The organism is Noviherbaspirillum aerium (assembly GCF_008929045.1).
Lineage (GTDB): Bacteria > Pseudomonadota > Gammaproteobacteria > Burkholderiales > Burkholderiaceae_D > Noviherbaspirillum > Noviherbaspirillum aerium.
Genome location: NZ_VFAH01000012.1, coordinates 115,344 through 173,014 on the forward strand (window position 1 = coordinate 115,344; position 57,671 = coordinate 173,014).

A 57,671-nucleotide genomic window follows, 5' to 3' on the forward strand; every position below is an offset into this window, starting at 1 on the left:
CGGCTGCTCGATGAAACCGCGCTTTTCCTGCATCGTTCGCCGACCAGCCTGCCGGAAACCCAGCGCCGGATGCTGGAAGATATCCAACAGGCTGACGGCGGTCTGATTGGACGCAAGGTACTCATCGTCGATGACGACCTGCGCAACATCTTTGCGCTGAGCTCCGTGCTGGAGCGGCAGCAGATGCAAGTGCTGTTTGCGGAAAACGGCAAGGATGGCATCGAGGTTCTCGAAAAGGATCCGACCATCGAGATCGTGCTGATGGACATCATGATGCCGGAGATGGACGGCTACGACACCATGCGCGCCATCCGCGCCATTCCGCGCTTCAAGTCGCTGCCGATCATCACGCTGACGGCGAAGGCGATGAAGGGCGACCGCGACAAATGCCTGGCGGCTGGTGCGTCGGATTACATCACCAAGCCGGTGGATGTGGCGCAGCTGCTGTCCCTGATGCGCGTCTGGCTGCACCAGTAGAGCGACGGGATAACACTTGGAGCCATCCATGCCAACCGTCGAGGCGCTTGAAATCGACCTTCTTCTTGAAGGCGTTTTCCGGCACTTCGGCCATGATTTCCGGGGCTACCAGCGTGATGCGGTGAGCCGCAAGCTGCTCGGCCTCATGCAGGAACTCAAACTGCGCACCGTCTCCGCATTGCAGGAACGGGTGCTGCATGACCCGGCCACCGGGGCGGACCTGCTGCGCGCACTCAGCCTGCGCCCCGGCGCGCTGTTCGATGATTCGGCTTACTTCCAGCTGCTGAGGAAGACCATGGTGCCATGGCTGCGTTCCTTCCCGTCCCCGCGCATCTGGCTCGCCGAATGCGCGAGCGCGGAAGATGTCTACGGCATGGCGATCCTGCTCGCGGAGGAGGAATTGCTGGACCGCACGCAGATCTTCGCGACCGCGGAGAACGACGCGTTGCTGGCCGAGGCCAGCGAGGGCGGGTTTGCGGGCGAGCATTTTGCAGGCTACGAACGCAACTATCGGGAAAGCGGAGGGCGCGCCGACCTGCGTGCGTATTGCGCAAGGCAGGGGGAGCGGGCCGTGTTCAGCGAGCACCTGCGCAGCAACATCGTCTGGGCGCAATACAGCCTGGCCACCGATGCCTCGTTCAATGAGTTCCAGATGATCATCTGCCGCCGTGCGATGCCCGACTTCGGGGCCTACCTGAAGCGGCGCACGCTGCAATTGTTCTACGAAAGCATGCCGGTGTTTGGCATTCTCAGCGTAGACAAGGGCGATGGGCTCGATACGGCCCCGTTCGTGTCGCGTTACAAGCCCATATCAAGCGATCTCGGGCTCTACCGGCGCGTGGCATGACAGCCGGCCTGAAAGCGGAATGCGTCCGCTTTCAGGCCGCTGTACTTTTTCAGGCCGCTGCGCCCTGAGGCACAAAACCAAGCACCGAGGAAATCTCGCCGGCCGTGCTGACCAGGTCGTCCACCCATTCATCCTGCAGGCGGTCCGCTGGCGCGGAAATCGACAGGCCGGCAATCAGCTTGCCGGAATCGTCATAGATGCCTGCGGCCATGCAGCGCACGCCGAGTTCCAGTTCTTCGTTGTCGCGTGCATAGCCGCGCGCGCGTACCAGGCTGAGCTCCCGCTCCAGCTTGGTCAGATCGGTAATGGAATTCTTGTTGTGGCCCGCCAGTCCGGTGCGGGTAGCATAGGCACGCACCTGTTTCGGGTCATCGGCGGAGAGGAACAGCTTGCCGGTGGATGTCAGGTGCAGCGGCGCGCGGCCGCCGATGGCACGCACCACCTGCATGCCGGAACGCTCGGAGAAGGAGCGGTCGATATAAACGATTTCGTCGCCTTGCCGCACTGACAGGTTGATCGTTTGCTGGGTGCGACGATGCAGCGCGCGCATGTATTCCAGCGAAGCCTCGCGCACATTGAGACGGCTCTTGACGATGTTGCCCAGTTCCAGCAGGCGCATGCCAAGGCGGTAAGATCCGGCTTCGGCACGGTCGACGAAACGCTTGACGACGAGGTCGTTCAGAATGCGGTGGGCGGTCGAGGGATGCAGGCCCGTCATGGTCGACAGTTCCTTCAGGCTCACGGGATCGGGATATTGGGCGAGCGCATCCAGCAGTGAAATCATGCGTTCGATTACCTGGATCGAAGTCTGACTGTTTTCAGTTGCCTGTTCAGTTTTCATAATGTGGTTGGTGCGTTGCAATAATCATGTTATATCACATCGTGAAAAAATCAAAAAGGCTCTTTCCGACATTTGCGCCATGCTCCTAGCGACATATCAAGCCCTCGCCATGTCGACTGCCATTCGATTTGCGTGTAGGCTTCGAAACGCCGCCGGATCGATGCAGACCGGCAAGCACATACCGTCGGAATCAGGATGCAAGAATGGCAATAACCGAAAAAGAATCACAGATCAGCGAGTTCAAGAGCAAGAGCGGCCTTAAGCGCATCCTGTCCGCCTGCTCGTATTCCATCCAAGGGTTTCAGGCGGCCTGGCGCAACGAGCACGCCTTTCGTCAGGAACTGTGCATCGTCGTTCCGGCAATGGTCGTTGCGCTGCTCCTGCCTCTGCCTGCGCTGCACCGGCTTGCCCTTGTCGCCGTCCTGATGCTTTTGCTGATCGTGGAATTGCTCAACTCCGCGCTGGAAACCGTTGTCGACAGAATTTCCCTGGAACGGCATCCGCTGTCGAAGGTCGCCAAGGACATCGGAAGCGCGGCGGTCTTCCTGGCGCTCATGCTGGCGGGCATTACCTGGATCGTCATCCTTCTGCCTCTGGTAAAAGCCTGGTTCACGGCGTAGATGCAGTGGGGAGGTCGCTCCCGGACCGCTGTGCGAAGGACTCCCGGATTTCATAAAACCAAGCACGTGGAATCGCTGGTGATAGATATTTGCCTCCACCATCGGGCTGCCTGCATTACGACGCGGACCTCTAGCTGCCGCATTACGGGCGCATCCCAGACTGCCTTGATACCGAATACATTCGATCCGTTCCCGAAGGCCGGTGATCGCCGGGCACGGCATGAGGCTTGGAGTTGCATCAAGCCGTTGATTGCACGTCAACAAGCATTCAGAGTTATCATGCGCGCAGTACCCGCCATCGACTGCCGCGGACCTTCGAGATGTTCATGCACTGCTTTGCGCACTTGCCGGCATCGACATGCACAAAGGCAAGAACGCAGCGGCCACCACCGCATGCACACATCTTTCCGCCAATAACAACATGAATTGAAAGGAGTTGCCATGCATCGCCATCAAACAGGAAGCGTATCCGAGGATTTCGGGAAACTCATTCTGCGGGTCTCGCTCGCACTCCTTATTCTTTTGCACGGCGTCGCCAAGATCATGAACGGTGTGGGCGGCATCGAAGGCATGGTGGCCAAGATCGGCTTGCCACCCGCATTCGCCTACCTGGTCTACGTCGGCGAAGTGATTGCCCCGCTGCTCGTGCTGGTGGGACTCATGACGAGGCCGGCCGCCCTGGTCATTGCTATCAACATGGTATTTGCCGTCGTTCTGGCGCACATGCAGGACCTGTTCAGCATGACCAAGACCGGCGGCTGGGCTCTGGAACTCCAAGGCATGTATCTGGCTGCCGCGCTTGCGGTCGCGTTTCTCGGCGCGGGGCGCTACAGTATCGGTGGACAGAGCGGCCGCTGGAACTGATCTCGACGACCGCATCGACCGCATTCGTCGTGACCGTGGCGGTGTCCTGGCCAAGGCGGAAGGCGCCAGTGCGCAGCGCCTGTGGCCAGGCAGATGCGACCATGCACCCGCCTTTGTGCTGTAAGAACACTGCGGTAATTCCATCCATGGCGCACGGTTGCCTGCCGCAATGACCGGCAACCGTGGCGCCATTCTCATTCAGGCTGCCGCGCAGGACCGTTGCGGCGAATTCGAGGAATGACATGACTGATCCTACCAATACGGCATTTGCCGCAGCAACTCCTCCAGTGCAGGATACGCTGATCACCACCGATACTGCCGGCCTGCAGGCTGCAGACATCCAGATTCCGGCGGGCGACCGCGCCATTCCCGGGTATTGGGCCGCACCGGCCGGTACCGGTCCCTATCCCGTCGTACTGGTGGTGCAGGAAATCTTCGGCGTGCATGAACACATCAAGGATGTGGTCCGCCGGTTTGCCAAGCTGGGCTATCTCGCGATCGCGCCGGACCTGTATGTGAGGCAGGGCGACGTGTCCGGGCTCGAAAGCATCGACGAGATCCGCAAGATCGTCTCCACAGTACCTGACCGGCAAGTCATGTCCGACCTGGATGCCAGCCTCGCGTGGGCCGGGCAGCACGGCGGCGACCTGGACCGCGTTGGCGTGACGGGCTTCTGCTGGGGAGGGCGCATCACCTGGCTGTATGCGGCCCACCAGACGAGGCTGAAGGCGGGGGTCGCCTGGTACGGCAAGCTGGTCGGAGAGGCAGGCTCTCTCATGCCGCAGCATCCGGTGCAGCTTGCCGCGCAATTGAAGGCGCCGGTGCTGGGCCTTTACGGCGGACAGGACCAAGGTATTCCGCTGGAGACCGTCGAGCAGATGCGCATGGCGTTGGCGCAGGCCGTCAGCCCGTCGGCAATCCACGTATATCCCGATGCGCCGCATGCGTTCTATGCCGATTACCGTCCCTCGTACCGGAAAGGCGCGGCGCAGGATGCCTGGCAGCGGATGCTGGACTGGTTCAGACAGCACGGCGTCTGAGGCATCAGTCGACACCGGGAGCGCGCCACCCAGGCCGTGAGTTTGCTGCGCTCGTGCTCCGCGCCCATGGTTTTCGCGTACTGCTTGTGCACGTGCGGTACTTGTCCCGACTTTGGGCTTCTCGCGACGCACTCAAAGACAGCCTGATAACGTAAGTCGAAAATCTGTTGAAGGCGGAACTGACGACTGATGTGGCGAAAGGGTGTCGGCACAACGAGACAAGCATAACGAGATAAGTACAGAGAGATAAGCGTAGCGAGGCCAAGGCCTCGCTACGCAATGTCAGCGCGATGTCAGGCAATATCGGCGCGCTTCTCGTTCGGATCGGACCTGCAGGTGTTGACACGCGCCACTACATCAGCAGAAAGAGTGCCGCGACCGCCGTTGGCAACGTCGCCCCGGCCAGCAGGCCGCCGATGCCGATCGAGCCGTCATTGAAGCCTTCGCGCAGCAGAGCCACGCCAGCAGGGTTCGGTGCATTGGCAATCACGGTAAGGCCGCCGCCGGCCACGGCGCCCGCCACCAGCATGTATTTCCCCTGATCCGAAATGCCTTGAATCAGCGAGCCGAGGTAGGTCAATGCCGCATTGTCGGTGATCGCGGTCAAGCCCAGCGCGCCGAAGAACAAGGCGGTCGGCTCCAGGCTGGAAACGATAGGCTGCAGCCACCATTGCTGCATTCCTCCCAGCACTACCAGTCCGGCGAGGAAAAAGCCGACCAGCAAGCCTTCCTTGAGGATCAGCGGGCTCTGGTAATGCGAATACGCAGTGGTGTACCCGAGGAAGAACAGAAACAGGCCCATGAAGATGACCGGATGGTGCGCGAAGATCACTACTCCCGCAAGAAACAGGAGATGAATCAGGCTGACCGATAATGGGACGCTGACTTGATCCGGTGTCGAGGACGCCCCATCCCTTTCCCTCAGATGCGTGCGCAGCATCCATGTGATGGCGCTGGCATTGATCAGCACGGCCAGCGCCGACTTCCATCCGAAATTTTTCAGCATGAACATCGTGTCCCACTGCCAGGTACTGGCCACCATCAGCACAGGAGGTGCGGCGAAGGTGGTCAGCGTGCCGCCGATCGAGACATTGACGAACAGCACTCCAAGCGCGCCGTACTTGAGCCATTCGGGAATGCCGGGCCGGAACACCAGCGGCGCCAGCATCAACGCGGCAAGGGTCATGGCCGCAGGCTCGGTAATGAGGGAACCGATGAGCGGCACAAGGGCAAGGCAAAGCCAGACTTGCGCAATGACGGTGGTGACCGGCGCGATCCGCGCTATCGAGGCGATCAGCAGTTTCACCGCCTCCAGCACCGGCCGGGAAGCGGCTACGACCATGATCACGAAGACGAACAAGGGTTCGGTGTAATGGCGGGACTCGACATAGGCAATCGCCTCCTTGCCTCCGCCCAGCGCCACCATGCAGATGATCAGTACGGCTGCCCACAGTCCGAAAACGATTTCAATCTCGCCGAGCAGATGAAAGAGCCCGGCATGCCTGGTGCTCCGGTCAGCAATCCGTTCGAACGATTTCGCGGCAAAGGTATGTGCAAGCGCCAGCGCAAAGATGACTGCCGCAATGATATTGATATTTTCCATTCGTGACCTTGTTTTAGGAATAGGGGGATGGATAAAACGGAAATGACGCTGGAAATCAGGAAATTCCTGTGGCCAGATGCATCGCTTCCTCAAGCCAATCGGCGGAGCGGCCAGGGCGCCGAAGCGACTGGCGGCGCCGGCTGACTGCCTGGACCAAAGGAGGTGCGCGGGATGGGCGGCATGCCCGGCTTGTAGGAAGAGCCAGCGTATGGATGAGCCACGTCGGATACGTGGCGCCAACGATAGGGATTGGTGCGGGTGCGTGCATGGGTCGTGAAAAAGCCGCGTGGCGGCCCGACCATCGCATTAACCTGCCACACCGGAGATGATGTGAGCACCCGGGGCAAGTATAACGCATTGGTCCCTCTTCTGACATTGCCGCCCGGTTCCGTGTGAAGCCCACGCGGTTTCCATCGGAGCTCGTCAATCTCCGTTCAGATGGCCGCACGGAGTCTCCGTTCATGGCTTTGCACGCTGGTGCGCTTCCGTTCAGGTATCGCCGAGAACGGGCTGTTTTTTAATCCGCGTACGGGCACAGTCGCAACGTCGTGCTAAAAAAACGGGAAAGCGATGCGCTGCTAGACTTGTCCTTTGAGGAAGTCAGCCGGCCTCGATACGCCAGCGCATCCCGGCCCGCCGCGCGTGGCGCAACGCATTACCACGGGCGGCGAGCTTCCGGTGAGACCAGATGGTCTTGCGCTCGTAAATACCGGAAAGCGTGCTTTCAATATTGGCGGATAAACGCCTTTTCATCGTCAGGTTTCAATTCATCAACGGATAGGACAGCACATGCAAACTACAAGACTCGGAGGCACCGGCCTGATGGTCTCGCGCCTTTGCCTCGGCACCATGACTTTCGGCCTGCAATCGGATGAAGCGGCCTCGCATGCCATTCTTGATCGCGCTGCCGAGGGCGGCGTCAACTTCATCGACACTGCCGACGTGTATCCGCTGGGCGGAGACACGGGCACCGCCGGCCGCACGGAAGAGATCGTCGGGCGCTGGCTCAAGGGCAGGCGCAGCCGTTTCATCCTCGCCACCAAGGCAGTCGGCAAGATGGGGCCGTCCCCCTGGGATCAGGGGGCTTCGCGCAAGCATCTGCTTGACGCCATCGACGCATCGCTGCAGCGGCTCGGCACTGATTATCTCGATCTCTACCAGCTGCATTCCGACGATCCGAATACGCCGCTCGATGAAACGCTGGAGGCGCTCGATACCATCGTGCGCTCCGGCAAGGCGCGTTATGTCGGCGTATCCAACTTCCTTGCATATCGCATCGCCCGCCTGCTCGGCCGGGCCGAAGCTCGCAACCTGACGCGAGTGGTTTCGATACAGCCCCGCTACAGCCTCCTGTTCCGCGAGATTGAACGGGAACTGCTGCCTTTGGCGCTGGAAGACCGGCTCGGGGTCATTCCCTACAACCCGCTCGCGGGAGGCCTGCTCACAGGCAAGCACAAGTACGGTACCGGACCTACCGCCGGCACGCGCTTCACGCTCGGCACCGCCGCCGAGCGCTACCAGGATCGCTACTGGCATGAACGGCAATTCACCACGGTGCAAGCGCTGAACGAAGCGGTCACGGAAACGGGCCTGTCGCTGACGACGGCATCGGTCGCATGGGTCCTTGCCAATCCTGCGGTCACTTCCGCCATCATCGGCGCCAGCCGTCCGGAGCAGCTTGCGGATACGCTCAACGCTGCCGAAGTGCGGCTCGACGCATCGCTCAAGCAGCGGCTGGACGAACTCACCATCGAGTACCGGCGCGGCGATGCGGCGCGCTGAGTATTGAGGACAACCGCGCTGCACATTCAACCGGCCTGCATGGAAGTGCGGTTGGATGTGCAGCAGCCGCAAGAAAATTTGCGGCATGTCGGGAACTATCTCAAGTTCCCCAATGGCGTTAATGCCGGAATAAGAAGCAGGCGCCGCAGGTGCACGAAATACAGGAACCTGCAGCTTACCTCCAACATCCCTCGGAGTGACGAACGGGAAGAATCATTTCAGCCTCATTCCCGCTTCGCCGTCGCTTGTCGCCAGGAAAGGCTTGATGTCTCCGCACCGGCAACGTTGTCCTTATCAGAGCGTTTTCCCTGACCTGACGGCGGCAATCTGTCCGGAATCGGCAGGCAAGTCAGGATGAAAACGCTCTAAAGGGAACCGCAGTCCATGCAAAGCCGAAAAACTTGATGGAAGGCAGCCGAACTTGGACCAAATGGTAAGACAGGAAGGCCAGCAGGCCAATGTGACGGCAGGCCAACGTACTTGGCTTGAAAAGGTCGTTTCCACAATAATTAATTTAAGGAAATCTTCCAATTTTTAACATTGTTTAATCGGTGTCTTATTAACTAAGATTGGCGGCACATTTCCATATTTTCCCTTGAAGTCATCGGTATCGAATCCAGCTTTAACGACATCCTCGCTCCAGCCTCTTTCCACCACCGGTTTGCGATCGAGTTGGCTGCAGCAGCCCACTCCAAGGTTTGCGAAACCCTGCCTGCTCCTTGCCTGTGGAAGAAGCGGGTATGTCTGATCGGAGAACTGCCTTAAACGCTCCACCTCCTGAGGTAGCCAGTTTCCATCGCTTGCGAGTTTTTTGTAAAAGCTAGTTGGCATGCATATGAAACCGCTTTGCGCATGCTATGAAGGCCTGCATGAAGACACACGGAAATTGTGCGAATGCGAAAAAGTCCATTCATCTTACTAAGCAGCTCACCCATCTTTAAGTTGCCGCAGTTTTTAACATTAATCAATTCAGTAACAATGACAGAGACTAATGTACAAAGTTAAGGATGCGGAGAATTTCAACGCGGCGAACATGCATCGTTGTTTGCACCCTCCCTCCTTCGCCACATTTCTTAAGCCATTCTTAAAAGGAGACGAATCGATCTAGCCAATCGGATCCCAGGACCCAGCCACGCCTGAAGGGAATCATCCTTCCAATAATATAAGGAGACATTCTGATGGGTAATAAAAGAGCGGTGTTCCGTGTTGTAGCCATTTCCGCGGCAATTGCATTGACCGGTTGTGCAATGCCCGCAAAGAACTCCAAGCAAATCCTTTCTACCGACAAGATCTATCCCGCCATCGGGCCTTACTCCCAGATGACATCGCATGGGGGATTGATCTTTCTTTCCGGCGTCATACCACTGAACAAGGCCGGCAATGCCGTGCAGGGAACCACCGTCGAAGAACAGACGCGCCTGGTACTCGACTATATCGGCGAAAAGCTGAAATCCCAGGGCCTGTCCTACGACGATGTATTGATGAGCACCGTGTACATGAAAAATCTGAATGACTTCGCAGTGATGAACAAGATCTACGGGGAGTACTTCAAGACGAACCCACCAGCCCGGGCGACTGTCGAGGTCGCCCGCCTTCCGCGTGATGTGCTGATAGAAATCGCAGTTGTTGCTGGCCGCCGTTAAACACAACGAATGCAGGAGACAGAACCATGAGCAAAGATGTAGGCAATGAAGATTTGGGAAACAGGATTGCCCAGTTCTCTCAAGAGGAGACACGGCATTGGACGCCCAACAGGCGCGACTTCCTGCGCATGCTCGGAGCCGGCGCGGCTGTCGCCGCAGCCAGTCCGCTGAGCGCGTTCGCAAACAGCACCTCCGCCAGCGCTCTCCGCAGCAGGCTGCTGCAGGATGACCGGTTCTGGGCCAGCATCAACAGCATGTTCGTGCTCGATCCCGGCAGAACATTCATGAACATCGGCACCGCCGGTTCGATGCCGAAAATTTCGCTCGATGTCTTCGACGAGGAAAACCGGACGAAAGCCAGGAATTCGGGCAGCGGATACACTAACCTGCTCGCCGAACGGACCAAGGTTGCACCGGGCTTCGGTGTTGATCCGGACGAGCTGGCATTCTCGGCAAATACTTCATCGGGCATGTGCCACGCGATTCTCGGACTCGACTGGAAGGCCGGCGACGTGGTGGTCACCACCAACCATGAACATCCGGGCGGCGACGTGCCGCTGCAGATCGCCGTGCACCGCTACGGCATCGAGGTTTCGCGCGTGGCGCTGCCGGTGGGCAACGACCAGAATGCCGAGACTTACGTCAATCTGTTCGAACAGCGCATCAGGGAACTGAGAGCCGGCGGCAAGCGGGTGCGCGCCATGATGTGGTCTTCGCCGACGTACAAGACCGGTACCATGTTGCCGATTGCCGAATTGATGGAGGTGGCGAAGCGGAATGAACTGATCAGCATCGTCGACGGTGCGCACCTGCCCGGCATGATGGCCTATGATTATGCCCGCCTGGGCATGGACTTCATGTCGGGGGCAGGGCACAAATGGCAGTGCGGTCCCGGCTCGACCGGCATCCTGATTGTGCGAAACAAGATCCGCGGGTCCAATCCGCTGCCGCTGCCGAAGTGGTATCCGATTCACACGAGCAGCTATCCGACCACGCCGCCGGTTCGCACCACGACCGGTACGGCAACCTACGATATCGGCAGCATCATCACCAGTTGCGGCAGCCTGCACACCCCGATGTTCTCGGCGCTGGTAAAGGCTTGCGAACTGTGGGACCAGATCGGACGCAAGAAGATCGAAACCTACGATCTGACGCTCAGCCAGTATCTGAAGGAAAAGATCGCCGAACGCTGGGGCGTGGAGCGGCTTTATTCGCCGAAGGATGACCCGAGGCTGGTATCGGCCATCACATCGTTCAATCCCTTCCACAACACGGCCGATGTGCTGAACTCGACCAAATCCGGCACCTTCGTTTCCAGGATGCTGTCGGACTACAACCGGGGCTTCGTCATCCGCAACGTCAATGTCCCGGTGATCGGTGCGCCCTCGGACCACTGGCCGGTGCGAATTTCGACGCATCTCTGGCATAACGCATCGGATATCGACCGGCTGGTCGATGCCATGTGGGATCTGTCGAAGAAGCTGGGCTGACGCACAAGGCCTTCGGCGGGCGCCGCGCAGGAATACGCGGCCCCGCTGAGCTTCAACCGGAGAGCATGCCGTGAGAATCATTCGCGGCATGCGGCGGCTATCGCGGCCATGCCGGAAGTCATGGTCGCTACAGCGTCACCACACGACCTGGTTTTTCCCGCGTCCGTCGTCTCGATATCCGGCAAAGGACTCGAGCATGAAGTCAACGAACGCCCGCGTTTTGGCGGACAGGTTATGTTTTGTCGGATAGACGATATAAATATCCGCCGGCGGCAAGTCCCAGTCCTCCAGAATCTTCTTCATTCTTCCCGATCGCAGATAGGCTGACACATCCCATTCCGAGCGGATGACAATTCCGTGTCCTTCAAGCGCCCAGCCGAGTGCGCTTTCGCCGTCATTCGTGTTCAATTGGCCGCGGACCTTGACCGTCTCCTGCCTGCCCTTGCAGTTGAAGTGCCATGTTCCATACGTCTCGTCACTCTCGCGCAGAAAAATGCATTCATGCTTGGACAACTCCCTTGGATGGAGAGGCATGCCCCGCTGTCCGAGGTAGGACGGGGAGGCGCAGATGAAGCGGCGGTTGCTCGCCAATTTTCGCGCGGTCATCCTCGTGTCCGGCAGCTCGCCGAACCGGATGCCGATGTCGAAGCCATGCTCCGCCAGATTGACAGGCCGGTCGCTCAGGTGCATCTGCACTTCCACGTCCGGAAATTTGCGGGCAAACGCCGAAATCACCGGCATGAGATGGCGGCGCCCGAAGCCTAAGGTCGCGCTGACCTTCAGCAGGCCCTTGGGCGTATCCGCTCTGCCGGTAATTCTCTGCTCGAGCGCATCCAGATCCGAGATGATTCTCTGCCCCTCCGCCAGGTAAAGCTCTCCTTCCGGAGTCAGGCTGATACGGCGGGTGGTTCGGTTCAGCAGGCGCACACGCAGCCGCGATTCAAGCCCGGCCAGCCGTTTGCTGATGGAGGGCGGGGTGACGCCGAGTTCCTGCGCCGCCGCGGCGAGGCTGCCCGACCGAATCAGCAAGGAGAAAAAACTCAAGTCAGTCAGGCGGTCCATTCATTCCTTGGGCGACATAATGAATTGTGTGTGGAGAAATTATACGGCTCCGAACCACGAATAGTATACGGCCATTAACTATTCATTCATCGGAGACACCATGAATACCCGCCGCAAAACACTGATCGCCCTTGCGCTTCCTGTAATGGCAATGGCTACGGCTACGTCCAGCGTCCATGCAGACAATTACCCGACGCGCCCCGTCAGGCTGGTCGTTCCGTATGCTCCCGGCGGCAGCGCAGACATCGTGGCGCGCCGCATTTCCGAAGAATGGTCGAAACAGCTCGGCGGCTCCATCTATGTCGAGAACAAGGCGGGCGCCGGTGGGAATATCGGTGTCAACGACGTCGCCAAGTCTGCGCCCGACGGTTACTCCGTCGGCCTGCAGACGGTCTCGCTGGCAATCAATCCTTCCATTTTCAGGAAGATGCCCTACGACACGCTGAAAGAGATTGCTCCCGTCGGCATGGTGGCCACATCCCAGCATGTTCTGATCGTCAACAACGGCTTCCCTGCGAAGACCACCGCGGAACTCGTCGCAGCCGCCAAGGCCGCCCCCGGGAAATTCAACTACGGATCGGCAGGCAGCGGCAGCACCTTCCACATGTCGGCGGAACTCTTCAAGACGGCTGCCGGCGTGGATATCACGCATATTCCCTACAAGGGAGGCGGCCCGGCGCTGATCGATACCATTGCGGGCCAGGTCGACATGAGCTTCCCGGTGCTGTCGGCGGCTCAACCGCATATCCAGGCTGGCAAGGTGCGCGCATTGGGTGTGACCGGTCCGAAGCGGTCGAGCCTGATGCCGAACGTTCCCACGCTGGCCGAGTCGGGTGTGCCGGGTTATCACTTCGAAACCTGGTTCATTGCCTTCGTACCGGCGGGCACCCCCAAGGACGTCGTCGAAAAACTGAACGCGACCCTGAACAAGACACTGGCCAGCCCGACGCTCAAGGAGCGCATGGTGAAGGAAGGATTCGATCCCACGCCATCGACGCCGCAGCAGGCCCAGGACAAGCTGAAGACCGAAATGGATTCATGGGCAAAGCTGGTGAAAGCGCGCGGCATCACGGCGGAATAGCAATCAGGAGTCATTGAAACATGGGCAAAACCTTATACCGGAAGCTGGTCGATTCCCACACCGTTGCCACGCTCGACGCCGACAACGTGCTGCTCTTTGCGGACCTGCACTTGATGAACGAGTACACCAGTCCGCAAGCTTTCGCGGGATTGGACGAGCGCGGATTGATGACATTGATGCCGGGCCAGAACGTCTCGACGGTGAGTCATATCATCCCGACCAGGCCAGAGGCCATCAGGATCATCGCCGACGGGCCATCGGCATTGCAGGCCACTAATCTCAAGCGGAATTGCGATCGTCATGGCATTCCGCTGTTCGATACCAACGACGCCTTGCAGGGTATCGAGCATGTCATCGCGCCCGAGCATGGCATGGTCCGTCCCGGCATGGTGATCATCTGCGGCGACAGCCATACGACGACCTACGGTGCGCTGGGCGCACTCGGCTTCGGAATCGGGACGACGGAAGTCGAGCACGTCCTGGCGACGCAAACCCTGGTGTACCGCCTTGCCGGCAACATGCGCATCCGTCTCGATGGCGAGATTCCCGTCGGTACGACCGCCAAGGACATCATCCTGATGATCATCAGCCGCATCAGTGCCCAGGGCGCGCGCGGCTATGTGGTGGAATATACCGGCTCCGCACTGAAAGGCTTGAGCACCGAAGCGAGATTCACCTTGTGCAACATGACAGTCGAGGCGGGCGCAAGGGGAGCGCTGATCGCTCCCGATGACATCACCGCGCAGTATGTCCTGGAGAGGTGTCCCGACATTGCAGAAAACCCCGACTGGCTTGAACGGGCACGGGAACACTGGAGCACGCTCTATTCCGATGTCGATGCCGTCTTCGACGCAGAACACGATTTTGATGTATCCGCGGTCGAACCCTACATCACCTGGGGAACCAGTCCGGACCAGGCGATCGCGATTTCCGGGCGCACGCCGGTTGTCGCCGGCGACGACATCAAGGCGCAAAGCGACGAGCGGGCGCTGCGTTACACGATGCTTGCTCCCGATACGGCCATTGACGGCGTCAGGATCGATCATGTCTTCATCGGCTCCTGCACCAATGGCCGTATCGAAGACCTGAGAGCGGTGGTGGAAGTGGTCGGCGACAGAAAAGTGGCCGATGGCGTGAGGGCCATGGTGGTGCCGGGATCCGGCGCGGTGCGCGAACAGGCAGAACGGGAAGGCATCGCGGACAAACTGATTGCCGCAGGTTTCGAATGGCGCAAGCCGGGATGTTCAATGTGTCTGGCGATGAATGATGATGTACTGGCGCCGGGAGTGCGCTGCGCTTCGACCACCAACCGCAATTTCGAAGGCAGGCAGGGGCGTGGCGCCATCACGCATCTGATGAGCCCGGCGATGGCGGCCGCGGCCGCGGTCACAGGAAAAATTACCGATTACAGAAAGCTGGTAGCCAGTCATGAATAAGAACGCGATCATTGAAGGCATCGCAGCGCCCCTCCCCATTGCGAATCTCGACACGGACCAGATCATGCCCAAGCAGTTCCTGCGCGGCATCGACAAGGCAGGCCTGGCCAGGGGGCTGTTATACGACATGCGGTTCGATGAGCAGGGCAGGCCGCGAGAGGAATTCGTCCTGAACCAGCCGAAGCATGCCAATGCATCGATGCTTCTCGGCGGGTCCAATTTCGGCTGCGGCTCCAGCCGCGAGCATGCGGTATGGGGGCTTCAGCAGTCGGGAATAAAAGCCGTCGTGGCCTCCAGTTTTGCGGAGATCTTCTACTCCAACGCCATGAACAACGGCCTGATGCTGGCGACCGTATCCGAAGAAGACATGAAGCGGCTCTTCAAGGAAGAGTCTTCATCGTCCGCGCCGCTGCGGCTGCGAATCGATGTCGAGAACCTGCAGGTCATCAGCTCGACGGGTTCGGCCAGGTTCATGCTCAGCGACCGCCACCGCAACATGTTTCTCCATGGCCTGGACATGCTTGGCGCATCGCTTCTGCACAAGGCGGAGATTGAAGCATTTGCAGAGCGCTGGTACGGCAATCATCCCTGGCTGAAAAACGTGGCGGCGCTCGCGCGGGACAGGCTGAATCGGCAATCCGGCACGCAGTAGCCACGTGCCTGCATGGAGCAAGCCACGCCGCCTGGCGTGGCTTCCTGTCACTTTCACCTCGGGACAGGAATTGCTCGCAACTTATTCGCGTTTATGACAGATAGCGCGTCACATCACATCGCCCCCTGACGCGCTTCATGAGCGCAGCTCCGGGTGCTCCGGAAACCCTTCACACCCTGCGCCGCCCAATCAGTATTAGCGCCTGAGCTTCTTCCCCTCCGCTTGCGCTGGACAGGTGCGATAGACGCAGGAATATCCCTTGTTCCCCTGTGCGCCGGATGGCAGAGCACGCGCGACCTCATGTACCATCTCGCTCAGCGAACATGGAACTGTCCGGTCCGCGAGCTATGAGTCTTGCTCTTCACGCAAGGTCGCAGCCGGTGCCGCGCGCTTGGCGGTGGAGCCGAAGCAGCACTTGGCCAAAGGACACAGGGGAAACTAGACTGTTTTGGTCCTGACTGGACTCGGCTGAGTTTGATAAGCTGCTGCGCGATCCGGATTGGCGCCTGCGGGCCACGGCAAGGAAACACAACGCAGTGCCGCTGGCAAATCTTCCGGGATCGTCAGTCTGGTCAGGAAGAAAGCGCTCCAGTTATCCAGGATGATTCCCGTTGTTGAAATTCCAGGTGTTCCGGCGCATTGATGGTCACGTGAAAAATCTTTCAGATTTAATGAATTGCAGCAAGGGCTAATGAGGCATTGGAGTTGCATCCAGAATTAGTATCCTTTCACCAGATTGATCGTAACGCTTCGGGCACAATCCCATAGCGCTTTCTGTCCTACCCGGTGGTACAAGTTGATAATTTGCCGGGCGGATAGTAGACAGGAATCTCGCCGATACCGCGCCAACCGTGCGCACAAGGCCCCGCTGTCCTGCTCTGCTTTCTTCCTTGTCTCGGTATGATTTCGATATATTTCATTCTATATATTTCCAACGCATATCATCAGACTAAGCTTCTTCAATTTTCAACCCACTTTATTTCCCGTCCGACTTTTTACTTGCTGCACCGCGCTGCCAACAAACAACTATGGAAACTCGTGACGCCGCTCAAGGAAATGCTTTGAGTTCGCCCCATCTGATGTCGTCCACGCCGCGTAGATGGTCGATATCGGCCGAACTGCTCGCCATACTTATTTTTCTTCTCGGACTTTCCACGACAGCTGCCCTATGGAAGAACGCACAGGATGATGCGCGCAGCGTGCTGCGAACGGAATTTGATTTCCAGGTTCGCCAGACAGCCAGAGGCATTGAGGAACGCATGGCTACCTATGAGCAGGTGCAGCGTGGTGCCCAAGCCTTTCTGCTCGGTACTTCAGATATCCAGCGTGAGGACTTCCGGCTGTACGTTGAGTCACTGCAGCTGCAAAAAACTTATCCTGGCATTCAGGGAATAGCTATATCGCAAGTGGTGCCACGCTCCCAAAGGCAATCGCATGAGGAACTCGTTCGTGCCGAAGGCTTTCCGAATTACAAGATTTTTCCCGATGGCGTACGTCCTGTTTATTCCGCAATTTCGCACATAGAGCCGTTTACCGGACTGAATCTCCGCGCACACGGGTTTGACATGATGACTGACCCCGTGCGCAGGGAGGCAATGGAACGCGCCCGGGACACCGGTCAAGCTGCAGCATCCGGAAAAGTCAAACTTATCCAGGAGAACGGCATCGACGAGCAATTTGGGCTGGTCATGTACTTTCCGGTTTACCGGCGTGGTGCAACGCTTGAATCTGTCGAAGACAGGCGTGCAAGCATGTTTGCATGGATCGGTGCGCCTTTCCGAATGAACGACTTGATGGCTGGTTTGGGCGGGGAGCGCTCACGCGACATCACTCTTTCCATCTATGATGGAAACGAGGTCTCCGAGAAATCGACATTGTTCCATTCGCTTTCCCACCCCGATAATTCGGGACATCATGAATCCATCTTCCACGCGGAGCGGCGAATCCTGGTCGGCGGCCGTCCGTGGACGCTTTACATGAGGTCTAGCCCCTCGTTTGAAAAGCGGCTTGAGACGAACACGCCGACCATCACTGCACTAGGGGGCATAGTCACCAGCGCGATGTTATCCGTGCTGGTCTGGGCTTTGGCAACCGGACGCCGCCGTGCGATGTCCCTGGCCAAGGTGATGACCCATCATCTACGGGAAAGCGAGTTTCGCTGGAAGTATGCGCTCGAAGGCGCTGGTGACGGCGTATGGGATCTTGATGTGGAAACCGGCGAAATGGACTACTCGAAGCGCTGGAAAGAAATGCTGGGATATTCGGACGCAGACATAGGGAGCCGGCTATCCGAATGGGAGCGACTGATTCATCCCGACGACAGAGAGCAAGCGATGGCAGTTGCTACCCGATTCCTCGACGGCATTGAAGAAACCTATTCCAATGAGTTTCGGATGCGGTGCAAAGACGGCAGCTGGAAATGGATGCTGGCCCGAGGTACCGCAGTGAGACGGACTGAGGACGGCAAGGTAATTCGCGCGATCGGCACTCATGCCGACGTCACGCGGCAAAAGCAATATGAAGCCGCGCTGAGGGCGTCAAACGATAAGCTCGCGATGGAGCAGCGCCGCATCCAGGTGATTCTCGAAAATTCTCACGATGCCTTCGTTGCGCTGGATGCCTCCGGCCGTGTAACGGATTGGAATGCAAGGGCTGAAAAGATTTTCGGCTGGACTGCCCAGGAAGTCATTGGCGCTACCTTGTCAGAATTCATCGTCCCGCCGGACGACAAAGAAGCTCACCGAATTGCAACGGCAATTTTTGCGCCGGACGAAATTGCAAGCGCCATCGGCCAGGTGATTGAAATGAATGCCATTGATAAGTATGGCAATACAATTCCGGTGGAGTTGGCGGTCGCCGGCATCCCTCAGGACGTTGGATATGCCGTCAGTGCATTCATACGGGATGTCAGGGAGCGAAAAGAGGCCGAGAGGATTCAAGCCGAACGAGCGCAAGCACTTGAAGAGGCAAGGACGGCGTTACAACATGCACAGAAACTGGAAGCTGTTGGCAAGCTTACAGGTGGCGTGGCACATGATTTCAATAACGTGCTTCAAACCATCGGCGGCAATATCGAGCTGCTGAAACACGTTATTGCCAATCAGCCTGTGTTGGAGACTCGGCTGACCAACATGATGTCGGCAGTGGACCGCGGTGCCAAGTTATCGGCTCAGCTGCTGGCATTCGCCAGGCGTCAGCCATTGCAACCTGTCGTACTAAACCCGCTGCGAGTGATTCAGTCGATGGACGATCTATTGCAGCGGGCACTGGGTGAGTCGATCGAGTTTGAAACAAGGGCCTGCGGAGAACCATGGAACATTCTTGTGGACAGGGGGCAGCTGGAAAATGTTGTCCTCAACCTTGCGATCAATGCGCGCGATGCAATGCCGGATGGTGGAAGCTTGCAGATCGAACTCGAAAACGTTTCCAACCTGGGAAATGAATCGTCAGGGCCGGGACGCGCACCGCAGGGCGAATACGTCCTGATATCACTTGCGGACACTGGCACTGGCATGGCTCCCGAAGTTGCGGAGCAGGCTTTCGAACCGTTCTTTACCACCAAACCGGTTGGGGAAGGCACTGGTCTTGGCTTAAGCATGGCCTACGGTTTTGTCACTCAGAGCGGGGGACATATCCAGCTTGACAGTGAAGTTGGCCGCGGCACCACCATCGCGATATATCTCCCGCGGTCATTGCAGCCAGAGGACGTGGAGATATTATCCGACCAGGAGATTCCAGTCGGAGGCAACGAAACCGTATTGGTCGTCGAGGACGATTCGGAAGTGCGGTCGACGGTCGTCGCCATGCTCGGCAGACTCGGCTACCGTGTCATAGAAGCCCATGATGGGCAATCCGGTCTGGATGTATTGAGAAAGGATCGCCATGTCGACCTGCTGTTTACCGATGTCGTCATGCCAGGTCCGGTATCCAGCATTCAGCTTGCACGAGAAGCGGGCCAGCTCGTACCTGGCGTGGGTATTCTTTTCACGTCAGGCTATACGCGCAATGCCCTGATAAGCGGTGGCCGGCTGGAAAAAGGCGTGCAGCTCTTGAGCAAACCGTACAACGAAGACCAATTGTCGCGAAAGATCCGAATGGTTCTTGGATCGCGAAGGCAGCTTGAGCCGGCAACGCAAAAATAGAAACGTTGGAGATTTGCCTCCGTGCCGCAGGACTCGGCTACTCTGTCTGTAGATGCGGATGGGCATGGTACGGAGGGAGTTTGCCGACTGCCATATTGTGAGCCTATCCATCGCCATGTGTTCGGCAGACTGCCATGGCTTATGTCCATGGTTAATCGGCTTCACCGCTTCGTTGGTGGTGTTGGCTAGACGGAACGGTTCTCATCGCAGCCATGGCCGCGTTGGAAAATGAAAGCATCAAGGATAGGATTGCGATATGCGGAGCCACGGTATCGCGATGTCGCTGACGCCGCTGACGTCATTGTGATTAGAATTTCCCGGTTCCCGTTTCCCGTTTCCGGTTTTATCAGAGCGTTGACCGCCGATAGAAATGGAAACCCCGTGTGCCTGCAGGTCTCCAATTGTTGGGCACTTCAATCATTTGTTGGAAGCAGAGGTGACGCGTTCACACACTCCGTCATCAGGGAGCGTGACTTCTGAATGCCATATTCTGAATGCCATAGATACCTCGCATCAAATGTGCGCCCTGGCAGCCGGATGAGGGCAAGTGCGTGTTGCTACTGGTTTTCAGACGGACTAGCTGATGCGCGGCGGATTCTTTGCTCATGCGACTCTTCCAACGCATGGGTTATGAATACCGACGCAGTCTCCATCATCTTTGAATGTTGGCAATGGGGACAAGTAATTGCGCCTGATTCCAGTGGCGCATCCGCTTTTGCAGCGAACTCGTTAACCTGAAACGGACGGCAACAGGTCGAATTGGAGCAGACTGCGATTTTCATGTGTTTCAGGCAGTAAAAAGTTAAGCAGCGGCAATTTCATTAAAGCTGATCGTGTGATATTTCTGCGGAAGTCAGCGGGTCGATATGCATACCTCCGTATCTAATATCTCTTATGCAACATGGTATGAAAAAATCCCGGGCTCCGTCTTTAGAGAAATCAAGGTTGAACTATGTTGCCTTTTTACCACCTGAGATAAGTGAAGAAATGCGCTTTGAAGAACTTCCAGCGGGAAACTGAGTATTGAAATCGGAGCTTCGTTCAGCACCATGGAACATCAAGACTCCTCCAAAGCAGGCCGGACGCTTGCTGCATTCCGGAATACTGGCGATTACGCTTACATCCTGATGGATGTGGCAGGAGTAATTACGGACTGGAATCCCGCCGCCCGCGAGCTGTTGGGCTGGGCGGAGGATGAGGCAATCGGGCAGAGGATCGACATTATTTTTGCCCGGGAAGATATTGCATCGGGAAGTCCGGAAAAAGAAAGGGCTCTGGCACTCAAACATGGAGTTGCGGCTGACGAGAGATGGCATGTTCGACGCGATGGTTCTTCCTTCTGGGCGATCGGGCAGATTACCGCCATTTTCGAAAGGCATGAACATATCGGGTTTGCCAAGATCCTTCGGGACAGGACCAGAGAGCGAATGACGGAAGAGCGCCTGAGGATAGCTCAGCATGCGGGTGGGCTGGGTACCTTTGAATACTATCCCGATAGTGGCGTGGTCAGTACATCGCAGCAGTTTTGCCGTCTATGGAATCTGCCCGAGCAGGACCAATACTCGATTTCTTATCTGGCCCAGTTCCTGCACCCTGAAGACAGGGAGCCGTTCTTCTCTCTCCGCGATGAGGCGGCGGAATGCAGGCTGCTTCGCCCGAAAGACGGTTCTTTCCGATGGATAGCACGGCGCGGACAGGCATTGAAAAGCGACGCGAAACATCCGCCACGTTTTGCGGGCGTTTGCTACGACATTCATGATTTGAAGCAGTCGGAATATGAGCTTCGAGAAATGAATTCTCGCCTTCAGTCCAGGGAAACGCGCTTTCGTCAACTCGCCGAGTTTGCTCCGGGAGTTACCTGGCTTAGCGACCCCGGCGGTAATCTGACCTACCTTAACAGTCAATGGCACAAGTACTCCGGCCAAACTATCGAGCAAGCCTTGCAGGACGGATGGGCTACGGCACTGCATCCGCAGGATAAATCCAGCGTATTGACCGCATGGAACGATGCATTGCAACGAGGGAATCACTATGAAGTAGAAGCGCGGTTTCGCCGAAAGGATGGCGTTTACCGCTGGTATCTGATACGAGCGGAGTCATTTTTCAATCCAGACGGCTCGGTTGCAGGCTGGTTCGGCAGCAGCGTAGACATCCATGAGAGGATGCTTGCCGAAGCTACGCTGCGTCTCAAGGAAAAGCGGCAAAACATTCTTCTGTCCTTTGACGAGTCAATACGGGGGCATACGGCGCCTGCGACTATCAAGCAGGCATGCTGCCAATTTTTAGTGGACTGCCTGGATGTCGAGTTGGCCGGTTATGGAGATGTGGACCAAGAGGATGGCAGTGCCTTGCTTGACGTATGGCTGCGGAATGCGCAGGCTCTCCGGCAGGGAAAGGTCAGTGCCGAGCTGCTTGTGCCGAACGGTCTAGCAGGCCTAAGCAGGGGGCGGACTTATACCCTGGAACGCCATTCGCCGTCACTGGACGCCATGGCATCTGAAGATAATTTCTTGACAGCGCTGGCAAGAGCACCAGCGCGCGTAGTTGTGCCATTCGTTGAGAATGATATTGTTCATTCGTTGCTGTTCGTCGGAGACGTTCATCGCTCATGGGAGACTGACGACATAGCGTTGATTGAAGAGCTTGCACGCAAAACCTGCATGGCGTTGCAGAAGGCCATCGCGGCGAGGGAATTGGAGCGGCGGGTCGAGGCTCTGGCCATGGAGCGGGATCAAATCTGGCGAATGACCCCGGACCTGCTTGTTGTGCTGGATATGCAGGGGCATGTGTTGAATGCCAATCCGGCGGTCACCAGCATCCTTGGATGGTCGACCGAAGAGTTTATCCAGCGAGAATTGAACGAGCTTGTCCATCCCGATGATTTGGCTCGTACCTACGAAGAAATAGGGCGCCACAGTGAACCCGGCTATCGAACCCAGATGTTTCAGATCCGATGTGTCCATAAGTCTGGAGGATATCGGTGGCTTTCATGGACCGCATCCTCTGAACAACAACGCGTGTTTGCCAATGCACGCGACATAACGGACCTTAAAGCGCAGACGGAGGCCCTTCAGCATGCGGAAGAAGTGATACGCCAATCCCAGAAGATGGAGGCAGTCGGGCGCCTCACTGGCGGCATTGCACATGACTTCAACAACCATTTGCAAGGTATCAGAGGCTCTCTTGAACTGATAAGGCATTTTATGCAAGTGGGACGGACAGGTGTTATAGAAAGGTACGTCGAACTGGCCACGACGGCCACTGAGAAAGCTGCGGCATTGACACAGCGCTTGCTTGCCTTTTCGCGCCGTCAACCACTTTCTCCACAACCTATTGATGTAAACAGGCTTGTCTCGTCTCTGGAAGACTTGTTGCAAAGGACCATGGGCAACTCGATACAAGTCATCGTTGCGGAAGATGCAGAGAAATGCATGGCGCTGGCAGACGGCAATCAGCTTGAAAACGCTATCCTCAATTTGGCGATCAATGCGAGGGATGCGATGCCACATGGCGGCACCTTGCATATCAAGACCCGGAAATTATCTTTCGACGCAGCGCATCCCAGTCCCCACTCATTCATCGCTCCTGGCAAATATGTGGTGACGTCGGTTACTGACGATGGAACCGGAATGTCGGATGAGGTACTGGCTCACGTGTTCGAACCGTTCTTTACCACCAAGCCGATGGGACAAGGCACCGGCTTGGGTCTTTCCATGGTGTACGGGTTCGCAAAGCAGTCAAACGGCGCGGTCACTGTGGAAAGCGAGCCGGGCATTGGTACGACCGTAAAGTTGTTCCTCCCTTTCTACGACGGCAAGAGAGATGAGGAAGGAGATGAGGGCAATAAACCGTCGTTCGTCGATGCCAAAGTAGAAAAGACGATTGTCGTCATCGAAGATGACGCAGTGGTGAGGGATGTGATATGTGAAGCGCTAAACGAGCTGAATTATCATGTTTTGGCCGGTACGACGGGCGCAGACGGCTTGGAACTGCTGGATGCGGCTGGCCATGTCGACCTTTTAATTACGGATGTCGTGCTTCCCGATATCACAGGCATCGATCTGGTCGGGTCGGTGAGGGGCGTGCGGCCGAACCTGAAAGTGCTGTTCATGACAGGATATGCCGAGTTCGCCGCAAACAAGTCTGGTTTCCTCGAAGAGGGGCAAGAGCTCCTTACCAAGCCATTCACCCTCCAGGACCTCAGCCTGAAGATACAAAATATGTTGGGCTAGAGCGTTTTCGCCCTGACCGGCCTAGTCGGAGCCGAGGCAGATTGCCGCTGGAACAAGGCGTGACGACGTGCCATGGCCAGCCATGGCAAGGAGTCACAACGCAGTGCCAGTAGCAATCTGTGCGGGATCGACAGGCAGGTCAGGGTGAAAACGCTCTAGGGCCTGTTCCATTGAGCGCATGCCCATCGGCGATCATGAGTTCCGAGATTTAACGTGGAAAGCGTCGCGTGGCATTTCGTGGCGTTAAGCGAATTCCGCTGCTGCCAGCATTCGCGGCATGACTTAAGGAGGCTTACGCGACTTTCTTTTCCAGGAAATCAATCTCGTACTCTTCAGCGCGCAAGGGATCCGCAAGGTAGATGTGTGTGCGGCTGGCCGTTGAAACGCTCTTGCAGTGAGGGCAAATCACCTGACCTGGCACACAGGTAAGGGCAGGGTGGGCTTCATAAGCGGATACGAGAAATTGGCGGCGGCAGCTCCGATTTTGGCACTTTTTTACGGTTTTCATTGCGTTTTGCCGGCTGATAGGTAATCACATGATCTTTATGGTGTTCCAATAATACAAACTCCACGGGCAAAAATGTTGACTGCAGTCAACATTTTTGCCCGTGGAGTTACAGCTTTGGACCGCCGCAGTAAATCATGAGTCTCGGTAGATGAAGTTCGTTGACTTGCGTACCCTCATATCGCCCCGCTTCTCTTGGTTTTTCATTACATTTACCTACTCTTGAAACATCGGTTTTGCCAATAGGTCCAATGTGCTTGGCTACTCTGGACCCAGAGTACAAAAGTTCTGCGGGGCTAGAACGTTTTCGCCCTGACCGGCCTGGGCTGTGTTTGGTAAGCTGCTGCGCGATCCGGATTGGCGCTTGCGGTGCTCGGTGTACCCTGCGTGCGCGCGCTCCTCGGCGCCAATCCGAACCGCTCGCAACGCTTAGCAAACACAGCCTAGTCGAGGCCGAGGCAAATTGCTGCTGGAACAAGGCGTGATGACGCGACATGGCCAAGCCATGGCAAGGAGTCACAACGCAGTGCCAGCGGCAAGCTGTCCGGGATCGACAGGCAGGTCAGGGTGAAACTGCTCTAATCATGAGCTGTGGAAGTTGTAGCCTCATGCAGGTGACATCGCATTGTGTTCAAACACATCATGTAGAGAGACGTAAAGAGCTGCCAGACTTATTCCCGCTGTCTCCAAACCCGATCCAACTTGGAAGCGAATTTTGTCGCTTCCGAGACCACGCAACAGATGTTGCTGGGAAGTTCCCCGGGTAGCCGTGTGTCTAAGATTGCCGCCGCTTTACAGTGATGGATTGAACGCTCATAGAAGCGGATAAGTATGCGCAAGCAAGCTTTGTTTCTTGCTCTGCTGGTCGCCTTGGCGGTTTTCCAGGAGAGCACATCTGCGCCGGCCCACATGATGCCCATGTTCGGAGATCAGGCGAAGCGTACGTCTTCCAATGATGAAAAATCCCTCGTGGCGTCCTATGAGAAACGCGGGTTAACCAGACAGGAGGGAGCACGTGAGCTTGTGATTATGGCGTGGAATGCCTTGGAGAAGAAAGACTATACGAATGCGATCTCCCAGTTGAACCAGGCGTGGCTTCTCGATCCGGCGAATGCCGATACCTACCATGGATTTGCGCTCGTCATGGAACGGCGGGATAAGGACATGAAGAGTGCGGAGGCACTGTACCGCCAAGCACTCTCGAAAGAAGACGTCGCTCCCGAGACCTACGTTGATTATGGCCGGTTCCTATTGTTTCAGGGGCGCGCTGATGAGAGTCTTGAGTTTCTCTACATGGCCTTGGACCGGTCGCCCAAGGCTCGTGATGCACGAGCCTACATATCGCAAGCCCATAGTCGCCAAGGGAACTTCGTCAAGGCATGCCGTTGGGCCAGGAGCGCGCAGCAAAATGGCGACAGTCTGCCCAAGGGTTTCCAGGACCAAGTCTGCACCCGCGCAGACATTGGTTGATGTGTATCGTCTTGCGGTTTTGTTGTGCGAAACAGTTGTCCCGAAATTTGACGGAAATCCAAGATCATGTCGTCCAGCCTAGCTCGATGGCCGCTTCACGTCTTATCTTCGGCATGCAGTTTGCAATATGTCGCACGTCATGCCCCATCTGTTTCGCAGGTGGATGACGTCAATTTAAAAATGAGACGAGGACGGAGATGAGACAAAAGGTAATGCAATTTTCGAAGAAGATAGGACTGGTGTGCGCTGGCGCTCTTCTGAGCACCGCAGTCTGGGCTCAGACAAACTTTACGATGACGTATAACGGTGCCAGCCCTTCCGGCGGCGAGTGCTCGAGCACATACAACATCGTAGGCACCGAGCCGACAACACCAGGCAAGCATCCGGTCTTTGTATATATGGTAGGAACCTGGGAAAATTTTACCAACGCTTCGGCTCTTGAAGCGGTTAAGAGGATGGCAGCGAAGGGCTATGTCGCAGCCACTGTCGAGTACGGTAACTCGGCTTTCGGCAGCTGTGATGTCATCGGCTCAAAATCGAAATGCATCTTTGATCCCAACAACGCAGCAAGTGCAATTACCCAGATCTGCTCTCGCAAGGGGGCTGATTGCCGCAAGGGCCTTGTGGTCGGCGGCTTCAGTCAAGGCTCCATTATGGCTGTCCTGGCAAAGAACTATGACGCACGAGTGCAGGCCGCATATGGGCTTGGCACCGGTGTGCAATATGCCTCGACGGATTTACGGCAGTGTATGTCGAACGGCAATCACGTACTGCCCGCTGACCGTCTTCGCATCGTCAATGGAGAAGCTGATGAATTCATGGGTGGAAATCAACTGACTGTCCGCAGCCAGATGCAGGAAGTGACCGGACTGAATTGCGGCCTCACAGCAAATGGTTGCGTCAACCCGAACGGTAGCGGCTGGCACATGGTCCAGCAGATACGCATGACCAGTGGATTGGCAGACCACTGCTACATGCGTGCGGCTGGCTGCGGAAGTAGCGAGGATACGCTGCAACCTGCGTGGCAGTCTGGAAACGATGTGTGGCAGCTCGAAGACAATCTACGATGGCTGACCAACTTCACCGCAAAATAATCCAGCACGCCTGCCCTTATGGATCAATGACTGCTGTGCCGCCAAGGTCTGAATGAAGCAAGCTTGAAGGAGGTTGGACTGTTAGTCATGATGAAGGCCTGGGCATAGGAAGTCCGACGCGCTGCAAAGTGGGTCGGACTTCTTCCTCCGGCAGAAAGAATGGCAGAGCGCCGGCAAGCAGGCTGTGGTTGACATGCGTCGCAAGCGGTCTGGCATTGCATCGACGAGCGGGAGTACACGCGTACGGACATTGCGCGGCGGGCCGCAGGTGCGGACCGGGACAGAGCAGGCCCTGGCAAATACCGCCTGAATCTTAATATTCAAATGGCCCTAAGAACCTGCTATCTGGCTCGGTTCTGTACGGCGGACTGTTTGTTCCCGGGGGGATTTGGCACTTGAGCGGAGGCCAAGGTAATTGCCCCGGCCACGATAGCGCAGTCTGCAAGGTTGAAGACAGGCCAATGCCAGCCAGCCCAATGTAGATTTATCCAGTCGATCACTGCCCCTCCGACGATACGGTCGTATAGATTGCCTGCGGCACCGCCTACAATGAGGGCGAATGAGAAACGCAGAGTCTTCGTCAATGAATCATTGAAAAGGATTTCCGTGCTGAGCCAGGTAATGATGGCAAAGGCAAGAGCGGAAAAGAAATAACGCTGCCATCCTCCTGCATCGCTAAGAAAGCTGAATGCGGCGCCTGGGTTAAGCCAATGTCCCACGTTGAAGAAGGATGTTATCGGGATCGATTCGCGCAATGCGAAATTTTGGAAGATGGCTTCCTTGGTCGCAATATCAATAGTAAAGACAATAAACGCCACGGCGACTGCGAGTTTACGGGCAGCTTGGTTGGATGGTGTCATAGGCTTTCTTGGAGGAGGAATTCAGCTTGACCGAAGCAGTACTCGCTCTCGCGACGTAATTAGCACGTTGAAGCGTGCCAGAAACGTAAATTAACGCCGGGTACCGCAAGTTATTTTGCCACATGCAGTTGTTCGCCTGCCTCAATTTTCCGCAACGGGAAATACCTCATGTTTTTATCGACTTGTGCTAATTTCCACTGTTTTCAACAGGGTCGAGGATTGAGCACAGGAAAAATGGAAAACCTGAATACTTCTTCAACGAGTGATTCGAATTCATCAGTCTTGTAAGCAAAGGGCAAGAGCGTGTTGCCCTGGGTAATTTTGTATCCTCTTGTTGCACTTCATATATACATACTGTAGATGGTCTAGGATGAGAGTAGACTGAAAGAGTTCGATCTGGCTCCGGTCCACCTGTAACAGCAAGGAGAAACGCATGGATAACACCACCCCCTCGCGTCCGGCTGAAGACAGCGTTATTTTCACAATCAACATCGATGCGAAAGACAGAGAATGCACAATTTCGCGTGAGGCTCTCAATACACTTTCAGAACTGAAAAACATCGACAGTTCGGATGCCGACACCCTTGAGCTCTTCAAGGCATTCGAGACTTTCATCCGTCCTGTGGCGCAATCGCTCTTCGGAGGCAAAGCTTTGCATGCGCCGCTGCAGTTGACTCCAGAGAACATGAATGCTGCTTACCGCAGCAAGATAGGGTTTCAATCGGCAATGCCCGCAACTGCATCGATATCTCGAGCGGAGAACAAAAAAGGCATGCGTGGGTGATACGTGTTTTCCCCAATAGAGCGTCGAAAAAACTTGGGGCAAAGTGATCCAGCGGTTCAAAAAAATCCATTTCCAGAGAGAGGTGGAGGAGACAGACAAAAGCCCACATCTTTATCAGGTGTGGGCTTTTTACTATGCCCTTTCCAGTTCAGCCTGGCTTGCGCTCGACAAGCGTCGTGAGCGGTTCGGTTTTGCGTAGAGACGCCCGTCAGCAGAAATACACGGGCACGGGCTGGCCGAGGCAGACTGCTTGCTGGAACAAGGCGTGGCGACGCGACATGGCCAAGCCATGGCAAGGAATCACAAGCAAGCAGGCAAAAAGGCCCGTACCGACATGGGTACGGGCAATTTCCTCCGTGCGGAGGAGAGGAGACAAGCTTGGCAGAGTCGCTCGAATGTCTATGGTTCCCTGCTGCAGGGATAAACCGTTTTTAGACTTGAGCAGTAGTGGGGTCGATGACCCTGCGAACTGCAGCAACGGAGTTGATCGGGAATCCGCCTTGCTCCGCGTGCCGCCGAATCAATTCTTCATTTGGGGCAATGTATACGCAATAAATCTTGTTATCGGTGACAAAGCTTTCTTGCCACTGAATCCCGGGGCCGAGGTGGCTTAGCACTTCACAAGATTTGGCCGAAATACTCTGCAGTTCCTGCTCGGTAAGTTTTCCCGCATTGGGCAATTCACGTTCGATGAGAAACTTGGGCATGATCGTCTCCTTGGAACTGTCGCTCTTGCGCGAGTGGTCGGCGTAGTAAACATCAAATCACCTTGGCGCTCCGCCGGTTTGTGGAACCTCAAGCGGTTCAAACTCTGTATGCAAGATGACAGAAGACAGCGGCAGTCCTGTTGAAACCGGAATTTGTACCGCTATCTGTACGAAACTCCTTGGTTTCGAGTGGCATGAAGAAAGTTGCAAATACGTCTATAGAAAGCTGCTGCATAAGCGGTTATTCTTATTTCTTTATTGCAACTATATTGATGTCCCGGTAGCTTTTGCTGCCGATATCAACGCGCATCCATGCCATCAAGTCCTTCATATGAGCAATCAATGTTGCGCCGCCTTGCCGATTCCGCATCGCTGATAGTCTGGATGACAGACCACAATGATGACTGCATCTTTTTGAATACCGATTCGGGATTTCCTGTCGACGGCAAAGTCAACCTCAGTGTGGCGGATTGGGCGGTCTTCATGCATCCAGATGATCTTGCCGGCCTTCGTCCCCACTATGGCAAGGCAAAGAAGGAGCGAAGGAGTTATCAATTCGAATACCGGATCATCCGCAGCGATAATTCCATTCGATGGATGATGGGCTCCGCCGTTCCAAGGAATTCGGATTCCGGCGCTTTCCTGGGATACGTAGGAACGATTGTCGAAGTCACGAAACAGCATGAGACCCTGGAAAAGTTAGCCAAGAGCGAAGCCTCGCACCGCCTGCTTACCGAGAATAGCTCCGACCTGATCAGCCATCATGAAGCGAATACAGGCTTGTTTCGATATGCGTCCCCTTCAATCACGCGTCTACTGGGATACGAGCCTGCCGAACTTGAGAAGATGAGCGTGTACGCACTGATGTCAGTCGAGGATGCGCAGGTCATCCAGAAAGAAGTGCGCAAGCAGATCGAGTATTGCAGTCCAAGCGAACTCATCGAATTCCGTATTCGGGCAAAGAGCGGGCAGTACTATTGGCTCGGCACGAAACTCAGGGTTATCAAGTCTTTGCTGACTGGCGAAAATACCGGAGTCGTGGCTGTCTCGCGCGATGTCACTATCGAGCGAGAAGCCCGGGAAAAACTTCGTAAAAGCGAGGAACGGTTTCGCAGTCTTACTGAAATGTCGTCGGACTGGTACTGGGAGACTGATTCGGAAGGTCGCTTCACTTCAATTTCGGTCGCTATCGAACAGTTGTACGGTCTTCCAGCAAGCTCTCTCATCGGGCAGACACGGTTTGACCGGTCGGTTTACCAGGACGATCCGGGAATCCGCGAATATGTCGAAAAGACTAACGCCCGTGAACCGTTCAAGGATATAACCTATACGGCTCGCGCGGAGAAGTTATCCGACATCTGTCATGTCAGGATAACGGGGCAGCCGGTATTTCAAGATGGTGTGTTCCAGGGCTACCGCGGTACTGGACGGGATGTGACCGCCGAGATTGAGGCCAACACCAGACTTGGTCAGCTGGCCGCTGCGAATACCGCGCTTATCGAAAACTCTCTGGACCTGATGGTGATGATTGCGTGGGACGGACGCATTCTTCGCATCAACAATGCCGTTGAAAAGGTGCTCGGCTATACGGCGGAAGAGATAACGGGCCGTCGGTATCAGGAATTTCTGGCACCCGGCGAACATGAACGTACCCAAAACATCGAGAAGCAACTGCTGGATGGCACACCTATCTTGAACTTTGAAAATTGCTGGGTGCGCAAGGATGGCAGCATCGTTTACTTTTCCTGGGCCGGGCAGTGGTCAACCGCCCAGAACATCCTCTATGTCACCGCACGGGATGTGACAGAAATGGTCATCGCAAGAAACGAGGCTGCCAAATCAAGGCACACCTTGCTTACCATGCTTGACAGCATAGGCGACGCCTTCTATGCATTGAGCCACGATTGGCGGATTAGCTACGTGAATGAAAAGACCGCGAGGTTCGTCGGCATCGAATCTGGCGACATGCTTGGCAAATTGATTTGGGAAGCAATTCCCGAAGTACTGAATTCGCCGATATTGGTCCATTACCGGAATGCGATGGAGACAGGGCTTCCCGCTTTCTTCGAAGAGTTTTGGGCTCCTGCGAAAGCGTGGGTCGAAGTTCGTGCGTTCCCGAGTGAAGACGGCCTTTCGGTATACTTCCATGATGTGACGTCTCGGCGCTTGAGCGAGGAAACGATCCGTGAAAGTGAACAGCGCTTGCGGGACGTTATTGAAATGACGCCAGCGGGATACCTCTTAACCGATTCTGCCGCCAATATTCTCGATGTGAATCCTTCACTTTGCGAAATCGCGGGTTACTCGGAAGACGAATTAATCGGCAAGAACATGTCCTTGCTCATGACGGCCTGTCCATTTGGCGGCGCAGTGCTGAAAAAGAATGGCGTCAATGCGGTCCATGCAAAGGAGGCTGTTCTCAAGCGTAAAGACGGAACGGATGCTCATATTCTTGTCAATGCCAATATCAAGCGCGATGTTGATGGTAACGCGCTCACCCTGACTTCATTTATCACTGATATCTCGATTCGCAAGCAGGCCGAAAGCCGGTTGGAGCAATTGGCAACCCACGACACCCTGACAGGATTGCCGAATAGGGTGTTACTGAATGAACGACTTCAGCAATGCTTGGAGACTGACGGCCAGCAAGAGCCTATTGCGGTAATGTTTATCGATCTCGACCGCTTCAAGGAAATCAATGACTCGCTGGGGCACGCTCCCGGGGATGAGTTGCTGTGTGAAGTGGCGAGGAGGTTGGAAAGCAGGATCCGGCCTACCGATATAGTCGCGCGGCTTGGCGGCGACGAGTTTGTCATCGTAGCCCGGTGCTCCAAAGGGCCGCACTCCGCCACTCGCATTGCGGAAAACATCTTTGCGGCCCTTAAAGAACCAATTGAAATTTGCAAGCAGGAGGTCTTCGTCCGTGCATCGATTGGCATTGCCATGTACCCGCAGGACGGCGCCACGAAAGAAGTGCTGTTTCGAAACGCTGACGCGGCAATGTATAGTGCAAAGGCAAATGGCCGTAACCGATATCGCTTTTTCGAGCCGGAGATGAGCGAACAAGCCCGTGTGCGAATGACGCTGGAAAGCTCGCTGCATCGAGCCCTCGAACGAAACGAGTTCGCGTTGCTATACCAGCCTCGGATAAATTTGAAGACAATGAAGATATCCGGAATGGAGGCCCTCATTCGCTGGAATCATCCGCAGCTCGGGCAAATTTCGCCGCTCGACTTCATTCCGATGGCTGAAGAGCGAGGATTTATCGAAGCCATTGGTCAATGGGTTCTGGAGACAGCCTGTCAGGAAAGCAGCCAACTGATGAAAAAGCTCGACTGCCCGTTACGGGTCTCCGTCAACTTGTCAGCGCGCCAGGTCACGACGCGTGCGTTGGTTGAGCATGTGGCTCGCGCCTTGGAAAAGGCGGATTTGTCAGCGTCCCTGCTTGAACTTGAGCTGACCGAAACCGCACTGATTGAAAACATGGAGGTTTCAATTGATGTATTCAATGAGTTGAAAAAGCTCGGAGTGTCGTTAGCCGTCGATGACTTTGGAACCGGATACTCAGGTCTTGCCTACCTGGGGCGATTTCCCTTGAATACCCTGAAGCTGGATAGATCATTTGTGCAGCCGGCGACGTATGGAAACAATAGCGAGCGAGTGGTGAAGGCATTTATTCAAATGGCCCATTCCCTGGATCTATCGGTAGTGGCCGAGGGTATTGAAACAGAAGGCCTGTCAGACGCGCTTCGAGCGATGCATTGCGATGAAGGGCAGGGATATCTGTACTCTCGGCCAATCACGCTACAAGAGCTGGAACTCTTGATTCCGAAGATTTGCGAATGCAGCGAATAAAGGTGGATTCTGATTGCAAGCTAGAGCGTTTTCGCCCTGACCGGTCTGGTCGGGGCCGAGGCAAAGTGCCGCTGGAAGACGGCATGACGATGCGACATGGCCAGGCCATGGCAAGGAGTTACAACGCAGTGTCAATGCCAATCCGTCCGGGACCGGCAGGAAGGTCAGGGTGAAAACGCGCTAATGAGCATGACGCCTCACGGGTTCGCGCAAACTGTCCGGTATGGAGCGGTTGAACGCGTTGCAAGGAAGTTTCCGGTACCGGACTGATCAGGTCGCGATGGCTGAATCGGTATCGCGGTTCGGTGGATGACGGATCATGGCGATCAACCTGTAAGGCAGCTTGGCTATTGATCCGCGACATTGCCTGCCGGCCCAAGTTCGCATAGTATGCGGCCTTGCCGGATGGGGAGCGAATGCCATTGCGACAATCGTACCCATACAACACGTAGCTGTTTTGCCGGTGACAGGGACGGCCAAAAGGCACTATAGTTTTGACGAGTGACGGTGAGTGGCAACAGAGATGACGATAACGATCAGAACAGCGGTGCCCGATGATGCAAAGGATGCATGCGAAGTGCTTCGGCGCTCGATCTCGGAATGTTGCGAAGATGATCATCAGCGTGATGCCGCCGTGCTCGCCGCCTGGCTGGGCAACAAGACTCCCGACAACGTCCGGTGCTGGTTCGGGGCACCTGCCAATCACTCCATCGTCGCTGTCGCCGATGGCATGACGGCCGGCGTGGCGGTCATGACAAGGCAGGGAAGGATCGTGCTCTTCTATGTCAGTCCGGAGATGCGCTTCCTCGGCGTTGGCAAGGCAATGCTGCAGGCGCTCGAATCCCAGGCCAGGAACTCGGGCCTGGCGAGCCTGCAGGTCAACAGTACTCTGACCGCGCGCTGCTTCTATGCGCGCAACGGCTACATCGAGGGAGCTACCGCCAAGACTTCCTATGGCGCGGAAGGCATTCTGTTCTCCAAGCGGCTTGTGGCCAGCTATCCGCAAAAGCCCGCGTGCCGTTGCAGCCTCGCCAGCGGCTGAGATCGCGCAAGCCGCTTCCTGAAAAATTCCAATGCGGTCCCGCGCGATGCGCGCGGCCTGCACTGGTATTTAAAGCGCATTGAAGGCGAATGTTCGGTCCGCTCGATCTGCGTTGAGGGCTCAGGTGTGTTGTTCGACGCTGGTGTGGTGCGCCACATGGCGTTCCTCCGCCCTTGCCGTCCACCCCAAGGCAACCCGATTCTTCCATCCACTTGCATGCAATCCGCTCCAGTATGCAAATAGTCGATCCGGTTCGCTGATGCAATCCCTGCAGCATCCGGAGCAGCATGCATCATCCATACGCTCAGGGCATCGGCGTAGGGGCGACGTGAGTAGCTTCGATCTTGACCAAATCCTGGCGTTTAGCGCCAGGGAATGTATATCTCCGCCGTATCGACCAGGTTGACCGCGCAATCGATGGTCAGGGCCAGCTGCGAATGCGCATCGACCTCGCTGTTCTGCTCGCCCCAGTTCATGGTGCAGGCGTAGTCTGCTGACCTTGATGCCGAAACTGCCAAGTCGACGATACTGCCTTCCGGATGTTCCATTCCGTCATGAGAGGGAAGGTGCCGGTGACGGCACACCGGTGTGGCCGCAGGTGCTGGCATTCTTGACAGGAGAGCAGAGCGAAGGTGCGCGGCTGATGGAACGAAGGTGTTCGTCTATGGATATGCCAGGACGCGGGCAACGGATCTATCCGCAAAATAGTATGGAGCCCTTAATGGTGACGTACGAAGCACTCCCGCATCGCCTGCACCTGTTGCTGCGAAATCCGATGGCCGCGTGCCGCCGACCTCGCCAGCCACATCAATCCGAGATTCTCGTCCTGCGTGACGCCGTTGCCTTCCAGATAACACCGGGCCAGCCAATGCATCGCCTCCGGGCACTCCTGCTTGGCGGCCAGCTCCAGCCAGTAGAGCGCGCCCTGCGGCTTTTGATGTGAGAGCAAGAGGAGGGCAAGGTCGTTCTGGGCGCTGGCGTTGCCGGCATCCGCTTCCCTGACGAGGTGAATTTCATCGCTTGCCAATGGCACAACCAGCTGCGACCGGATCGCTTCGAACGGGATCATGGTTTTATAGGATGAGCCGCCTTCATCCGCCACGCGCGGAAGGCTGCCATCGGCGATGCGCCGGCGCAGCGTCCGCTCGCTTTGGTCTGTTAATGCAATCACTGCGTTAAGGCTGATAGCGAACATCTAATATCCTGGTGAGTTTGGCAGGGAGCAGTTCATGCCATGCAAGTTGGCAGACTTTTTTGACCGGCAAAATCGGCAGATGGCAGCATCAAAACACAGGCATTGTGAAAAATCAAAGAAATTTCTCAAATTTCATTACTGGCACGCAAGATGCTAATAGGTAATCAGCGCGGTAAAGACCGCCAAATTGATCAACCAAGGGAGAATCTCATGAAACTGCAACAGTTCAAACCGGCACAGATGAAGGCAAACGTACAGAAGGGTTTCACCCTGATCGAATTGATGATCGTTGTGGCGATCATTGGTATTTTGGCGGCCGTGGCGTTGCCGGCTTATCAGGACTATACAATTCGAAGCCGGGTAACAGAAGGTCTGACAATGGCCTCTTCAATCAAAAACCTTGTTGCTGAAAACTATCAGACTGATCCGGCTACAACTGCTCTGTGTGCTGGCTTCACAGCCCCGGCGGCCACTACAAATCTTGCTTCTGCTGCCTGCGCTACTGGTACCGGAATCGTGACAGTTACGATGACAGCAACAGCTGGAGGTGCTGTCATTACTATGACTCCTACAATGCCAACTACTGCAGGCCAACAAATTTCTTGGGCATGTACTGGTACACCGGTAAAGTATATGCCTGCTAGCTGCCGATAATTAGCTTAATAAGGTGTCCCAAAAGCCCCGTTTTCGGGGCTTTTGCTTTTTAATTGAGCTAGAGCGATTTCGCCTTGACCGGCCTAGTCGAGGTTGAGGCAGATTGCTACTGGAACAAGGAGTCACAACGCAGTGCCGGCACCAATCTGTCCAGGATCGGCAGGCAGGACTGACCTTGTCCTGAGTGAGCTTCTCCACGGCCTTCGGGTAATTCGCGCCATAGGTACTGACGAACTGCCCGAATGCAGATGGCATCGGCCTAGGTTTCAGCCATAAAGATCCGCGGCAATCGAGCCTTGGCTTTGGACTGCAATGTCGCCGGCAGCGCATTCAACACGTCGCCCAGCTTGGGGAATCAACAACGCTGGGCCGTCATTAATGGAAACACCTCTTCTTGCGCCGCCCAGAAGCCCATCGCACCATCACCGATCGCCAGTCGTGGACTGCTCTGTCAGCCACTGCCTTTAGGTCCCGCAGCGCCTCGGTCCGGGATATCTTTGATTCTTGCAATCCGTCAGCAATGACCACCTGTTCCTTCTTCCTGTCCGGCGTGACACCGATATTCACTAACAGGCTCTGGCCGTCATGGCCTTTACTCCTGGCCCCGGTATGGATGCCATCAACCCGCCATCAGACCCAGCGGCAAGCCGACAGGTCGCGCTTGTTCCATTGTTTCCATTCGTCGGCCCATTGGACCTTCAGCCGTGCACGACATTCGCCGACAAGCCTTTGCCATCCCCGCTCAGCAGCACCGACAGGGCATCGCCCATGTGGACGGTTAAGATACCTTTCAGGTACAGCCAGAACAGAGCTGCTGACACACGGGGCGGCTTCCTGACATAAGGCGGTATCACTGACGACTTGAAATTCACACCGGTGCTGGCACGGTCGCGCATCTTGGCTACCTTGACCGTTACCGGTTCGGCGGCAGAGACGATATCGTGTTCGGGCAGGTAGCCATTGCGCACCAACGCTTGCCGGCCACTGAGCGTCTTCACGTTCGCATACTGTGCCAATAGTTCGGCCTGTTCCGCCTCGATCGCCTGCTGAATCACTCGCCGGGCGCCGCGGAGCAAAAGTTCGTACAGACCCAGGCCGATTTCCGGTAGACCGTTTTGCGACTCTTGCTTATCCTTCTGCAAGGTGGAGCTTCCTCTGTTGGGTGGCTTTGATCTCGACAATCAAATTTTCCAACAAAATTTCCACCGCCTTCCTCCCCACCTTTAGAGCTCACCCGGCACACCAGATCTGACTATAGCTCTCACCTCGCCACTTGCCATCACAAGACTGTTCGCAGCTTCGTCGAGGCAGATTATCTGCCCGCTACAGTTACCAGATTCACCTGATGACACTCCCCCTGAATACCACCATCACGCTGCCACAAAAAGAAATGGAACTTTGACACGCTTCGCGCCACACAGGCTGCACGTTTAACTCATCAATTGCAACACATGGTCGATATTGTTCGTCTTGGGTCTGTATTCCGCTCTCCGCAACATGAAGTGGAGCCCAATCAGTCCACCGCTGCTACGCCTCCGCCGCCAAATGCGGCTACTGATAGCAGGGAAATACCGGCTGCAGCCGCCGGCACAAATGCAGCAAAATCACGCTTCGCCTTTTCGCGGAAATTCCGAATGGATGAATTTTCGTTGAGTCACAGGAATCATCGGCATGCGAGTGCGTTAGGTCACGGCAACATCCTTAACCTTGATAAAAGAATTGCAGGCGCGCGGAATACGGAAAGCGCACAGAGGACGGTAACAGTGCTGCTCAATGAGCTGCTGGACAGTTCATTTTTCGCGCCACGGATATCCTTGCCTGATGCTTCCCTCGAAATGGCTCTGGCGAAATTTTGTCGTTGCCCGATAAATGCAAGCAAGACTCAGCGTAAACAGTTAAGCAACGCATTTGCCAATGACTGCATTGATCTGATCCCTCCCGAGGTGCGCCCTAGTGCTAACTCCACCACATCGATTCGAAAAAAAATTTTGCGCCAAGCAGTTTCATTTCTAAGTACCAACCGTCTAGGCCGACTCGAATTCGTACGCAATATAAAGACACAGTTGCCTGAATTCGAAAATGCATACAAGAGTACGCGGTGTTCTACGCAGAAGATGGCTCTGGAAACCTTTATCAAGGCATTTCCATTAACGGTGACAAAGACTGGGCGCGACCACATCGAACTTCTAAAAAGACTGGTCTTGCTGCTGCCGCATCTTGAACATCATGATATTGTCGAGCGAAACGCTCAGCGCCGTGGCGTCCTGACGCTTGAAAAGGCGCTTAAGCATCTTCCTCCTGACGGAGCGGCTGAAATAACAGCCCACCTGATGGACTATATTACCTTCCTCAGTACTCAATACGCAAAGCGTTCAATGAGGCATATGCTTCTTCCCAAGGAAGTGAAGGTCCCGATTACTATAAGTGCATCTGCGGGGGCAGGCACGACAGGCATGCTGGCTTTGGCTGCTGGTGCTGGTTTTGCGGCAACAGGTCCGTTCATAGCAATTCCGGTGACACTGACCCTCGCTTACCTCAGTTGGGTCAGCTGGATGGATATTGATAAGCAGGTTCAGGGCACGGCGCTATATATGCTGAAACGCCAACTGCTCAATTTACGAGAGAACTGGGGCGATGTAAGCGAGCTTAATAAAGAAAATCTCACTAGCTCGTATAGAGCGCTGCGAAGCAACATGTCCGGATTGCAGGAAACCAGACAATATACGCGCGACCGATTCTTTACTGACCGTAACATCGATCCGGCGACATTCAACAAGGTCGATGACCGATCGAACAGGTTTGGGCGCCTGTCAATGCAACTGCATGATCGACTTGTCGCGCCAGTCGGGTTAAGACTGCGTAGAACCTCACCTACGACGGCAAGTGAAGTTAGGCAGAACACACCGGCAACGGCCCCAGTAACGGCCCCAGTAACGGCCCCAGTAACGGCCCCAGTAACGGCCCCAGTAACGGCCCCAGTAACGGCACCAGTACCTGAAGGCGCAAGCCCCGCCACGCGGGAACTCATAAGCTTACTGTTCCAGTATCAAGCGCAATTCGCTGAACGAGCGCGAGGAAATGGGAAACATGAAATCATTATCGACTGGGAAAAACTTGTCGCCAAACTCGAAGCAGGCAGCGAGCGGGACGTTATTTACATATTGGCTTGTTTTAATCGGATCAAAGAATTGGCGGAATATAAACACCCCTACGCTCAACCGCGTATTCTCGAACAAGTCATGAAAATGTGCCATGCACTGATTAATTATGACGAGGAATTCCTTGCAAGGTTCGCTCAAGTCGCGCATCTTGCCCAGACGCACTGCACCAATAACGCACGCCAGATATTCCGGAACCTCTGGAATGCCGTCGTGGTTGAAATGGTCGACAGAAGGGAAGAAGGATTGGATACTCCTGCCGCGTTACTGAACCTTGCCCACCAAGAGTTCCGGAAGGAGTCGCTTTATCTTGCCATTCAGGCAGTCGTAGACTCTTCCGTCCCAAAAGGAATCGAAGTCGAATACCATTTTGCAGTGGAAATAGCACTGGGTCCCATTCTGGGACTGCAGGATGCCGTATCAGGGATGCATTTTGAAAATACGGTATCCGGCTGGCTCACCTTAAAAAATCTGAGCAGGATCGAGAGCAAGGCGCGACAACGCATCCAGAGTTCAGAGGAACTTATCACGTTCCTGTTGCAATACTCTCCCTTAACGGAAAGCATCAAGAATGATCCCGAGTATGGATACGCGGAGTTGTTAAAAGAGGAAAATAACAAGAACAAGGGATTGAGGGAAGCCTATTACAAAACCCAGAGCAAGGCCTTGCCGGATAAAGGAAATCCGGAAGATGGCGCTCTAACGGCATTTAACGAAGCTGCCATCGCCTACCAGAATGCAATGCAGGCGGCCGAAATCGAGGTGCTGACACGATGCATTCAACGGCTTCTGGCTCAACATGCGGAGATAACGAACCTCGACGCTGAACCATCAATGCCTCTCGCCTCCCTCGTCGGCTGGCCTGGTGCGAAAAAAGAGACCTCTCCGGTGCAGGATAAGACCACCTCGGATGAAGACAACGATTTCGGTAGGGCGTTACGCAAGCTGTTTGGAATGGAAGACGCGGAACAGAAAGATGAGGCGGCGCCGATCCAGCTTGACGCCGAACTGTTCAGCGCATTCCGAACCGGTATCGAGGCAGTTGCTCGCGATGACAGCATGCAGTGGAATAACATCGGCGGCACTCTCCCTAAGCTGGGGGACGAGGCAATTGCCACATCGGCGGCACCGTTCGCGGATATGACGGCGCTGAACATGCAGTACGTCGCGCCGGCGCCTACTTCTGCACGCTTGCCGATTTCACCCATTGAATTGTCGAAAATGGGCCTTAGGCTCATTGACAATCAAGGCGGCGGTGACTGTATGCTGTACGCCCTGGGAGCGAATGACGAAGCAGGTGTCCGGCAAATGCGCATGGATATTGCAGATGCTGTAGGGCGGCGGATAGACACGGATGGGCAGCAGAATTACAACGCGCATCTTATTGCATCCGCACTGTCCCAGACTCCGCAAACCGCAGGCGTCGTCGTGGAATTGATGCGTGGCAGACATTCAGTGCCCAGCAGTGTTCTAGCCCAGATGGTGCGCATCCCTGGAATCTACCTCGGTGAGGATGAATTGTCCGCGTTTAGCCAGCTTGGCGAAAATCCGCCGAGTATCGTGCTGGTCGACAGTGACGGCACGCTGGCACGTTTCCGCAATGGGATGCGGGAAGCAATTACCTATGACGAAGGGTCCAGGAGCCAGGTCTTGGCCGAGGCGATCAACAAAGCAGACATTGCGCTATACAAGACCACGAACCACTGGCAACGTATTGCCCGCCCTGGCACCTGAAAAGCTCGCGGTACAAGTCTTCACCCGTCAATTGGTATGCGTTCGCAGGCCAATTGACGACCTCGACGACACCGTCGAAAGGGACACCGCCGGATCTCATGTCCTTCGCAGCAATAGCTGCATTCACGCCGACGACTTATTCGAAAACCGCATAAACACCCGCAAAACTATTCGTTCTCATCCCATAAGCGTTTCTCTAACCTGTCGACATTGCAACCGAACCATGTCCAGGGAGACAAGAAATGCTGCTCAAGAAACTGATACCTTCCATTCTCGCACTCGCGCTCGCCGCTCCGGCGGCCTGGGCGGCGGATGTCAATATCCTCAACGTTTCCTACGATCCGACCCGGGAACTGTACCAGGACGTCAACAAGGAGTTCGCCAAGCAATGGAAGGCGAAGAGCGGTGACAATGTCACCATCAAGCAGTCCCATGGCGGTTCCGGCAAGCAGGCGCGTTCGGTGATCGATGGCCTCGACGCCGACATCGTCACGCTTGCACTGGCTTACGACATTGATGAAATCGCCGACAAGGGCCTGCTTGCCAAAGACTGGCAGAAGCGTCTCCCGCATAACAGCTCGCCGTACACATCGACCATTGTCTTCCTCGTTCGCAAGGGCAATCCCAAGGGCATCAAGGACTGGGCCGATCTTGTAAAGCCCGGCGTCTCCGTCATCACGCCGAATCCGAAGACGTCCGGCGGCGCGCGCTGGAATTACCTCGCCGCATGGGGCTATGCGCTGAAGCAGCCCAACGGCAGCGATGCGGCCGCTAGAGAATTCGTCGGCCGCCTGTTCAAGAACGTGCCGGTGCTCGATTCCGGCGCGCGCGGTGCGACCACGACCTTTGTCGAGCGCGGTATCGGCGACGTGCTGATCGCATGGGAAAACGAAGCCATCCTCGCCATCAAGGAACTCGGTCCGGACAAGTTCGAAGTCGTCGCGCCGCAGCAGAGCATTCTCGCCGAGCCGCCGGTAGCGGTCGTTGACAAGGTGGTCGACAAGCGCGGCACCCGCAAGGCGGCAGAAGCTTATCTGCAATTCCTGTACACCGACGCCGGACAGGAAATCGCGGCGCAGAATTACTATCGCCCTATCTCCGACAAGGTCGGAAAGAAGTATGAAGCACAGTTCCCCAAGGTGAAGCTGTTCACGATCGATGAGGTCTTCGGCGGCTGGGCCAAGGCGCAAAAGGCGCACTTCGCCGACGGCGGTTCCTTCGACCAGATCTACCAGCCCGGCCGCAAGTAATCAACGCCAAACCTGACCAGGAACCAACATGAGCATTCTCCTGTTAGCCGGCAGTCCGTCGCTGACGTCCCGCTCGACGCGCCTTCTGCATCATGTCGGCGACAGGCTGGCCTCGCTCGGCCATCGCTACGGCAAGTTGCATGTGCTCGACTTGCCGGCGCGGGCTTTGCTCCAGGCCGATTTTGCCGATGCCGATATCCAGCTGGCGCAGCGGCAGGTGCGGGACGCCGAAGCCGTCGTGGTGTCCACGCCGGTCTACAAGGCGGCGTACAGCGGTGTCCTCAAGGCCTTTCTGGACTTGCTGCCGCAGGATGGACTGGCCGGCAAGCTGGTGCTGCCGCTGGCGACCGGCGGCAGCCAGTCCCACATGCTGGCGCTCGACTATGCGCTGCGGCCGGTGCTATCGGCGCTCGGGGCGAAGCATGTACTGCCCAGCATTTATGCGACCGAGGCGCAGATCGTCTGGGATGCGGAAAAGGGGCTGGCAATCGACGCCGCGATTGTGCAGCGCGTCGCAGAGGGTGTCGAACACCTTTCCGCCAATCTGCAAGCCTTGCGCAGGGCGGATGACTTCTCTTCCATTGACTTCACTCCAATACCTTTCGCCCAGGTGCGATGTAGCGTCTGACGCGTCGCGTCCGATGCCCGCCTGACTATCCCTTTTCCTTCAAGGCTGTCACAGCCGGCAATCACCGCCCGAGAGGGCGGCGGGGACTTCTTTGCCCGAAAAATTCTAAGAACATCCACAACGCCAACAACACCAGGAACATGGCGAACAAGAAAGGATCACCAATGAATGCGAATGACAAACGCCTTGCCAAGCGCCGCACGCTCGGCCTGCTTTCCGCCGCCGTCGGTGCGATGACCTCCGGATTGCCAGGCTGGTCCCTGGCACAGAACAGATCGACCTTGCGCATCGGCTTTCAGAAGTACGGCACCTTGACCGTTCTCAAGGCGCGCGGCACGCTGGAGAAGCGTCTCGCGGCGCATGGCGTCGATGTCAAATGGACCGAGTTTCCGGCCGGCCCGGTGCTGCTCGAAGGCCTGAACGTGGGCAGCATCGATTTCGGCACTGTAGGCGAAGCGCCGCCGATCTTTGCCCAGGCCGCCGGCGCCAACCTGGTGTATGTCGCCAACGAGCCTCCGGCGCCGCTGTCGGAAGCGATAGTGGTGCCGAAGACGTCGACATTGAAGGCCGTCGCCGACCTGAAGGGCAAGAAGGTGGCGCTCAACAAGGGTTCGAACGTGCATTACCTGCTGGTCAAGGCGCTGGAGAAGGCCGGCCTCGAGTACAAGGATATCCAGGTGGTATTCCTGCCGCCGTCCGACGCCCGTGCCGCGTTCGAGCGCGGCAGCGTGGATGCCTGGGTGATCTGGGATCCCTTCCTCGCGGCCGCGGAGAAGCAGCTGGGAGCGCGCATCCTCGCCGACGGCAGGGGCCTGGTGTCGAATCACCAGTTCTTCCTCGCTGCGCGTCCTTACGCGGAAAAGAACACCGACATCATCCGCATCGTGCTCGACGAACTGGTCAAGGTGGATGAATGGAGCAGCAAGAACCTGAAGGAAGTGGCGTCCATCCTGTCGTCCCAGGTCGGGCTGCCGGCCGATGTGGTCGAACTGGCCGCAAACCGTTACAGCTATGGCGTCGCGCCGGTCGGCGAGGCGGTGCTCGCCGAGCAGCAAAAGATCGCGGATGTGTTCGCCGATCTGAAACTCATTCCGAAAAAGATCAACGTCAGCGATGCGGCGCCGGCGGCAAAGCTTTGATGCCGCGACACGATCCCAAGCTTAAACAGAAAAGGAACACAGCATGAGCCTTGATATTTTCTGGTTTCTTCCCACGCATGGCGACAGCCGCTATCTGGGCACCACGCGCGGCGCGCGCGCAGTCAATTACGATTATCTGAAGCAGATTGCCGTGGCCGCCGACACCAACGGTTACGACGGCGTGCTCATTCCCACGGGCCGTTCCTGCGAAGACCCATGGGTGGTGGCTTCCAGCCTGATCGGCGCCACCAACAACCTCAAGTTCCTGGTGGCGATCCGTCCCGGACTGAGCACGCCGGGACTGGCCGTGCGCACCGCCGCCACTTTCGACCGCCTGTCCAACGGACGCCTGCTGGTCAATGTCGTGACCGGCGGCGATCAGGGCGAGCTGGAAGCGGATGGCTTGTTCGCCGACCATGAGACGCGCTATGAAATTTCGTCCGAGTTCCTGCGGGTCTGGCGGTCGGCTTTGTCGGGCGAGGGCGGCCCGGGCGGCTTCGACTACGACGGCAAGCACATCAAGGTCAGGGGCGCGAAAACCTTGTTCCCGCCAGTGCAGAAGCCCTATCCGCCACTGTACTTCGGCGGCTCCTCGGAAGCCGCGCACGAGCTTGCGGCCGAACAGGTCGATGTCTATCTCACCTGGGGCGAGCCGCCCGCCGCGGTGGCGGAAAAACTTGCCGACATCCGGGCCCGCGCCGCCAGACATGGGCGCACGGTGCGTTTCGGCATCCGCCTGCATGTCATCGTGCGTGAAACGAATGAAGCCGCATGGAAGGCGGCCGAAGAATTGATCAGCCATCTCGACGACGATGTGATCGCCAAAGCGCAGGCCGCGTTCGCCAGGATGGATTCGGTCGGCCAGCAGCGCATGGCGGCGCTGCACGGCGGCCGCCGCGACAAGCTGGAAGTGTCGCCCAACCTGTGGGCCGGCGTCGGCCTGGTGCGCGGCGGGGCCGGTACGGCATTGGTCGGTGATCCGGAAACCGTTGCCGCGCGCATCAAGGAGTATGCGGACCTGGGAATCGAAACCTTCATTCTGTCGGGCTATCCGCACCTGGAAGAGTCGTATCGATTCGCCGAGCTGGTTTTCCCGCTGATCGGCAAGTCGCGGGCGGCGCAGCGGGAAGGTTCGCTGACCGGTCCGTTTGGCGAGATGGTTGCCAGCGACATCCTGCCGAAGGTGTCGCAGAGCTGAGTCGCGTGGCGAAGCCGCGTTGTCCTGACCCATGCCGTCCATCCGTTTTCCGCAGAAGGACAGCGGGTAGCGGGGCAGGTGGCAAGGGTTCGCAGGAATGCTTGGCGCCATTGGCACCTGCGCTCCCTTCTTGTTTTCTCGAGTTGAGCGGCGGCCGGCATTGAAACAAACATAGTCGCAAGGAAGAACATCATGCATGTCACCATAGCAGATTTCGAAGCGCTGACCCCCCCGGCAAAGGCGCGAAGCAAACCCGCCTGGCTCCGCATCGGCCTGGGCAAACTGGCGCCATGGATCGTGCCGTTTGCGCTGGTGGCGATATGGCAGATCGCGGCGCAGTTCGGCTGGCTGTCCAGCCGCATCCTTCCCGAACCGGTCGCCGTGCTCAAATCGGCGTGGACGCTGACCGCGTCCGGCGAACTCTGGCTGCATGTGAAAACCAGTGCATGGCGCGCCCTGTCCGCCTTCGCGGTGGGCGGCGGACTCGGCCTGCTGCTCGGTCTTCTGACCGGCACCTTCAGGCAGGCGGAAACCCTGCTCGACACAACGATACAGATGATCCGCAACATTCCTGCGCTGGCGCTGATTCCGCTGGTGATCCTGTGGTTCGGCATCGACGAAACCGCGAAACTGTTCCTGGTATCGATCGGGGTGTTCTTTCCGGTCTATCTTAATACCTTTCACGGTATCCGTTCGGTCGACAAGGGCCTGATCGAGATGGCGCGCAGCTACGGCCTGTCCGGCTGGGACCTGTACCGCGATGTCATTCTTCCGGGAGCGCTTCCTTCCATCCTGGTCGGCGTGCGCTTTTCGCTGGGCCTGGTGTGGGTGCTGCTGATCGTCTCCGAAACCATCTCGGCGCAATCCGGCATCGGCTACATGACGATGAATGCCCGCGAGTTCCTGCAGACCGATGTCGTGCTGGTCGGCATCCTGCTGTACGCACTGCTGGGCAAGCTGGCCGACGTGCTGGCGCGTGCGGTTGAGCGCTACACGCTGCGCTGGCATCCGGGCTATCAGTAATGCCTATTGAACAACATCGTCACAGGAATCGGAACATCATGATCAGCGACACAATCGAAAACCGCCGCGTGCAGGCGACGGCCGGCGAGGCAGGCAGGATAGGCGTGAGCGTCATCGTTCAGGGCGTATGGAAGTCTTACGGCGGACGCGACGTGCTCAAGGCAGTCGAGCTTCACATCGAGCCGGGCGAGTTTGTCGCCGTGGTCGGACGCAGCGGCTGCGGCAAGAGTACGCTGCTGCGCCTGGTGGCCGGCCTGGAAACGGCGGATGGCGGCGAGATCCGTTTCGGCGGCATTGATGGCACCAGCAGCAAAAACAGCAGGGGCGGCAGGGCCGAAACGCGCATCATGTTCCAGGATTCGCGGCTGCTCCCCTGGAAGCGCGTGCGCGACAACGTTGCGCTCGGCCTGCCGGAAGGACTCCCCAAGGCAGAGCAGGCATTGCGGAAGGTCGGCCTCGGGGAACGCGGACGCGAGTGGCCGGCGGTGCTCTCCGGCGGACAGCGTCAGCGGGTTGCCCTGGCGCGTGCGCTGGTGCACGACCCGGAACTGCTGCTGCTCGATGAACCGCTGGGCGCGCTCGATGCGCTGACCCGCATCGAGATGCAGCAGCTGATCGAGTCGCTTTGGCAGCAGCGCGGCTTTACCGCGGTGCTGGTGACGCATGACGTGCAGGAGGCTATCGCACTGGCCGACCGGGTGGTGCTCATCGAGGATGGCCGCATCACCCTGGATGAACGCATCACGCTGCCGCGTCCTCGCGCACGTGGCCATGCCGCCTTTTCGCAACTCGAGGAATTCATCCTGTCGCGCGTGCTGAAGCATCCGGCTTCGCGGCCCGACGGCGCATTGGGCGATGTGTCCTTGCACAAGACCGTCAGTCAGGTGGACTGGGCAATTTGAATGGTCCAGAGGCGAATGCTTGCCTCGCGGCTCATGAATGCAAACCCATCATCTTTTCATCAACGCTCACCATAAGGAGAAATCATGAGCATCCAGGCAATCAATGTACGCAACCAGTTCCGCGGCAAGGTCAAGGCCATCATCGACGGGCCGGTGGTATCCGAAGTCGATGTCGAAACACCGGCCGGCATCGTCACTTCCGTGATCACAACCCGATCGGTACAGGATCTCGGCCTGGCGCCCGGCGTCGAAGTGGTCGCGCTGGTCAAGGCGACCGAAGTATCGATCGCCAAGCTGTAACGACGGTTGTAAAGACAGCTGTAAAGACTGGCCGACATGCGCACGCGTGCCCCGCCGGCTGCTTCACGTCAAACCTGCACAGCAAAGGAATCCCTCATGCCTTGCCACGGACTGGAACAGTATTTGTCACGTCTCCACAGCAATACCCAAGCTGATACGCAGGTCTGGCTGGACAATGAAGGCCGGGCACAAGGGCGTTACTTCAACTCCAAGCTGACCAGCGCCTTCCAGCCGATACGCCTTCTCGATTCGGACACGGTGATTGGCTACGAAGGATTTGCACGCAGCTATTCCGAGTCCGACCAGGGCCTCTGCCTGTGGAAGCTGCTCGACCATGCGGCCAACGACGACGAGTCGGTCGAGCTTGACCGATTGTGCCGCATGCTCCACGCCATCAATTTCTTCCGTCAACCGGAATCCGAAACCCATGACCTCTATCTCAGCGTACATGCCCGCCTGCTGGCCGCCGTCGAGGGCAATCACGGGACGGCATTCAACCGGGTGCTCAAGGTGCTCGACCTGCCCAGGGAAAGGATAGTGCTGCAGTTGCCGGCGATCGTCGAACACCAGAGCTGGCTGCTGAATTATGTGGCGGACAATTATCGACGCAACGGTTTCCGCATCGCTGTGAATGCTGCGGATGCCTATGACGCATTCAGCCTGCTCGACCGTCTGCGCCCGGAAGTCATCAAGCTCGATGTGCGCCAGTTGCCGCAGGACATTCCGGTCGTGCAATTGCTCTCGCGCTGCGAGGAGCGCGGCGTGCGCGTCATCTTCAAGCGGGTGGAAACCGGAGAATCGCGCGAGGCCCTGCAGCGCATCGCATCGCGCACTGGACTGTTACTGCATGTACAGGGCTTCCTGTGGGACTTGCCGAAGGCCGTGCTGGCGGATGCGGTACCGCGCTTGCAGGCGGTGGTGAGGCGGCAGCAGGAAGAGGCGAGTGTGCGCAATTCCGCTCTTGGATGAGTGAGAGTAACTGAGGTGACTGGAGATGAGTGCGCCACGCTTTCCTCTTTCATCGGTCATGCCGGTCATTCGGGCAAATTCTTGTCCCATGGCGCGGTGTCGCCGCCGAATCGCTGCGCGAGAAACTCGAGCAACAGCTGCAGCGACAGCAGCTGATGGCGGCGCGACAGGTATATCGCATGGATTCCCAGCGCCGCCGGTTCATACTCGGGCAGGAGCCGCACCAGGGCGCCGCGACGCAGATCGTCTCCCGCATAGTATGTGGGCAGCATGCCCACGCCGGCGCCGGCCAATACCGCGCGACGCAGGATCGCGGTTTCATTGGTGAACAGGGTGCCGGCCACCGACAGTTCGACATTGTCATCACCATGCTGGAAACGATAATTCGTTCCGGTGCCGAAGGTATGCGCGATGAAGCGGTGCGACTTCAATTCCTCGATATCCGCCGGGCGGCCATGCCTGGCGAGATACTCCGGCGCCGCGCACAGCACCGAGCGGCATTGCGCCAGCGGCCGCGCGACGACGGTCGGGTCGAGCGAGTTCGTGATGCGGATGGCGAGATCGATGCGGTCTTCCACCAGATCCACCGGCCGGTCGGCCACCATCAAATCGACTTGTACGCGATCGTGCAGGCGCTGGAAGTCGACAATGGCCGTGGTCAGCTGCGCTTCGGCGAACGAGGCGGAGGTGGCAATGCGCAGCTTGCCTTCCGGCTCGCGGCTGCGCTTGCCGGACAGATGCTGCATCTCCTCCGCCAGGTCCAGCAGCTGCCGGCTTGAGGAGAGCGCCGCCTGACCGGCATCCGTCAGGCTGATGCGCCTCGTGGTGCGGTGCAGGAGACGCGTACCCAGCCATGCTTCCATCGCAGCCAGGTAGCGGCTGACCATGGCCGGCGACATTTCCAGCCGTTCCGCCGCCTGCGTGAGGCTGCCGCGTTCGGCAACCTCGATAAATACGCGCGCGGCGCTTAATCGGTCCATTGGCGGTTCATTCCATCGAATCGTGCAATAGTTATTTTCGGAAATGGCAGTTTAACTACTTATTTGCGTGAAATACAGTACGGGCTCCATTCAAACATTCCAACCAGGGAGATCCTCATGTTTTCACTTGCCAGATTTGCGCGCCTTGCCTTTCCCATGCTGACACTCGGCATCCTCGTTTCCGGAAACGCGTCGGCGCAGGTCGTCGCCCCGCTGACGCTCAAGGTGCATAACGCCGATGCGGGCAGTTTCCATGTCAATGCCGTCGTCGTCAGCGGCAAGACCGAGGCGCTGGTCATCGACAGCGGCTTTACCCGTGCCGATGCCCTGCGCATCGCAGCCAACGTGCTCGACAGCGGAAAGACGCTCAAGACCATTTTCATCAGCAATGCCGATCCGGATTATTACTTCGGCGCCGAAACGCTGAAGACGTTCTTTCCGCAAGCCCAGGTGGTCGCGACGCCGGCGGTGCGCGAAAAGATCCAGGCCAAGCTCGCCGGGAAGCTGGCTTTCTGGGGACCGAAGATGGGCGTGAACGCACCGCAAAAACCGATCGTGCCGGAGGAACTCAAGGGCACGTCGCTGACGGTGGATGGCGAAACAATCGAAGTGCGTGGCACCGGCGGCGAACTGGCGCATCGTCCGTATGTATGGATCCCCTCGATCAAGGCTGTCGCCGGAAATATCGCCGTATTCGGCAACCTGCATGTCTGGACTGCCGATACGCAAAAGGCCAGCGAGCGCAAGGCCTGGCTGGCCCAGCTTGATGAAATCGAGTCGCTGAAGCCCGCGGTGGTAGTGCCGGGCCACATGGCCGCCGGCACCGCGCTCGACGTGAGCAGCATTTCCCATACCCGCGACTATCTCCAGCGTTTCGAAGCCGAAACCGCCAGGGCGAAGAATGCCGCCGAACTCATCGAGACAATGAAGAAAGCCTATCCGCAGGCTGGCCTGGGGATCGCTCTGGACATCGGTTCCAAGGTGGCAAAGGGCGAGATGAAGTGGTGACTTTCAGGGCGGCGGCCCGGATGTGTTTCGCTTGCTGCGTGCGCACCGCCGGGTTGTCCGGCGCCCGGTTCGCAGGATGCCGCAACCCTGGCTTCATGCATCCTTCGCTTATGCTTCACAGGTAGCTGTCTTCCGCGAACATGCGCAATGCCGGCCAACCGGCATTGCTCATGTCGTCCCGCCACCCCGTTTCCTGCCAACCGCTGCTTATGGTTGAGCACCAAAGTTGAGCACCCAAGCGCCATCTTCCGCGCAAAATACCTGTTCAAGGAAACAAGGATACGAAACAGCTTGTTGTTTATATGCGTTCCCAGAATAACCACATGCGGAAATAGTCGTTCTCTTTATAACCCTCCAATGCAATTATTCGACCTGCATAGTCGAATTTGTAATAAGAGGGAGTCATGGCTGTTGCTATACAACAAACTATAAGTAAGAGCGGCGGCGGGAAGGTGATACCGGGGTTCCGGTTATCGCTTGGTTTCACCTTGTTTTACCTTGCGCTGATCGTCCTGATACCGCTGTCGGCGGTATTTCTCAAAACCTTCACCATGACCTGGGAGGGCTTCGTTGCCGCGGTCACTTCGGACCGGGTCGTCGCTTCCTACCAACTGACTTTCGGCGCCTCGCTCATCGGCGCCACGCTGAATGTCTTCTTCGGCGGCATCGTCGCCTGGGTGCTGGTGCGCTACCGCTTTCCCGGCAAGAAGATCATCGATGCGCTGGTCGATCTGCCTTTCGCCTTGCCGACCGCCGTGGCCGGCATCGCGCTGACCGCGCTGTATTCCGGCAACGGCTGGATCGGCCGGCATCTGGAACCGCTCGGCATCAAGGTGGCGTTCACGCCGCTGGGCGTCGTCGTTGCGCTGACCTTCATCGGGCTGCCCTTTGTCGTGCGCACCGTGCAACCGGTGCTGGAGGAGGCCGAGCGCGAACTGGAGGAGGCCGCGGCCAGCCTCGGCGCCAACCGGCTGCAGACTTTCGCCAAGGTGATCCTCCCGACCATCCTGCCGGCCCTGCTGACCGGCTTCGCACTGGCGTTCGCCCGTGCCACCGGCGAATACGGTTCGGTGATCTTCATTGCCGGCAACATGCCGATGATTTCCGAGATCACGCCGCTGTTCATCATCACCAAGCTAGAGCAATACGACTATGCCGGCGCAACCGCCATCGCAATGGTCATGCTGCTGCTGTCGTTCACGATGCTCCTGACGATCAATCTGCTGCAAGCCTGGACCCGCAAGCGCGGTCAGGCGGAAAGGATCTGACATGGCCGGCGCCGCCGTTTCCACTTTATCCGCTTCGCCCGCGAACGCATCGCGCACCGCGCCGCTCTATGCGCCTGCGGCCACCGTCGAGCCAATCTGGGTACGCGCCGCGCTGATCGGCATCGCGTTGATTTTCCTGACGCTGTTCCTGTTCGTGCCGCTGGCCGCCGTCTTCGTCGAAGCCCTGCGCAAGGGCTGGGATGCCTATCTTTCCGCCATCGTCGAACCGGACGCCTTGGCGGCGATCCGCCTGACCCTGATCACGGCAGCCATCGCCGTGCCGCTGAACCTGGTTTTCGGCGTGGCCGCCGCATGGTGCATCGCCAAGTTCGATTTCCGCGGCAAGAACATCCTGCTGACGCTGATCGACCTGCCGTTCTCGGTGTCGCCGGTGATCTCCGGCCTGATCTATGTGCTGCTGTTCGGCGCCCAGGGCTGGTTCGGCCCCTGGCTGCGCGAGCATGACATCAAGATTCTGTTCGCCGTGCCGGGCATCGTGCTGGCCACCATCTTCGTCACCTTTCCCTTCGTGGCGCGCGAACTCATTCCGCTGATGCAATCGCAGGGCACCGAGGAAGAAGAGGCGGCGCTGGTGCTCGGCGCTTCCGGCTGGCGCACCTTCTGGCATGTGACGCTGCCCAACATCAAGTGGGGCCTGTTGTACGGCGTCATCCTGTGCAATGCGCGTGCCATGGGCGAGTTCGGCGCGGTGTCGGTGGTGTCCGGCCATATCCGTGGCGAGACCAACACCATGCCGCTGCAGGTCGAGATCCTCTACAACGAATACAACTTTGCCGCCGCCTTCGCCGTCGCGTCCCTGCTTGCCTTGCTGGCACTGGTCACGCTGGCGCTGAAGACCTTCGTCGAATGGCGGGCGCATGACAGCAACTTGAAACCTCTGCATGAAGGGCAGGAATGATCATGGGTATCGAAGTCAGGAATATCAACAAGCGTTTCGGCAATTTCATCGCCCTCAATGACGTTTCGCTCAACTTTCCTCCGGGTGAACTGACCGCGCTGCTCGGCCCATCCGGCTGCGGCAAGACCACGCTGCTGCGCATCATCGCCGGCCTGGAACAGCCGGATTCGGGCCAGGTCTTCCTCGACGGCGAGGATGCCTCCGGCCATCATGTGCGCGAGCGCCAGGTCGGTTTCGTATTCCAGCACTATGCGCTGTTCAAGCACATGACGGTGTTCGAGAACATCGCCTTCGGGCTGCGCGTCAAGCCGCGCAATGTGCGTCCGCCGGAAGCGCAGATCCGGCAGAAGGTGATGCAGCTGCTGGAACTGGTGCAGCTCGACTGGCTGGCCGACCGCTATCCGCCGCAACTGTCGGGCGGCCAGCGCCAGCGCATCGCCCTCGCACGCGCCCTGGCGGTGGAGCCGCGCGTGCTGCTGCTGGACGAGCCCTTCGGCGCGCTCGATGCCAAGGTGCGCAAGGAATTGCGCCGCTGGCTGCGCCGCCTGCACGACGAATTGCATGTCACCAGCATCTTCGTGACGCACGACCAGGAAGAGGCACTGGAAGTGGCCGACCAGATCGTGCTCATGAATAAAGGGCAGGTCGAACAGATCGGCGCGCCGGATGCGGTCTACAACCATCCGGCCAGCCCCTTCGTTTACGGTTTCCTCGGCAACGTCAATCTCTTCCACGGCCGGGTGCATCAAGGTGTGCTCGACACCGACGGCATCGCCTTTGCCGCGCCCGACCATGCGCATGCCGAGGATGCGACAGGCATTGGCTTTGTCCGGCCGCATGAACTGGAGATCGATCGCTATGCCGCCGACGCGGAAGGCATCGTCGCGGTGCTGCGCCGGGCTCATGCGATCGGCCCGCTGGCCCAGCTCGAACTGGAGCGCGCGGACAATCGGCAGCTGATCGAGGCAGTAATATCAAACGAGCGCTATGCGCAGCTTGCGCTCAAGGACGGCGAAACGCTGATCGTGCGGCCCAAGCGCCTGCGCGTGTTCGTCGATGAAGCCGTATAAGGGAGAATAAGCAATGAATTTTCAGCAACTGCGCTCGATACGGGAAGCCGCGCGCCGCGGCTACAACCTGACGGAAGTTGCCAATGTCCTGTTCACGTCGCAGCCGGGCGTGAGCCGCCAGATCCGAGAACTGGAAGAAGAGCTCGGCGTGGAGATCTTCGAACGCAACGGCAAGCGCCTGATCGGCCTGACCGAACCGGGCAAGGGCATCCTGCAGATTGTCGAGCGCCTGCTGCTCGAAGCCGAGAACCTGCGCCAGGCCAGCCAGGAATACGCGGGGGAACGCAGCGGCACGCTCAACGTCGCCACCACGCACACGCAGGCGCGTTATGTGCTGCCGCGGGTCGTGCAGAGCTTTCGCGCCTCGTTCCCGGAGGTGCGCATCGCGCTGCAGCAAAGCTCCCCCGAGCATATCGCCGAATGGGTCATATCCGGCAAGGCCGATATCGGCATTGCCACCGAAGGCTTGAGCCAGTTCGAAGAGCTCGTCTCCTTCCCCTGCTATCAGTGGAGCCACGTCGTTGTGGTTCCGGAAGGCCATCCGCTAAGCCGGCTCGCTCTTCTTTCGCTGGAAGACCTGGCGGCCTATCCGTTGATCACCTATGACGTCGGCTTCACCGGCCGCGGCCATATCGACGATGCCTTCCGCCAGGCCGGCATCCCGGCCGATATCGTGCTGACGGCCATGGATTCCGACGTGATTCAGCAATATGTGTCGCTGGGACTGGGTGTGGGCATCGTGGCTTCGATGGCGGTCGAGCACAACCGTACCTCCGGCATGCATGCGCTGGAGGCCGCCCACTTGTTCGCGCCCAATGTCACCAGGCTCGCGGTCCGTCGCGGCGCTTATCTGCGGTCGTACACCTACGACTTCATTCTGCAATTTGCGCCCGCGCTCAAGCGTTCCGACATTGAAACGGCACTCAGCGCGGGAACGTGAAATGTCCTCTGTAATACCGGTCCCATAGGGAGGTTTCACTGTGAGCTGCCCGCCGATCCCGGGCAGACTGCCACCGGCACTGCGTGGTGATTCCCTGCCATGGTCTTGCCCATCGAATAGCTCCGTCGGTCGCCTGCGGCATCTGCTGATGTTGAAGCGGCATGAGAAAAAGATGATCGCGGCGGATACGCGGAAATCGTGACAAGAAAAAAGCACAACAGGGCGCGGGCCTTGCTGTGCTTTTTTGACGAGGTAACGGCTCGGTCTCCGGGCCGGCAGCATGCGTGACGCCGCCGTTGAAGGAGCGATGGTTACGGCATGATCGGCTTCTTCGCAGCCTGCTTGGCGCGCACATCCTTCAAGGTGCGTTCCATGATGGAGATGCGATAGTTGGTCGATGGATGCAGCGCTGTGTACGCATTGAGCGTGCTCGGCGGATACTGCGTGGCCAGGCGGCGCCAGAAGGGCACCGCGCCATCGATCCGGTAGTTGGCGCGGGCCAGCAGGTACATCGCGAGCTTGTCCGCCATCGCATCCAGGTCTTGCGGCATCGGCTTGATGCCGGCGAGTCCGTTCATCATGCTCATGTCGGGCCGGATGCGGGTCAAGTTGTCGATGACTCCGCCCACGGTGGCGCTGGTGCGCTGGCGTGCCGAATGGGACAGGGCATTGTGCGCCATCTCCTTGGCCAGCACATAGGCCAGTTCATCGTCGGTACGCGCGAAGTTCATCATGCCGCGCGTGACCAGCACGCGATGGCCGTCCGAGTAGGCATTGACGTTGTCGGTATTGCCGAGTTCAAAGCCGTAGGCGCAGGCAAAGGTGAGGGGCACGTTTACGGTCACTTCACCGCCTTCGCGCAGCAGCGACAGCTTGACGTTGCTGCGCCCGGTCACGATGGGAGCGAGAATCGTGGCGGCCTGGCGCTCCGCGTTCTCGCCTTCCGGCAGGCGCTGCCCTTCGACCGCCACGATGCCGTCGCCGGGGCGCACGCCGGCGCGTGCCGCGCCGCTGCCGTCGAGCACGCCCATGATCTGCAGCCGGTCGCCCAAACCTAGCGCCTTCTGCGCGGCACCCACGTATTCCGGCGAATAGGAGAACCGGTTCTTTGCGGTAAAGCCCAGCAGGTTGCGGGCATTGGCCTTGCACAGTTCCGAATTGTTGATGATCAGCGGGGCCGCGACGCGGTACAGGCGATCCTGAAACGCCACCAGCGATTTCAGCGACAGTTCTTCCTGCGTCGGCACCGCGGGAGCGGCGGGACGCGCCACCTGCTCCGCCGGGCGCGGGCTCGTGCCGGCTTCGGGAGGGCTGATTGTCGTGGTTGCGCATGCGGCCAGCAGCAGTGCCGCCGGAACGAGTGCCAGCTTGCCTGCCGAGGGCAGCGCACGCAATGAGAACAAGCGGCTTAGCCGCCTATCGGAAAGCATCAATCATTCTCCCTTAATGTTTGCCGGTGCTGCCGAAGCCGCCGCTGCCGCGTTCGCTGTCGCCGAATTCCTCGACCACATTGAAGCCCACCTGAAGGACCGGCACGATCACGAGTTGCGCCAGACGCTCCATCGGATTGAGCGTGAAATCGGTCTGGCCGCGGTTCCATGTCGAGACCATCAGCTGACCCTGGTAATCGGAATCGATCAGCCCGACCAGGTTGCCGAGCACGATGCCATGCTTGTGGCCCATGCCGCTGCGCGGCAGGATCATGGCCGCATAGCCGGGGTCGGCGATGTGAATCGCCAGTCCGGTCGGTATCAGGTGCGTCTCGCCGGCCTTGATGGTCAGCGGCGCATCGATGCAGGCGCGCAGGTCGAGACCGGCGCTGCCTGGCGTGGCATAGGCCGGCAGTTGTTCCTTCATCCGCGGGTCGAGAATCTTGACGTCAATGGTTTTCATGAAATGTAAGAATAAATGGAGGCATTCGGCGCAAGCGCCGCTGATTACAAAAAGATACAGCTTGATTGGCTCTTATCCGAGGCGGCGCGCGATCTCGCCGACCAGCATCCGGCCCAGCCCGCGCTTGTCGGCGCGCGGCAGGCGCTGATGCCCGCTGTCGTCGAACAGCACGAGCTCATTGTCATCCTTGCCGAAAGTCTGGTGCCCGATGTTGCCGACGAGGAGGGGAATGCCCTTGCGCTTGCGCTTGTCTTCCCCGTACTCCAGAAGCTTTTCCGACTCGGCCGCAAAGCCGACGCAGTAGGGCTTGCCCGGCAGTGCGGCGACGGCGGCGAGGATATCCGGATTCTGCGCGAATTCGAGTTGCGGCACATCGCCCGCATTCGTCTTCTTCAGCTTCTGTTCGCTGGCATTGGCAACCCGCCAGTCGGCCACGGCCGCCACGGCGATGAACACGTCCTGCCTGGCGACGTGCGACAGCACCACGTCATGCATCTGCTGCGCGGTCTGCACATTGATGCGGTGTACGCCATAGGGCGTCTCGAGCGCGGTCGGACCGGACACCAGCGTCACCTCGGCGCCGGCTTCGCGCGCGGCGCGGGCAATCGCGTAACCCATCTTGCCGGAAGAGAGATTGGTGATGCCGCGCACCGGATCGATGGGCTCGAAGGTAGGCCCCGCGGTGAGCAGCACCCGCTTGCCGGCGAGGACCTTGGGCTGAAAGGCCGCGATGATTTCCTCCAGCAGCTGTTCCGGCTCCAGCATGCGGCCCATTCCGGTCTCGCCGCAAGCCTGTTCCCCGGCATCGGGACCGAGCAGCTTGACGCCGTCGGCGCGCAGCTGCGCGGCATTGCGCTGGGTAGCGGGGTTCTGCCACATTTCCACGTTCATCGCCGGCGCCACCATCAGCGGCATGGTCATGGGACGCGCCACGCACAGGGTGGACAGCAGGTCGTCGCAGGCGCCATGCGCGAGCTTGAACATGAAGTCGGCCGAGCAGGGAGCGATCACGATGGCATCGGCGTCGCGGGTGAGGTCGATGTGCGGCATGTTGTTGGGGATGCGGGCATCCCACTGGTCGGTATGGACCGCGCGTCCGGACAGCGCCTGCATGGTCACGGGGGTGATGAAATGGGTGGCCGCATTGGTCATCACCACCTGCACGGCGGCTCCTGCCTTGCTCAGGCCGCGGGTGAGTTCCGCGGCCTTGTAGCAGGCGACGCCTCCTGTGAGGCCAAGTACGATTCTTTTACCGGCAAGGTCCATGCGATGCTCTCTGAAGACGGTTCGGATCGGACAAGTGTAGCAGCGTCG

At 57.7% G+C, this 57,671-nt stretch carries 45 protein-coding genes and 1 pseudogene (1 of these 46 only partly in view); 33 read left to right on the forward strand and 13 right to left on the reverse strand.

Features of this window, described 5'->3' with window-relative positions; all coding sequences use genetic code 11:
• Together FH061_RS17745 and FH061_RS17750 are read left to right on the forward strand one after the other, a co-directional pair.
• Window positions 1-477, forward strand: partial view of a hybrid sensor histidine kinase/response regulator gene (locus tag FH061_RS17745; RefSeq protein ID WP_151637169.1) — the final stretch only. Its footprint begins 5,247 nt before the window's first position; only the last 477 of its 5,724 coding nucleotides appear in the window; its start codon lies beyond the left edge, outside the window; its stop codon occupies window positions 475-477.
• Between the two features lie 28 nt (window positions 478-505).
• Entirely contained in the window at window positions 506-1,324 is an 819-nt protein-coding gene (locus FH061_RS17750) for a CheR family methyltransferase (protein ID WP_151637170.1), read from the forward strand.
• 49 nt (window positions 1,325-1,373) lie between these two features.
• Here the strand turns inward: FH061_RS17750 and FH061_RS17755 are convergent, their stop codons facing one another.
• A complete protein-coding gene (locus FH061_RS17755) occupies window positions 1,374-2,165 on the reverse strand; it encodes an IclR family transcriptional regulator (RefSeq protein ID WP_151637171.1) in 792 nt (263 codons plus the stop codon).
• A gap of 203 nt (window positions 2,166-2,368) precedes the next feature.
• On the opposite strand from FH061_RS17755, the gene FH061_RS17760 reads away from it, so the two are divergent.
• From FH061_RS17760 to FH061_RS17770, 3 genes are all read left to right on the forward strand, one after another.
• Window positions 2,369-2,785, forward strand: a complete 417-nt coding sequence (locus FH061_RS17760) for a diacylglycerol kinase (protein WP_151637172.1) — start codon at window positions 2,369-2,371, stop codon at window positions 2,783-2,785.
• Between the two features lie 441 nt (window positions 2,786-3,226).
• Window positions 3,227-3,649, forward strand: coding sequence for a DoxX family protein (locus FH061_RS17765; RefSeq protein WP_151637173.1), 423 nt, complete (start codon window positions 3,227-3,229; stop codon window positions 3,647-3,649).
• A 242-nt stretch (window positions 3,650-3,891) separates the two neighbouring features.
• Window positions 3,892-4,689, forward strand: coding sequence for a dienelactone hydrolase family protein (locus FH061_RS17770; protein ID WP_151637174.1), 798 nt, complete (start codon window positions 3,892-3,894; stop codon window positions 4,687-4,689).
• Window positions 4,690-5,041: 352 nt separating this feature from the next.
• Here the strand turns inward: FH061_RS17770 and FH061_RS17775 are convergent, their stop codons facing one another.
• Window positions 5,042-6,292, reverse strand: a complete 1,251-nt coding sequence (locus FH061_RS17775; RefSeq protein WP_151637175.1) for a putative Na+/H+ antiporter — start codon at window positions 6,290-6,292, stop codon at window positions 5,042-5,044.
• Between the two features lie 600 nt (window positions 6,293-6,892).
• Window positions 6,893-7,045 (reverse strand): hypothetical protein, encoded by a 153-nt coding sequence (locus tag FH061_RS30545; protein WP_192805120.1) that lies wholly within the window; start codon window positions 7,043-7,045, stop codon window positions 6,893-6,895.
• Window positions 7,046-7,081: 36 nt separating this feature from the next.
• On the opposite strand from FH061_RS30545, the gene FH061_RS17780 reads away from it, so the two are divergent.
• The 3 genes from FH061_RS17780 (at window position 7,082) to FH061_RS17790 (ending at window position 11,207) form a co-directional block, all read left to right on the forward strand.
• Window positions 7,082-8,074 (forward strand): aldo/keto reductase, encoded by a 993-nt coding sequence (locus FH061_RS17780; protein WP_151637176.1) that lies wholly within the window; start codon window positions 7,082-7,084, stop codon window positions 8,072-8,074.
• Between the two features lie 1,178 nt (window positions 8,075-9,252).
• Window positions 9,253-9,717, forward strand: a complete 465-nt coding sequence (locus FH061_RS17785) for a Rid family detoxifying hydrolase (RefSeq protein WP_151637177.1) — start codon at window positions 9,253-9,255, stop codon at window positions 9,715-9,717.
• 26 nt (window positions 9,718-9,743) lie between these two features.
• Window positions 9,744-11,207, forward strand: a complete 1,464-nt coding sequence (locus tag FH061_RS17790) for an aminotransferase class V-fold PLP-dependent enzyme (protein WP_151637178.1) — start codon at window positions 9,744-9,746, stop codon at window positions 11,205-11,207.
• A 135-nt stretch (window positions 11,208-11,342) separates the two neighbouring features.
• On the opposite strand, the gene FH061_RS17795 is transcribed toward FH061_RS17790, so the two are convergent.
• Window positions 11,343-12,269, reverse strand: coding sequence for a LysR substrate-binding domain-containing protein (locus tag FH061_RS17795; protein ID WP_151637179.1), 927 nt, complete (start codon window positions 12,267-12,269; stop codon window positions 11,343-11,345).
• A 100-nt stretch (window positions 12,270-12,369) separates the two neighbouring features.
• Between FH061_RS17795 and FH061_RS17800 the strand changes: the two genes are divergently transcribed.
• The 5 genes from FH061_RS17800 to FH061_RS17820 all read left to right on the forward strand — a co-directional run bounded on the left by FH061_RS17800 (window position 12,370) and on the right by FH061_RS17820 (window position 23,812).
• Window positions 12,370-13,350, forward strand: coding sequence for a tripartite tricarboxylate transporter substrate binding protein (locus tag FH061_RS17800; RefSeq protein WP_151637180.1), 981 nt, complete (start codon window positions 12,370-12,372; stop codon window positions 13,348-13,350).
• A gap of 20 nt (window positions 13,351-13,370) precedes the next feature.
• Window positions 13,371-14,786, forward strand: coding sequence for a 3-isopropylmalate dehydratase large subunit (leuC, locus tag FH061_RS17805; RefSeq protein ID WP_151637181.1), 1,416 nt, complete (start codon window positions 13,371-13,373; stop codon window positions 14,784-14,786).
• Window positions 14,779-15,438, forward strand: a complete 660-nt coding sequence (gene leuD / locus FH061_RS17810; RefSeq protein WP_151637182.1) for a 3-isopropylmalate dehydratase small subunit — start codon at window positions 14,779-14,781, stop codon at window positions 15,436-15,438. The genes leuC and leuD overlap by 8 nt, the downstream gene beginning before the upstream one ends.
• 1,028 nt (window positions 15,439-16,466) lie before the next feature.
• Window positions 16,467-19,580 (forward strand): CHASE domain-containing protein, encoded by a 3,114-nt coding sequence (locus tag FH061_RS17815; RefSeq protein ID WP_151637183.1) that lies wholly within the window; start codon window positions 16,467-16,469, stop codon window positions 19,578-19,580.
• A gap of 1,049 nt (window positions 19,581-20,629) precedes the next feature.
• A complete protein-coding gene (locus FH061_RS17820; protein ID WP_151637184.1) occupies window positions 20,630-23,812 on the forward strand; it encodes a PAS domain S-box protein in 3,183 nt (1,060 codons plus the stop codon).
• Between the two features lie 292 nt (window positions 23,813-24,104).
• On the opposite strand, the gene FH061_RS17825 is transcribed toward FH061_RS17820, so the two are convergent.
• Entirely contained in the window at window positions 24,105-24,320 is a 216-nt protein-coding gene (locus tag FH061_RS17825) for a hypothetical protein (RefSeq protein ID WP_151637185.1), read from the reverse strand.
• A gap of 828 nt (window positions 24,321-25,148) precedes the next feature.
• Between FH061_RS17825 and FH061_RS17830 the strand changes: the two genes are divergently transcribed.
• Window positions 25,149-25,787 carry a hypothetical protein gene (locus tag FH061_RS17830; protein WP_151637186.1) on the forward strand — a complete coding sequence of 213 codons (639 nt, stop codon included), beginning with the start codon at window positions 25,149-25,151 and terminating at the stop codon, window positions 25,785-25,787.
• 212 nt (window positions 25,788-25,999) lie between these two features.
• Complete coding sequence (locus FH061_RS17835; RefSeq protein ID WP_151637187.1) at window positions 26,000-26,881, forward strand: hypothetical protein; 882 nt, start codon at window positions 26,000-26,002, stop codon at window positions 26,879-26,881.
• A 341-nt stretch (window positions 26,882-27,222) separates the two neighbouring features.
• Here FH061_RS17835 and lspA read toward each other — a convergent pair whose 3' ends face one another.
• On the reverse strand, window positions 27,223-27,741 hold the full coding sequence (gene lspA, locus FH061_RS17840; RefSeq protein ID WP_151637188.1) for a signal peptidase II: 519 nt from the start codon (window positions 27,739-27,741) through the stop codon (window positions 27,223-27,225).
• 433 nt (window positions 27,742-28,174) lie between these two features.
• On the opposite strand from lspA, the gene FH061_RS17845 reads away from it, so the two are divergent.
• Window positions 28,175-28,525 carry a DUF1488 family protein gene (locus FH061_RS17845; protein ID WP_151637189.1) on the forward strand — a complete coding sequence of 117 codons (351 nt, stop codon included), beginning with the start codon at window positions 28,175-28,177 and terminating at the stop codon, window positions 28,523-28,525.
• 431 nt (window positions 28,526-28,956) lie between these two features.
• On the opposite strand, the gene FH061_RS17850 is transcribed toward FH061_RS17845, so the two are convergent.
• Window positions 28,957-29,232 (reverse strand): DUF4242 domain-containing protein, encoded by a 276-nt coding sequence (locus FH061_RS17850; protein WP_151637190.1) that lies wholly within the window; start codon window positions 29,230-29,232, stop codon window positions 28,957-28,959.
• 342 nt (window positions 29,233-29,574) lie between these two features.
• On the opposite strand from FH061_RS17850, the gene FH061_RS17855 reads away from it, so the two are divergent.
• Complete coding sequence (locus tag FH061_RS17855; RefSeq protein ID WP_192805121.1) at window positions 29,575-33,087, forward strand: PAS domain S-box protein; 3,513 nt, start codon at window positions 29,575-29,577, stop codon at window positions 33,085-33,087.
• A gap of 523 nt (window positions 33,088-33,610) precedes the next feature.
• On the forward strand, window positions 33,611-34,129 hold the full coding sequence (locus FH061_RS17860; RefSeq protein ID WP_151637192.1) for a GNAT family N-acetyltransferase: 519 nt from the start codon (window positions 33,611-33,613) through the stop codon (window positions 34,127-34,129).
• A gap of 718 nt (window positions 34,130-34,847) precedes the next feature.
• Here the strand turns inward: FH061_RS17860 and FH061_RS17865 are convergent.
• A complete protein-coding gene (locus FH061_RS17865) occupies window positions 34,848-35,324 on the reverse strand; it encodes a tetratricopeptide repeat protein (RefSeq protein WP_151637193.1) in 477 nt (158 codons plus the stop codon).
• Between the two features lie 210 nt (window positions 35,325-35,534).
• Here FH061_RS17865 and FH061_RS17870 point away from each other — a divergent pair, with 210 nt between their 5' ends.
• The gene (locus tag FH061_RS17870) at window positions 35,535-35,978 is read left to right on the forward strand and encodes a pilin (RefSeq protein ID WP_318841027.1); all 444 of its coding nucleotides are present in this window, start codon (window positions 35,535-35,537) and stop codon (window positions 35,976-35,978) included.
• A 168-nt stretch (window positions 35,979-36,146) separates the two neighbouring features.
• On the opposite strand, the pseudogene FH061_RS31045 reads toward FH061_RS17870, so the two are convergent.
• Window positions 36,147-37,120: pseudogene (locus FH061_RS31045) on the reverse strand (transposase); the annotation flags it as partial.
• Between the two features lie 309 nt (window positions 37,121-37,429).
• On the opposite strand from FH061_RS31045, the gene FH061_RS17880 reads away from it, so the two are divergent.
• The 9 genes from FH061_RS17880 to FH061_RS17920 all read left to right on the forward strand — a co-directional run bounded on the left by FH061_RS17880 (window position 37,430) and on the right by FH061_RS17920 (window position 48,279).
• Window positions 37,430-40,870, forward strand: coding sequence for an NEL-type E3 ubiquitin ligase domain-containing protein (locus tag FH061_RS17880; protein WP_151637195.1), 3,441 nt, complete (start codon window positions 37,430-37,432; stop codon window positions 40,868-40,870).
• Between the two features lie 242 nt (window positions 40,871-41,112).
• Complete coding sequence (locus tag FH061_RS17885; protein ID WP_151637196.1) at window positions 41,113-42,120, forward strand: sulfate ABC transporter substrate-binding protein; 1,008 nt, start codon at window positions 41,113-41,115, stop codon at window positions 42,118-42,120.
• Window positions 42,121-42,148: 28 nt separating this feature from the next.
• On the forward strand, window positions 42,149-42,748 hold the full coding sequence (gene ssuE / locus FH061_RS17890; RefSeq protein WP_151637197.1) for an NADPH-dependent FMN reductase: 600 nt from the start codon (window positions 42,149-42,151) through the stop codon (window positions 42,746-42,748).
• Window positions 42,749-42,912: 164 nt separating this feature from the next.
• A complete protein-coding gene (locus FH061_RS17895) occupies window positions 42,913-43,887 on the forward strand; it encodes a sulfonate ABC transporter substrate-binding protein (RefSeq protein WP_151637198.1) in 975 nt (324 codons plus the stop codon).
• Between the two features lie 43 nt (window positions 43,888-43,930).
• Window positions 43,931-45,085, forward strand: coding sequence for an FMNH2-dependent alkanesulfonate monooxygenase (gene ssuD, locus FH061_RS17900; protein WP_151637199.1), 1,155 nt, complete (start codon window positions 43,931-43,933; stop codon window positions 45,083-45,085).
• Window positions 45,086-45,277: 192 nt separating this feature from the next.
• On the forward strand, window positions 45,278-46,108 hold the full coding sequence (gene ssuC / locus FH061_RS17905) for an aliphatic sulfonate ABC transporter permease SsuC (protein WP_151637200.1): 831 nt from the start codon (window positions 45,278-45,280) through the stop codon (window positions 46,106-46,108).
• A gap of 38 nt (window positions 46,109-46,146) precedes the next feature.
• A complete protein-coding gene (locus FH061_RS17910; RefSeq protein ID WP_151637201.1) occupies window positions 46,147-47,010 on the forward strand; it encodes an ATP-binding cassette domain-containing protein in 864 nt (287 codons plus the stop codon).
• A gap of 84 nt (window positions 47,011-47,094) precedes the next feature.
• Window positions 47,095-47,310 carry a TOBE domain-containing protein gene (locus FH061_RS17915; RefSeq protein WP_151637202.1) on the forward strand — a complete coding sequence of 72 codons (216 nt, stop codon included), beginning with the start codon at window positions 47,095-47,097 and terminating at the stop codon, window positions 47,308-47,310.
• Window positions 47,311-47,406: 96 nt separating this feature from the next.
• The gene (locus FH061_RS17920) at window positions 47,407-48,279 is read left to right on the forward strand and encodes an EAL domain-containing protein (protein ID WP_151637203.1); all 873 of its coding nucleotides are present in this window, start codon (window positions 47,407-47,409) and stop codon (window positions 48,277-48,279) included.
• A gap of 65 nt (window positions 48,280-48,344) precedes the next feature.
• Here FH061_RS17920 and FH061_RS17925 read toward each other — a convergent pair whose 3' ends face one another.
• Window positions 48,345-49,259, reverse strand: coding sequence for a LysR family transcriptional regulator (locus FH061_RS17925; RefSeq protein WP_151637204.1), 915 nt, complete (start codon window positions 49,257-49,259; stop codon window positions 48,345-48,347).
• Window positions 49,260-49,376: 117 nt separating this feature from the next.
• Between FH061_RS17925 and FH061_RS17930 the strand changes: the two genes are divergently transcribed.
• The 5 genes from FH061_RS17930 (at window position 49,377) to FH061_RS17950 (ending at window position 54,464) form a co-directional block, all read left to right on the forward strand.
• Complete coding sequence (locus FH061_RS17930) at window positions 49,377-50,267, forward strand: MBL fold metallo-hydrolase (RefSeq protein ID WP_151637205.1); 891 nt, start codon at window positions 49,377-49,379, stop codon at window positions 50,265-50,267.
• A 404-nt stretch (window positions 50,268-50,671) separates the two neighbouring features.
• Window positions 50,672-51,535: a sulfate ABC transporter permease subunit CysT gene (gene cysT, locus FH061_RS17935; protein WP_151637206.1), complete on the forward strand. Its 864-nt coding sequence runs from the start codon at window positions 50,672-50,674 to the stop codon at window positions 51,533-51,535.
• Between the two features lies 1 nt (window position 51,536).
• Window positions 51,537-52,454, forward strand: coding sequence for a sulfate ABC transporter permease subunit CysW (gene cysW / locus FH061_RS17940; RefSeq protein ID WP_151637207.1), 918 nt, complete (start codon window positions 51,537-51,539; stop codon window positions 52,452-52,454).
• A gap of 2 nt (window positions 52,455-52,456) precedes the next feature.
• Complete coding sequence (locus tag FH061_RS17945) at window positions 52,457-53,524, forward strand: sulfate/molybdate ABC transporter ATP-binding protein (protein WP_151637208.1); 1,068 nt, start codon at window positions 52,457-52,459, stop codon at window positions 53,522-53,524.
• A 13-nt stretch (window positions 53,525-53,537) separates the two neighbouring features.
• Window positions 53,538-54,464, forward strand: a complete 927-nt coding sequence (locus tag FH061_RS17950) for a CysB family HTH-type transcriptional regulator (RefSeq protein ID WP_151637209.1) — start codon at window positions 53,538-53,540, stop codon at window positions 54,462-54,464.
• Between the two features lie 311 nt (window positions 54,465-54,775).
• Here the strand turns inward: FH061_RS17950 and FH061_RS17955 are convergent, their stop codons facing one another.
• From FH061_RS17955 to coaBC, 3 genes are all read right to left on the reverse strand, one after another.
• Window positions 54,776-55,894 carry a M48 family metallopeptidase gene (locus FH061_RS17955; RefSeq protein WP_151637226.1) on the reverse strand — a complete coding sequence of 373 codons (1,119 nt, stop codon included), beginning with the start codon at window positions 55,892-55,894 and terminating at the stop codon, window positions 54,776-54,778.
• Window positions 55,895-55,907: 13 nt separating this feature from the next.
• Entirely contained in the window at window positions 55,908-56,357 is a 450-nt protein-coding gene (gene dut, locus FH061_RS17960) for a dUTP diphosphatase (RefSeq protein ID WP_151637210.1), read from the reverse strand.
• A gap of 72 nt (window positions 56,358-56,429) precedes the next feature.
• Entirely contained in the window at window positions 56,430-57,623 is a 1,194-nt protein-coding gene (coaBC, locus tag FH061_RS17965) for a bifunctional phosphopantothenoylcysteine decarboxylase/phosphopantothenate--cysteine ligase CoaBC (protein WP_151637211.1), read from the reverse strand.
• Between the last annotated feature and the right edge of the window lie 48 nt (window positions 57,624-57,671).

Excerpts from the sequence above, each read along its gene's own strand:
- FH061_RS17750 (WP_151637170.1), top strand. The coding sequence starts at position 506 with ATGCCAACCGTCGAGGCGCTTGAAATCGACCTTCTTCTTGAAGGCGTT.
- FH061_RS17755 (WP_151637171.1), bottom strand. The coding sequence starts at position 2,165 with ATGAAAACTGAACAGGCAACTGAAAACAGTCAGACTTCGATCCAGGTA.
- FH061_RS17760 (WP_151637172.1), top strand. The coding sequence starts at position 2,369 with ATGGCAATAACCGAAAAAGAATCACAGATCAGCGAGTTCAAGAGCAAG.
- FH061_RS17765 (WP_151637173.1), top strand. The coding sequence starts at position 3,227 with ATGCATCGCCATCAAACAGGAAGCGTATCCGAGGATTTCGGGAAACTC.
- FH061_RS17770 (WP_151637174.1), top strand. The coding sequence starts at position 3,892 with ATGACTGATCCTACCAATACGGCATTTGCCGCAGCAACTCCTCCAGTG.
- FH061_RS17775 (WP_151637175.1), bottom strand. The coding sequence starts at position 6,292 with ATGGAAAATATCAATATCATTGCGGCAGTCATCTTTGCGCTGGCGCTT.
- FH061_RS30545 (WP_192805120.1), bottom strand. The coding sequence starts at position 7,045 with ATGAAAAGGCGTTTATCCGCCAATATTGAAAGCACGCTTTCCGGTATT.
- FH061_RS17780 (WP_151637176.1), top strand. The coding sequence starts at position 7,082 with ATGCAAACTACAAGACTCGGAGGCACCGGCCTGATGGTCTCGCGCCTT.
- FH061_RS17785 (WP_151637177.1), top strand. The coding sequence starts at position 9,253 with ATGGGTAATAAAAGAGCGGTGTTCCGTGTTGTAGCCATTTCCGCGGCA.
- FH061_RS17790 (WP_151637178.1), top strand. The coding sequence starts at position 9,744 with ATGAGCAAAGATGTAGGCAATGAAGATTTGGGAAACAGGATTGCCCAG.
- FH061_RS17795 (WP_151637179.1), bottom strand. The coding sequence starts at position 12,269 with ATGGACCGCCTGACTGACTTGAGTTTTTTCTCCTTGCTGATTCGGTCG.
- FH061_RS17800 (WP_151637180.1), top strand. The coding sequence starts at position 12,370 with ATGAATACCCGCCGCAAAACACTGATCGCCCTTGCGCTTCCTGTAATG.
- leuC (WP_151637181.1), top strand. The coding sequence starts at position 13,371 with ATGGGCAAAACCTTATACCGGAAGCTGGTCGATTCCCACACCGTTGCC.
- leuD (WP_151637182.1), top strand. The coding sequence starts at position 14,779 with ATGAATAAGAACGCGATCATTGAAGGCATCGCAGCGCCCCTCCCCATT.
- FH061_RS17815 (WP_151637183.1), top strand. The coding sequence starts at position 16,467 with ATGGAAACTCGTGACGCCGCTCAAGGAAATGCTTTGAGTTCGCCCCAT.
- FH061_RS17820 (WP_151637184.1), top strand. The coding sequence starts at position 20,630 with ATGGAACATCAAGACTCCTCCAAAGCAGGCCGGACGCTTGCTGCATTC.
- FH061_RS17825 (WP_151637185.1), bottom strand. The coding sequence starts at position 24,320 with ATGAAAACCGTAAAAAAGTGCCAAAATCGGAGCTGCCGCCGCCAATTT.
- FH061_RS17830 (WP_151637186.1), top strand. The coding sequence starts at position 25,149 with ATGCGCAAGCAAGCTTTGTTTCTTGCTCTGCTGGTCGCCTTGGCGGTT.
- FH061_RS17835 (WP_151637187.1), top strand. The coding sequence starts at position 26,000 with ATGCAATTTTCGAAGAAGATAGGACTGGTGTGCGCTGGCGCTCTTCTG.
- lspA (WP_151637188.1), bottom strand. The coding sequence starts at position 27,741 with ATGACACCATCCAACCAAGCTGCCCGTAAACTCGCAGTCGCCGTGGCG.
- FH061_RS17845 (WP_151637189.1), top strand. The coding sequence starts at position 28,175 with ATGGATAACACCACCCCCTCGCGTCCGGCTGAAGACAGCGTTATTTTC.
- FH061_RS17850 (WP_151637190.1), bottom strand. The coding sequence starts at position 29,232 with ATGCCCAAGTTTCTCATCGAACGTGAATTGCCCAATGCGGGAAAACTT.
- FH061_RS17855 (WP_192805121.1), top strand. The coding sequence starts at position 29,575 with ATGTTGCGCCGCCTTGCCGATTCCGCATCGCTGATAGTCTGGATGACA.
- FH061_RS17860 (WP_151637192.1), top strand. The coding sequence starts at position 33,611 with ATGACGATAACGATCAGAACAGCGGTGCCCGATGATGCAAAGGATGCA.
- FH061_RS17865 (WP_151637193.1), bottom strand. The coding sequence starts at position 35,324 with ATGTTCGCTATCAGCCTTAACGCAGTGATTGCATTAACAGACCAAAGC.
- FH061_RS17870 (WP_318841027.1), top strand. The coding sequence starts at position 35,535 with ATGAAACTGCAACAGTTCAAACCGGCACAGATGAAGGCAAACGTACAG.
- FH061_RS17880 (WP_151637195.1), top strand. The coding sequence starts at position 37,430 with ATGGTCGATATTGTTCGTCTTGGGTCTGTATTCCGCTCTCCGCAACAT.
- FH061_RS17885 (WP_151637196.1), top strand. The coding sequence starts at position 41,113 with ATGCTGCTCAAGAAACTGATACCTTCCATTCTCGCACTCGCGCTCGCC.
- ssuE (WP_151637197.1), top strand. The coding sequence starts at position 42,149 with ATGAGCATTCTCCTGTTAGCCGGCAGTCCGTCGCTGACGTCCCGCTCG.
- FH061_RS17895 (WP_151637198.1), top strand. The coding sequence starts at position 42,913 with ATGAATGCGAATGACAAACGCCTTGCCAAGCGCCGCACGCTCGGCCTG.
- ssuD (WP_151637199.1), top strand. The coding sequence starts at position 43,931 with ATGAGCCTTGATATTTTCTGGTTTCTTCCCACGCATGGCGACAGCCGC.
- ssuC (WP_151637200.1), top strand. The coding sequence starts at position 45,278 with ATGCATGTCACCATAGCAGATTTCGAAGCGCTGACCCCCCCGGCAAAG.
- FH061_RS17910 (WP_151637201.1), top strand. The coding sequence starts at position 46,147 with ATGATCAGCGACACAATCGAAAACCGCCGCGTGCAGGCGACGGCCGGC.
- FH061_RS17915 (WP_151637202.1), top strand. The coding sequence starts at position 47,095 with ATGAGCATCCAGGCAATCAATGTACGCAACCAGTTCCGCGGCAAGGTC.
- FH061_RS17920 (WP_151637203.1), top strand. The coding sequence starts at position 47,407 with ATGCCTTGCCACGGACTGGAACAGTATTTGTCACGTCTCCACAGCAAT.
- FH061_RS17925 (WP_151637204.1), bottom strand. The coding sequence starts at position 49,259 with ATGGACCGATTAAGCGCCGCGCGCGTATTTATCGAGGTTGCCGAACGC.
- FH061_RS17930 (WP_151637205.1), top strand. The coding sequence starts at position 49,377 with ATGTTTTCACTTGCCAGATTTGCGCGCCTTGCCTTTCCCATGCTGACA.
- cysT (WP_151637206.1), top strand. The coding sequence starts at position 50,672 with ATGGCTGTTGCTATACAACAAACTATAAGTAAGAGCGGCGGCGGGAAG.
- cysW (WP_151637207.1), top strand. The coding sequence starts at position 51,537 with ATGGCCGGCGCCGCCGTTTCCACTTTATCCGCTTCGCCCGCGAACGCA.
- FH061_RS17945 (WP_151637208.1), top strand. The coding sequence starts at position 52,457 with ATGGGTATCGAAGTCAGGAATATCAACAAGCGTTTCGGCAATTTCATC.
- FH061_RS17950 (WP_151637209.1), top strand. The coding sequence starts at position 53,538 with ATGAATTTTCAGCAACTGCGCTCGATACGGGAAGCCGCGCGCCGCGGC.
- FH061_RS17955 (WP_151637226.1), bottom strand. The coding sequence starts at position 55,894 with ATGCTTTCCGATAGGCGGCTAAGCCGCTTGTTCTCATTGCGTGCGCTG.
- dut (WP_151637210.1), bottom strand. The coding sequence starts at position 56,357 with ATGAAAACCATTGACGTCAAGATTCTCGACCCGCGGATGAAGGAACAA.
- coaBC (WP_151637211.1), bottom strand. The coding sequence starts at position 57,623 with ATGGACCTTGCCGGTAAAAGAATCGTACTTGGCCTCACAGGAGGCGTC.